Source organism: [Clostridium] saccharolyticum WM1 (assembly GCF_000144625.1).
Classification (GTDB): domain Bacteria; phylum Bacillota; class Clostridia; order Lachnospirales; family Lachnospiraceae; genus Lacrimispora; species Lacrimispora saccharolytica.
In genome coordinates this window covers 1-57,671 of sequence record NC_014376.1, presented here as the reverse complement: position 1 = coordinate 57,671, position 57,671 = coordinate 1, and the positions used below count along the sequence as shown (strand labels likewise).

Annotated in this window: 47 protein-coding genes, 8 tRNA genes, 3 rRNA genes and 1 pseudogene (1 of these 59 running past the window's edge); 9 read left to right on the top strand and 50 right to left on the bottom strand. The window is 44.6% G+C overall.

Annotated elements, in window-relative coordinates:
• Positions 1-1,218, bottom strand: the 5' portion of a protein-coding gene (locus CLOSA_RS00290) for an ABC transporter substrate-binding protein (protein WP_013270791.1). Its footprint begins 141 nt before the window's first position; only the first 1,218 of its 1,359 coding nucleotides appear in the window; it begins with the start codon at positions 1,216-1,218; its stop codon lies off the left edge, out of view.
• A complete protein-coding gene (locus CLOSA_RS00285; protein ID WP_013270790.1) occupies positions 1,215-1,922 on the bottom strand; it encodes a FadR/GntR family transcriptional regulator in 708 nt (235 codons plus the stop codon). Before CLOSA_RS00285 ends, CLOSA_RS00290 begins: the two co-directional genes overlap by 4 nt.
• Positions 1,923-2,324: 402 nt before the next feature.
• On the opposite strand from CLOSA_RS00285, the gene CLOSA_RS00280 reads away from it, so the two are divergent.
• The gene (locus CLOSA_RS00280; protein ID WP_013270789.1) at positions 2,325-3,119 is read left to right on the top strand and encodes a GntR family transcriptional regulator; all 795 of its coding nucleotides are present in this window, start codon (positions 2,325-2,327) and stop codon (positions 3,117-3,119) included.
• Between the two features lie 158 nt (positions 3,120-3,277).
• Here the strand turns inward: CLOSA_RS00280 and CLOSA_RS22800 are convergent, their stop codons facing one another.
• From CLOSA_RS22800 to holB, 20 genes are all read right to left on the bottom strand, one after another.
• Positions 3,278-3,442, bottom strand: coding sequence for a hypothetical protein (locus CLOSA_RS22800; RefSeq protein WP_013270788.1), 165 nt, complete (start codon positions 3,440-3,442; stop codon positions 3,278-3,280).
• 14 nt (positions 3,443-3,456) lie between these two features.
• Complete coding sequence (locus tag CLOSA_RS00275) at positions 3,457-4,749, bottom strand: cytosine permease (RefSeq protein ID WP_013270787.1); 1,293 nt, start codon at positions 4,747-4,749, stop codon at positions 3,457-3,459.
• 32 nt (positions 4,750-4,781) lie between these two features.
• Positions 4,782-5,267 (bottom strand): nucleoside deaminase, encoded by a 486-nt coding sequence (locus CLOSA_RS00270; protein WP_013270786.1) that lies wholly within the window; start codon positions 5,265-5,267, stop codon positions 4,782-4,784.
• A gap of 220 nt (positions 5,268-5,487) precedes the next feature.
• Positions 5,488-6,105, bottom strand: a complete 618-nt coding sequence (locus CLOSA_RS00265) for a nucleoside recognition domain-containing protein (protein WP_013270785.1) — start codon at positions 6,103-6,105, stop codon at positions 5,488-5,490.
• 170 nt (positions 6,106-6,275) lie between these two features.
• Entirely contained in the window at positions 6,276-7,538 is a 1,263-nt protein-coding gene (uraA, locus tag CLOSA_RS00260; RefSeq protein ID WP_013270784.1) for a uracil permease, read from the bottom strand.
• 192 nt (positions 7,539-7,730) lie between these two features.
• On the bottom strand, positions 7,731-8,852 hold the full coding sequence (locus tag CLOSA_RS00255; protein ID WP_013270783.1) for an NAD(P)H-dependent flavin oxidoreductase: 1,122 nt from the start codon (positions 8,850-8,852) through the stop codon (positions 7,731-7,733).
• A complete protein-coding gene (locus CLOSA_RS00250) occupies positions 8,852-10,576 on the bottom strand; it encodes an acetyl-CoA carboxylase carboxyl transferase subunit (protein ID WP_013270782.1) in 1,725 nt (574 codons plus the stop codon). The genes CLOSA_RS00255 and CLOSA_RS00250 overlap by 1 nt, the downstream gene beginning before the upstream one ends.
• 20 nt (positions 10,577-10,596) lie before the next feature.
• On the bottom strand, positions 10,597-11,949 hold the full coding sequence (locus CLOSA_RS00245; protein ID WP_013270781.1) for an acetyl-CoA carboxylase biotin carboxylase subunit: 1,353 nt from the start codon (positions 11,947-11,949) through the stop codon (positions 10,597-10,599).
• A gap of 9 nt (positions 11,950-11,958) precedes the next feature.
• Positions 11,959-12,381: a 3-hydroxyacyl-ACP dehydratase FabZ gene (fabZ, locus tag CLOSA_RS00240; protein ID WP_013270780.1), complete on the bottom strand. Its 423-nt coding sequence runs from the start codon at positions 12,379-12,381 to the stop codon at positions 11,959-11,961.
• A gap of 65 nt (positions 12,382-12,446) precedes the next feature.
• A complete protein-coding gene (accB, locus tag CLOSA_RS00235) occupies positions 12,447-12,926 on the bottom strand; it encodes an acetyl-CoA carboxylase biotin carboxyl carrier protein (protein ID WP_013270779.1) in 480 nt (159 codons plus the stop codon).
• A 10-nt stretch (positions 12,927-12,936) separates the two neighbouring features.
• Entirely contained in the window at positions 12,937-14,175 is a 1,239-nt protein-coding gene (gene fabF, locus CLOSA_RS00230; RefSeq protein WP_013270778.1) for a beta-ketoacyl-ACP synthase II, read from the bottom strand.
• Positions 14,176-14,306: 131 nt separating this feature from the next.
• A complete protein-coding gene (gene fabG / locus CLOSA_RS00225; protein WP_013270777.1) occupies positions 14,307-15,047 on the bottom strand; it encodes a 3-oxoacyl-[acyl-carrier-protein] reductase in 741 nt (246 codons plus the stop codon).
• 98 nt (positions 15,048-15,145) lie between these two features.
• Positions 15,146-16,060 carry an ACP S-malonyltransferase gene (gene fabD, locus CLOSA_RS00220; RefSeq protein ID WP_013270776.1) on the bottom strand — a complete coding sequence of 305 codons (915 nt, stop codon included), beginning with the start codon at positions 16,058-16,060 and terminating at the stop codon, positions 15,146-15,148.
• A gap of 16 nt (positions 16,061-16,076) precedes the next feature.
• Positions 16,077-17,000 carry an enoyl-[acyl-carrier-protein] reductase FabK gene (gene fabK / locus CLOSA_RS00215; protein ID WP_013270775.1) on the bottom strand — a complete coding sequence of 308 codons (924 nt, stop codon included), beginning with the start codon at positions 16,998-17,000 and terminating at the stop codon, positions 16,077-16,079.
• Complete coding sequence (gene acpP, locus CLOSA_RS00210; RefSeq protein WP_041708361.1) at positions 17,000-17,233, bottom strand: acyl carrier protein; 234 nt, start codon at positions 17,231-17,233, stop codon at positions 17,000-17,002. The genes fabK and acpP overlap by 1 nt, the downstream gene beginning before the upstream one ends.
• Positions 17,234-17,312: 79 nt before the next feature.
• Complete coding sequence (locus CLOSA_RS00205; RefSeq protein WP_041708747.1) at positions 17,313-18,278, bottom strand: beta-ketoacyl-ACP synthase III; 966 nt, start codon at positions 18,276-18,278, stop codon at positions 17,313-17,315.
• A gap of 136 nt (positions 18,279-18,414) precedes the next feature.
• Positions 18,415-19,263 carry a 16S rRNA (cytidine(1402)-2'-O)-methyltransferase gene (gene rsmI, locus CLOSA_RS00200; protein ID WP_041708745.1) on the bottom strand — a complete coding sequence of 283 codons (849 nt, stop codon included), beginning with the start codon at positions 19,261-19,263 and terminating at the stop codon, positions 18,415-18,417.
• A gap of 96 nt (positions 19,264-19,359) precedes the next feature.
• Complete coding sequence (locus CLOSA_RS00195; RefSeq protein WP_013270771.1) at positions 19,360-20,097, bottom strand: tRNA1(Val) (adenine(37)-N6)-methyltransferase; 738 nt, start codon at positions 20,095-20,097, stop codon at positions 19,360-19,362.
• On the bottom strand, positions 20,087-20,995 hold the full coding sequence (locus CLOSA_RS00190; protein ID WP_013270770.1) for a PSP1 domain-containing protein: 909 nt from the start codon (positions 20,993-20,995) through the stop codon (positions 20,087-20,089). The genes CLOSA_RS00195 and CLOSA_RS00190 overlap by 11 nt, the downstream gene beginning before the upstream one ends.
• Before the next feature lie 3 nt (positions 20,996-20,998).
• Positions 20,999-21,988, bottom strand: coding sequence for a DNA polymerase III subunit delta' (holB, locus tag CLOSA_RS00185; protein ID WP_013270769.1), 990 nt, complete (start codon positions 21,986-21,988; stop codon positions 20,999-21,001).
• A 258-nt stretch (positions 21,989-22,246) separates the two neighbouring features.
• Between holB and CLOSA_RS00180 the strand changes: the two genes are divergently transcribed.
• The 6 genes from CLOSA_RS00180 to CLOSA_RS00155 all read left to right on the top strand — a co-directional run bounded on the left by CLOSA_RS00180 (position 22,247) and on the right by CLOSA_RS00155 (position 30,089).
• A complete protein-coding gene (locus tag CLOSA_RS00180) occupies positions 22,247-23,875 on the top strand; it encodes a response regulator transcription factor (protein WP_013270768.1) in 1,629 nt (542 codons plus the stop codon).
• A 17-nt stretch (positions 23,876-23,892) separates the two neighbouring features.
• Positions 23,893-24,930: a sensor histidine kinase gene (locus CLOSA_RS00175; RefSeq protein WP_013270767.1), complete on the top strand. Its 1,038-nt coding sequence runs from the start codon at positions 23,893-23,895 to the stop codon at positions 24,928-24,930.
• Positions 24,927-26,354, top strand: a complete 1,428-nt coding sequence (locus tag CLOSA_RS00170) for a sugar ABC transporter ATPase-like protein (protein ID WP_013270766.1) — start codon at positions 24,927-24,929, stop codon at positions 26,352-26,354. The genes CLOSA_RS00175 and CLOSA_RS00170 overlap by 4 nt, the downstream gene beginning before the upstream one ends.
• A gap of 220 nt (positions 26,355-26,574) precedes the next feature.
• Positions 26,575-27,549, top strand: coding sequence for a sugar ABC transporter substrate-binding protein (locus CLOSA_RS00165; RefSeq protein ID WP_013270765.1), 975 nt, complete (start codon positions 26,575-26,577; stop codon positions 27,547-27,549).
• 36 nt (positions 27,550-27,585) lie between these two features.
• Complete coding sequence (locus tag CLOSA_RS00160; protein WP_013270764.1) at positions 27,586-29,088, top strand: sugar ABC transporter ATP-binding protein; 1,503 nt, start codon at positions 27,586-27,588, stop codon at positions 29,086-29,088.
• On the top strand, positions 29,088-30,089 hold the full coding sequence (locus CLOSA_RS00155; protein ID WP_013270763.1) for an ABC transporter permease: 1,002 nt from the start codon (positions 29,088-29,090) through the stop codon (positions 30,087-30,089). Before CLOSA_RS00160 ends, CLOSA_RS00155 begins: the two co-directional genes overlap by 1 nt.
• A gap of 69 nt (positions 30,090-30,158) precedes the next feature.
• Here the strand turns inward: CLOSA_RS00155 and CLOSA_RS00150 are convergent, their stop codons facing one another.
• Together CLOSA_RS00150 and CLOSA_RS00145 are read right to left on the bottom strand one after the other, a co-directional pair.
• A complete protein-coding gene (locus tag CLOSA_RS00150) occupies positions 30,159-30,746 on the bottom strand; it encodes a guanylate kinase (RefSeq protein WP_013270762.1) in 588 nt (195 codons plus the stop codon).
• A 361-nt stretch (positions 30,747-31,107) separates the two neighbouring features.
• On the bottom strand, positions 31,108-32,583 hold the full coding sequence (locus tag CLOSA_RS00145) for an aminotransferase class I/II-fold pyridoxal phosphate-dependent enzyme (RefSeq protein WP_013270761.1): 1,476 nt from the start codon (positions 32,581-32,583) through the stop codon (positions 31,108-31,110).
• A gap of 164 nt (positions 32,584-32,747) precedes the next feature.
• Between CLOSA_RS00145 and CLOSA_RS00140 the strand changes: the two genes are divergently transcribed.
• Positions 32,748-32,978 carry a hypothetical protein gene (locus CLOSA_RS00140; RefSeq protein WP_013270760.1) on the top strand — a complete coding sequence of 77 codons (231 nt, stop codon included), beginning with the start codon at positions 32,748-32,750 and terminating at the stop codon, positions 32,976-32,978.
• Between the two features lie 101 nt (positions 32,979-33,079).
• Here CLOSA_RS00140 and CLOSA_RS00135 read toward each other — a convergent pair.
• The 20 genes from CLOSA_RS00135 to CLOSA_RS00040 form a co-directional block, all read right to left on the bottom strand.
• Positions 33,080-33,152, bottom strand: a tRNA-Lys gene (locus CLOSA_RS00135).
• Between the two features lie 3 nt (positions 33,153-33,155).
• Positions 33,156-33,228, bottom strand: a tRNA-Phe gene (locus CLOSA_RS00130).
• Positions 33,229-33,276: 48 nt separating this feature from the next.
• Positions 33,277-33,350, bottom strand: a tRNA-Met gene (locus CLOSA_RS00125).
• 46 nt (positions 33,351-33,396) lie between these two features.
• Positions 33,397-33,478, bottom strand: a tRNA-Tyr gene (locus tag CLOSA_RS00120).
• Between the two features lie 21 nt (positions 33,479-33,499).
• Positions 33,500-33,572, bottom strand: a tRNA-Thr gene (locus CLOSA_RS00115).
• 36 nt (positions 33,573-33,608) lie between these two features.
• Positions 33,609-33,681, bottom strand: a tRNA-Val gene (locus CLOSA_RS00110).
• 23 nt (positions 33,682-33,704) lie between these two features.
• Positions 33,705-33,778, bottom strand: a tRNA-Asp gene (locus CLOSA_RS00105).
• A gap of 88 nt (positions 33,779-33,866) precedes the next feature.
• Positions 33,867-36,757, bottom strand: a 23S ribosomal RNA gene (locus CLOSA_RS00100).
• A gap of 478 nt (positions 36,758-37,235) precedes the next feature.
• Positions 37,236-37,353: ribosomal RNA gene (gene rrf, locus CLOSA_RS00095) — 5S ribosomal RNA — on the bottom strand.
• 228 nt (positions 37,354-37,581) lie between these two features.
• A 16S ribosomal RNA gene (locus CLOSA_RS00090) occupies positions 37,582-39,112 on the bottom strand.
• The 16S, 23S and 5S rRNA genes sit together here with 7 tRNA genes alongside, the layout of an rRNA operon.
• A gap of 523 nt (positions 39,113-39,635) precedes the next feature.
• Positions 39,636-39,723 (bottom strand) — tRNA-Ser (locus CLOSA_RS00085).
• Between the two features lie 86 nt (positions 39,724-39,809).
• Positions 39,810-40,523 (bottom strand): lysophospholipid acyltransferase family protein, encoded by a 714-nt coding sequence (locus CLOSA_RS00080; RefSeq protein WP_013270759.1) that lies wholly within the window; start codon positions 40,521-40,523, stop codon positions 39,810-39,812.
• A gap of 8 nt (positions 40,524-40,531) precedes the next feature.
• Complete coding sequence (locus CLOSA_RS00075; protein ID WP_041708357.1) at positions 40,532-41,083, bottom strand: Fe-S-containing hydro-lyase; 552 nt, start codon at positions 41,081-41,083, stop codon at positions 40,532-40,534.
• Between the two features lie 26 nt (positions 41,084-41,109).
• A complete protein-coding gene (locus CLOSA_RS00070) occupies positions 41,110-41,952 on the bottom strand; it encodes a fumarate hydratase (protein WP_013270757.1) in 843 nt (280 codons plus the stop codon).
• Positions 41,953-42,155: 203 nt separating this feature from the next.
• Positions 42,156-42,587 carry an RrF2 family transcriptional regulator gene (locus CLOSA_RS00065; protein ID WP_013270756.1) on the bottom strand — a complete coding sequence of 144 codons (432 nt, stop codon included), beginning with the start codon at positions 42,585-42,587 and terminating at the stop codon, positions 42,156-42,158.
• Positions 42,588-42,779: 192 nt separating this feature from the next.
• The gene (locus tag CLOSA_RS00060) at positions 42,780-43,052 is read right to left on the bottom strand and encodes an HPr family phosphocarrier protein (RefSeq protein WP_013270755.1); all 273 of its coding nucleotides are present in this window, start codon (positions 43,050-43,052) and stop codon (positions 42,780-42,782) included.
• A 13-nt stretch (positions 43,053-43,065) separates the two neighbouring features.
• The gene (locus CLOSA_RS00055) at positions 43,066-44,502 is read right to left on the bottom strand and encodes a glycoside hydrolase family 1 protein (RefSeq protein ID WP_013270754.1); all 1,437 of its coding nucleotides are present in this window, start codon (positions 44,500-44,502) and stop codon (positions 43,066-43,068) included.
• Positions 44,499-44,876: a PTS lactose/cellobiose transporter subunit IIA gene (locus CLOSA_RS00050; RefSeq protein WP_013270753.1), complete on the bottom strand. Its 378-nt coding sequence runs from the start codon at positions 44,874-44,876 to the stop codon at positions 44,499-44,501. The genes CLOSA_RS00055 and CLOSA_RS00050 overlap by 4 nt, the downstream gene beginning before the upstream one ends.
• 23 nt (positions 44,877-44,899) lie before the next feature.
• Positions 44,900-46,159, bottom strand: a complete 1,260-nt coding sequence (locus CLOSA_RS00045; protein WP_013270752.1) for a PTS sugar transporter subunit IIC — start codon at positions 46,157-46,159, stop codon at positions 44,900-44,902.
• A gap of 22 nt (positions 46,160-46,181) precedes the next feature.
• Positions 46,182-46,487: a PTS sugar transporter subunit IIB gene (locus CLOSA_RS00040; RefSeq protein WP_013270751.1), complete on the bottom strand. Its 306-nt coding sequence runs from the start codon at positions 46,485-46,487 to the stop codon at positions 46,182-46,184.
• 228 nt (positions 46,488-46,715) lie between these two features.
• On the opposite strand from CLOSA_RS00040, the gene CLOSA_RS00035 reads away from it, so the two are divergent.
• Positions 46,716-48,635, top strand: a complete 1,920-nt coding sequence (locus CLOSA_RS00035; RefSeq protein WP_013270750.1) for a BglG family transcription antiterminator — start codon at positions 46,716-46,718, stop codon at positions 48,633-48,635.
• Positions 48,636-48,814: 179 nt separating this feature from the next.
• Here the strand turns inward: CLOSA_RS00035 and gyrA are convergent, their stop codons facing one another.
• From gyrA to dnaA, 6 genes and pseudogenes are all read right to left on the bottom strand, one after another.
• The gene (gene gyrA, locus CLOSA_RS00030; protein WP_013270749.1) at positions 48,815-51,376 is read right to left on the bottom strand and encodes a DNA gyrase subunit A; all 2,562 of its coding nucleotides are present in this window, start codon (positions 51,374-51,376) and stop codon (positions 48,815-48,817) included.
• A gap of 14 nt (positions 51,377-51,390) precedes the next feature.
• Positions 51,391-53,304 carry a DNA topoisomerase (ATP-hydrolyzing) subunit B gene (gyrB, locus tag CLOSA_RS00025; protein ID WP_013270748.1) on the bottom strand — a complete coding sequence of 638 codons (1,914 nt, stop codon included), beginning with the start codon at positions 53,302-53,304 and terminating at the stop codon, positions 51,391-51,393.
• 55 nt (positions 53,305-53,359) lie between these two features.
• Complete coding sequence (gene recF / locus CLOSA_RS00020) at positions 53,360-54,445, bottom strand: DNA replication/repair protein RecF (RefSeq protein WP_013270747.1); 1,086 nt, start codon at positions 54,443-54,445, stop codon at positions 53,360-53,362.
• Positions 54,446-54,536: 91 nt separating this feature from the next.
• A pseudogene (locus CLOSA_RS00015) lies at positions 54,537-54,740 on the bottom strand (RNA-binding S4 domain-containing protein); the annotation flags it as partial.
• A 93-nt stretch (positions 54,741-54,833) separates the two neighbouring features.
• Positions 54,834-55,955 (bottom strand): DNA polymerase III subunit beta, encoded by a 1,122-nt coding sequence (gene dnaN / locus CLOSA_RS00010; protein WP_013270745.1) that lies wholly within the window; start codon positions 55,953-55,955, stop codon positions 54,834-54,836.
• A gap of 258 nt (positions 55,956-56,213) precedes the next feature.
• On the bottom strand, positions 56,214-57,590 hold the full coding sequence (dnaA, locus tag CLOSA_RS00005; protein ID WP_013270744.1) for a chromosomal replication initiator protein DnaA: 1,377 nt from the start codon (positions 57,588-57,590) through the stop codon (positions 56,214-56,216).
• Positions 57,591-57,671: the final 81 nt, after the last annotated feature.

Here is a 57,671-nt window from a genome sequence, read left to right as displayed (position 1 = left end):
CTTCTGTCCGTCAATGGAGGCTTTCATAAAGCGGTTATTCTGGAAAAAATCAGTCTCCTGGACACTCTTACTTACCGGAACATTTCCAGTTCCCTCACACCACATTTTCTGTCCTTCTCCTGCTGCCAGATAGGATACCCACTCAAAGGCTGCTTCTTTGTTCTCACAGGACTCAAAAATAACTGTTTCCGTATCTCCCATGGATGTCCATTGATCCTTACCTGCCGGGAATGCAAAAGCAGATACATCATCACCAAGCAACTTTTCCATGTCCTTGCTGGAACCTGTATGGTGAATGGTCATAGCCGTCAGTCCCGACTGGAAATTGGCAATAATCTCACTGAATCCGTCACTGGTTGCTGTCGGAGGTACATAGCCTTTTTTATAAATATCGATAAAATCCTGCATGCCTTGTACCGCCTCAGGGGTTGTTAAGTCCTCAAGACTTCCGCCCCGTCCATAGATAAAACTGCCCCATGGCTCCTGACCGCCTTTTGCGCCTCTCATACCAAAGCCGTATACGTCAGTCTTTCCATCCCCATCCGTATCCATGGTGCACTTTTCTATGGCCTGTAAGAATTCTTCATAGGTCTTTGGTACCTCTATCCCTGCCTTCTTAAAGATGGAGGGCCTGTAATACACATACAGAACCTGGATATTCCATGGCATTACATAGATTCGCTCCATGTCTCCGGCCTTTTTCATAATTTCATAAATATTATCATCAATATCAGCTTTTTTATCCCATCCATCAATCATCGGTGTTAAGTCAGCCAACAGATCGTTGTTTACAAACAATGGCGTGGAGGTAAGCTTCCATGTGGCACAGTCAATATCTCCGCCTCCCATTTTGGCGTTAAACAGATTCTCTGAATATGCACCTCCATCCCACGGACTTTCTTCTCCCACAACGGTAATTCCTTTGCCGTTTTCCTCATTAAACTTCTTGATGATATCCTGCATGAGCTGGGAATAATCCGTATTATCGGCCCAGTAACGAAATTTTATGGTACATGGTTTTATATCTCCGGAAGGAGTCTGTCCTTCCTTTGCCGATGTGGTCTGTGTACCGGCTGTTGTTGCCTGAGCCTCTGTGGTCTCCGTACCTGCTGCCGTGGTTTCTTTGCTGCCTGAAGAACAGCCTGCCATCGCTCCCCCGGCCATAAGAGCTGCCAGGACCACTGCCATTGTTTTCTTACCAATTAATCTTTTTTTCATTTTTGCTCTTCCCTTTCCCTAACATCATTTAGTGTTTCCCATACATGCCGTTCAGCAAGAAATTTTGCTTCCATATAATTACCGTCGGCAATTGCTTTATAAATACCTTTATGGCTTCGTTTTGCCCGTTTGAAGCTTTCCAGGTCATCATGGGTTTCTACATGGCTCCGGCGGATGGATTCATTGATTATAGGTACCACCCGAATGAGCACTTCATTATGGGTGCATTCTGCTACAGCCGTATGGAACTGAACATCCATTTCTGCCGTAGCAGTGCTGTTGATCTGAATCTGGTCCATCTCCGCCACCAGTCTCTCAAGATTTTTAATATCCTGAGGTGTGGCCCTTTGTACCGCCAATCCCGCAATCTGAGGTTCAATTAACATCCGGGTTTCAAACAGATTCTGAATCAGATACTTCTGATCGGTAAAATGCAGTCCAAGAGGATCCTCCCCGATTCCTGTTCCTGCACTGACAAAGGTTCCGCTCCCCTGGCGGATTACAACTACATTTTCAGCCCTTAAATACTTCATGGCTTCTCTTAAGGTAGAACGGCTGACTCCAAAAACCTCCGTCAATTCCTTCTCCGTAGGCAGCCGGTCTCCCGGTTTCATCTCCCTTTGGATTATCATGGTCTTTACCTTTTGAGCCGTAGCCATGGGGAGAACATCCACATTCTGCATCTTATCCGTATTCCTTCTCATACCTCCTCCTATCCGCAAATCAACTTGTTTAAAATGTATACAAATAAATCAATTTCCTATTTTCATTTAGTTATTTTTATCTTTGGTCTGTCCTAATATTAGCATAACATATGACGTATGTAAATAGCATTTTTATGATTATTTGAATTATTATAATATAATCACAAATATTATTCGTATTTTTTATGCATATCTCACATATGTTAATGATAATTCATCATACCTTTCATGCATTCATCATACCAATTCGTATGTTGTTTTTACTTCTGTACTTTTACAACCCATAGAAAAGCTGCCCGAAACCTGAAATCTTATACGTCTGTTTACAATATAATCCTGTCATGCTAAAATGTAATCAACGATATACCTGCGCTTAACTCAAGATATGATGGGGGGGATTACATGGCCGAAGAAAGTAAGGAACCAAAACCACGGCGTATACAAAAAACAGATTTAAAAACACAGGTAGAAACAGAGCTGCTGCATTTTATTAAGCAGATGGATCTATCGGTAAATAACAAGCTGCCCCGGGAAGAAGAACTGTCCAAAATGCTGGGGGTCAGCCGCATCACACTGCGAAGCGTCCTGGACGACTTATCCGCAAAGGGAATGATTTTCCGCAGGCATGGTAAGGGAACCTTCATCAATAACAGCTTTTTTGAAATGAAAGCAAGCTTTAACCCTGTCATGCATTTTGTAGATATGATAACCAGCAGCGGCTATACGCCAAGAGTAGAAATGATCCACCACGATATCATCAAAGCGGACAGGGATGTTGCCGTCCATCTTGAGATGGCGGAAGGCGGCCTGGTTCTTATCTGCGATAAAATCTTCTACGCAGATCATCAAATATGCGCCGTCACAAGGGATTACATTCCCTTTTCCTATCTTAACGGAGTGGATATGGCGGAGCTGGACAACTTCGTTGAATCCGTGTTTTACTTCATGTACAAGGCCACCGGAAAAAAACTGGAGTGGGATAAGGTAGAGCTGAATGCCGTATACAGCAAGGATGTGGAACTGTTAAACGGATTGCTTGAGCGCTTTCACCTCCCGCCTAAGGCCTTTCTTCTTCTGAAGGCTATGAACTATGACGAGGATGGTACTGCTGCCGTATATACCTGGGAGTATGTGGATACCTCTATACTAAAATACAGCCAGATACGCAAAAGGCTTCTCCACTATGAAGATATATAACATTTACGGCGGACCAAAGAGTCTGCTTTGCTGGCACCCCCCGGAAGGGACATCAAAAGCGCCCCGGTATGAAGGCTCTGAAAGCTTTCATTCCGGGACGCTTTGTTTTTTCCTATGATAAGGAATTTCTTAATTCCAGATTCTTTTTTACCCCCTGATTATGGCTGCCACTTGGCATAGCCATAGATCATGATGAAAATACTCACCATAAGCAGCACATTTCCTGTGATAATATATGGCCCCTTTTCGGCCAGACAGGCCATGAATGATCCTATGCCCATTATGACGGTTCCCATGAGGGCACTTAATTTATATCTGTTCATATCATTCCCTCCTTTTAAGCTTCTTCGGCCAGCTTGCCTGCCGCCTGCCTGCCGGTCACAGCCATCAATGCCGTGTAAATGGCAGCTCCCAGTATTATACCGTTCAATGACGGAAGTCCGAAGGGAATTATGTATACTGCTGCAATACTGCCCCCCCAGGTGATCCATGGAACGGGATTCCATTTCCGGAAGGAAGCCTTGTCATATTCCTCATACCTTCCCTTGTGAACCAGGAAATAGTCGGAAAGTATGATGCCGGATAATGGGGGAACCACTGTTCCCAGTATATTCAGGAAGCGGAACAAAAAGCCGATCTCATATGGCTTTGTAAGTGTCGCAACAGCAGACAGAGCCAAAAGGATCCCCAGCATTTTCTTTCTTTCCATCTTAAATGCATTGGATAAGTTTAAGGAGGTGGAATAAAGATTTGCCGCGTTGGTTGTAAAAATGTTGGTAGTCATAAGAATCAGACTGGGAATGACCAGTCCAAAGCTTAAGAGGATAACCGTTAAATCGCTGTTGTGCATGGCAATGGCTGCTATGGCTCCGCAGACGATCATGAGGATATTGCCCCCAAGAAGGCCCGTAAGAGTGGCGGACACGGCTGTTTTCGTATCTTTTGCATAACGCATGATATCTGCAATGCAAGTAGCGGTGGAAAGCACCCATGTACCAATAACTGCCGTAATTCCGGAATACAGGGATATGTTATTGCTTGGAACATAGGAAAACAGAGCCTCAGCACCTCCAATGACTCCCAGAGAGCGAATGGCAGTGGCAATGGATAAGAATACAATCGCAGGAATCGCAATATATCCCAGGATAGCAATCGCCTGTATGCCGAACATGGCAAAAATCCCCATGATAATGGCGCTGACTGCCATACAAACTCCTTCTCCTACCCGGCCAAAATGGAATACCTGGGCCACAAAATGTCCGTAGGTGGCCGCCTGAATGGTATACCAGCCAAAGTTAACCACAGGTACGAAAATCGATGCTGCCTTGGAGCCGCCGGAACCAAAGCTGTATCGGGTGAGAAGGGCAAAGGTAAGCCCTGTCTTGCAGGCAATGATGCTGATCAGAACTGCAATAATGCTTAAGAAAATATTTCCTCCCAGGGTTGCAGCGATAATTCCTTTGAAATCCAGTCCGGCCGCCAGGCCTCCTCCTGCCATCATGCTGGTGATAACAAAGACAAACCCGGTCCATATAATCGTAAGACTGAAATAGCTTTTCCGCTGGTTTAGCGGCACGGCACTGCGGGAATACTCCGTATCCGTCTGTTGACTCTGATTTTTCTGTTCCATCTCGAAATCCTCCTGATGATTCATTCCATTTATTAATTGTTCCAATATCCCTTGTGGACCTCTGCGATCTCTTCTACCAGCTCCGGAAACGGTCCGACAACTTCGATTTTCTTCTGTCCCCTTGCAAACACCTCCCGGCAGGGAAGATCAAAGGTAGGATTCTGGGGATCCCCGCCTGTATGAGACAGCAGATCCTTTTCAGACATGCCGTATACCACCCGTCCGATGCCAGCCCAGTAAATCGCTCCCGCACACATGGCACATGGCTCTGCCGTGGTATAAAGGGTACAATCCGACAGAAAATCCTTGGAATACAGTTGGGAAGCTCTCTCAGCGACCTGTGTTTCCGCATGGCCCGTACATTTTCCTTCCGTAATTTCAATGTTGGGCTGTTCCAGAAGAATGCTTCCATCCTTTCCTGCAAGAAGCGCACCAAAGGGGGTGTTGCCCGCTTCCCTTGACTGGCGGGAAATTTCCGCACAACGCTTTAAGTTTTTCATATCAATGTTATAATCCATTTTAAACCTCCTATCGTATAAGGTATTACCTCTTATCTATCTTACGATAATAATTTAACATATCTTGGAACTGATGTAAATAACTAATATGCTTAATATCACCTAAGAATATTGTGCATATTATCCAATTTGCTTTAGCCCACCTGTTGTTTTGCCACATAAAAAAATCCCAAACTAAAAAAGTAAGGGATTTATCGTAATATGGCCTTATGAATAGAGCCTAACGGTCCATAAGCTTACAGGCCGCCACACCCACAATCGTTGACAGAAGGGTGGCAATCAGTGCCGGCCCCACCACAGCCATTGGATTGGGGCTTCCGTACTGGCTCCTGTAGGCAATCATGTTGACCGGAATTAGCTGCAGGGAAGATATATTAATGATGAGAAAGGTGCACATCTCATTATTAGCCGTCCCCTCAGGAACCGGCTTAAGGGAATATTTCCCGGAAACCTCTCCCTTTCTACGGCTCTCCTCCAGTTCCTTTAAGGACTCCATGGCCTTAAGACCTGCCGGGGTGGCCGCCCATCCAAGACCCAGGATATTGGCAATAATATTGGTTGAGATATATTCAAAGGCCCCATGGTCTTTGGGAATCCTTGGAAACAGGAACCGGAGGACAGGGCTCATTTTCTGTGACATCCGTTGGATCAGACCGGATCTGTTCCCGATTTCCATGATCCCGCTCCAAAAGGACATGATTCCCAGCATGGTGATGCACAGCATCACCGCTTCTTTTGCAGAGGTCAAAGCCCCATCCGTCACTCCGTTTAAATTTCCATGAAAAGCCCCCCAAAGGACTCCCACCAGCATCATAAAAGCCCATAAATAATTCAGCATGAACCGTTCCTCTTCTTAACTTCTTTCAGATCGTTCTTATTCCATCTTATTCCCCTAGAAATTCCGTTATGTGTTTTACCTGCTGCAAATTTAAAGTAAAATACCGCAAAACAACGGTACTTCCGTTGTTTTGCGGTATTTATTATTATAAAAAACATACCTAATCCCAGTTACCCATTCTCCCTGTCATTTGTCAGATTCAGCTTGTCCAGTCCATAGAACATGAGACCCATGAGCATGCCCACGACACATGCAAGGACCATGCCTGATAACTGGATGCTTCCAAACTGTACGGCAACGCCGGAAAGTCCGGTTACAAAGATAACAGATGTCATGGCCATATTTCTGGATTTTCCATAGTCTACCTGTGCATCAACCAGAATACGAATCCCGGAAGCTCCGATCATACCATACAATAAGAAGGAAATTCCGCCGATTACCGGCCCCGGAATGGTATTGATCAATGTAGTCATCTTACCGATGAAAGAGCAGGCTACAGAAAGGACAGCGGCCCCTCCGATAACATAGACGCTGTAAACCTTTGTCATTGCCATAACGCCGATATTCTCCCCATAAGTGGTGGTAGGCACCGATCCGACAAAACCGGAAAGTGTGGTAGATATATAATCTCCAAGCAAAGAACGGTGAAGTCCCGGATCCTTTATCAAATCCCGGTTTACAATCTTGCTGGTCACAATCTGATGGCCGATATGCTCCGACGTAACCACCAGAAGCACCGGTAGAATAATAAGAATTGCTTCCAACTTGAACTTAGGTGCTGTAAAATTAGGCAATGACAGCCATGCTGCGGTGCTGACTTCCGTAAAATCGACAATCCCGCATAAAAGGGCTGCTACATACCCTACAATAATTGCAATCAGGATCGGGATAACCGATAAGAATTTTTTAAATACCACAGAACCAATTACTGCTGTTAAAAGAGTTACCAGAAAAACAATGACATTTTTCATATCAATCATTTCATCCTTCAGGCCTGCATTGGATGCTGCCGTTCCTGCCAGCTCAAGGCCGATCAGCGCCACAACCGGTCCCATGGCCGCCGGAGGAAGAACGGTATCAATCCAGTCCGAACCAAACTTATAAATGATCAATGCCAGAATACATCCGCATATTCCCACGGCAACAAACCCGCCCAGGGCATAATGATAGCCCCATTTGCTGATAACAATTCCTGCCGGTGCCAGGAACGCAAAACTGGAGCCAAGGTATGCCGGTGCTTTTCCCTTTGTTATGAAAATAAAAAATAATGTTCCGAAACCGTTCATAAACAGTACAACTGCCGGGTTGATTCCAAATATAAAAGGAACCAGAACGGATGCCCCGAACATTGCGAACATGTGCTGGATACTTAGAGGCACCAGCATTTTAAATGGCACTTTTTCTTCCACCTGAATGATTTTCTTGCTTTCCATACAGCTCTCCATTTCTCTTATCGTCTACTTAACAATTTTTTATCTTTCCTATTATAGCATCACCTTTATTTTCATGCAACAACGGAAAAGAGAAGGATTTCATTTACTCATCCGTCTCATCTGATGCGCCTGGAAAAAGGGCCGCAGCTTAGGTTTCATCAAACCTGCAGCCTTGCAGCCCCTTCACTAGAATCAATTCTCACCAACCAAATCGTTCATAACCTCTTCCACCGTTTCCAGCCCAGTAGCCAGATAGGCCTTGCTTCCGCAAAATACAAGCCCTTCCCCGGTCCGTCCCTCTGCGGAGTTTACCAAAGCCTTTGTGATGCAATAAGGAATGGTCTCCCTGTCGCATCTTTCCAAACATTGATAGCAATGCTCCAGACGGAAAGGTACCTCTCCCACTCCTTTCAGAAAGGGATTTTTAATGGCTCTTCCAGGCATTCCCACCGGGCTTTTTGTAATTACAATATCCTCTTTTTCCGCCAGGATATATGCCTGCTTAAACTCTTCCGGCGCATCACACTCCACCGTAGTCACAAAACGGGTGGCTACCTGAACTCCGTCAACACCCAGAGAAAGCTGATGCAGCACATCCTCATGAGTATAGATGCCTCCTGCCGTTACAACCGGAATTTTCTTGTTATACTTATCCCCGTATTCTTTTACCAGCCGGATAATGCCTTTTACCTCTTCATCATAATCTGCCTGCTTATAGGTGAGATCCACCTCTGATGTGTCAACTCCAAGGTTTTTAAGCTCCTCTCTGGAAAATCCTAAGTGTCCTCCCGCCAAAGGTCCTTCCACTACTACCAGATCAGGTGCCCGATGGTACTTGCGGTCCCACAACTTACAGATGACCATGGCAGACTTAACCGTTGATACAATAGGAGCTATCTTGGTTTTCAGCACAATTCCGGCTTCTTCCGCAGCCTCCGCCACATATTCCGGCAGGCTTACGGGAAGCCCTGCCCCTGATATTATTAAGTCCGCTCCGGCCTTTACCGCTTTTTTTACATAACTGGCATAATTCTTTGTGGCAACCATAATATTAAAGCCTATGATTCCCTCCGGTGCGATTTCTCTCGCTTTTTTCATTTCCTGTCCAATGGCCCGCAAATTAGCTTCCAAAGGATTCTTTTTAAAATCAGGCTCCCGAAAACCGATCTGGGCCGTAGAAATAATTCCGATCCCTCCGGTCTTTGCCACTGCTCCGGCTAAGGAAGAAAGGCTGATGCCAACTCCCATACCGCCCTGGATCACCGGGTGTTTCGCCACCAGATCTCCTATTACCAAAGGTTTTAATGTTCCCATTACATTCTCCTAAATCTTTCATATCTTTGATCTGCAAGTTCTTCCTTTGTCATGGTAAGGTAACAAGCAAAAAACTCTTTCATTGCCTTATCCATATCTTCCGCAATCAGGTCAAGATTATCTGCACAGGCTGGTTCTTCCTCCGGAATCACCCGCTCGATAAGACCTAACTCCATTAAATCCCTGGCTGTGATCTTCATGACCCTGGCCGCATCATTGGCCTTCTTGCTGTCCTTATAAAGAATTGAAGCAAAGCCCTCCGGTGAGAGGATGGAGTAAATGGAATTTTCCATCATCCAGACCTCATTTCCCACTGCCATGGCAAGAGCACCGCCGCTGCCACCCTCTCCTATGACAATGGAAAGAACCGGAACCGTTAAATCCGCCATTTCAAATAAGTTTCTGGCTATGGCTTCCCCCTGGCCCCTTTCTTCCGCCTCCAGGCCGCAGAAGGCGCCAGGCGTATCCACAAAGCAGACAATCGGGCGTCCGAAGGCTTCCGCCTGTTTCATCAGCCGCAGTGCCTTCCGGTAACCTTCAGGGGATGGCATTCCAAAATTGCGTTTAATGTTATCTTTTGTATTCTTTCCTTTTTCCTGTCCGATGACCGTAACAGGCATTCCGTGAAAAGAGGCGATACCACCTACGATGGCACCGTCATCCTTATAATAACGGTCCCCGGCAAACTCCATAAAATCATCAAATACTGCATAAATATAATCCGTTGCCACCGGCCGGTCCGAGCTTCTGGATAATAATACCGTATCCCATGGGCTCCTTTTATTCTTTCTCAACCGGAAGGGCTTCTTTTTTCCACCAATAAATTCCGCTTTTGCCCGGTTATCCACAGAAAGTTCCTTTCTGTTTTGGGGATTGTGGAGGCTCAGGATGCTTGCCAGGGTTTCCTTCATTTCTTCCCTTGGCACGATCTTATCAATAAAACCATGTTCAAGCAAAAATTCCGACCTCTGGAACCCTTCCGGCAGCTTCTGCCCAATGGTCTGTTCGATTACCCGGGGTCCGGCAAATCCGATGAGAGCAAAAGGCTCCGCTAGAATGATGTCTCCAAGCATGGCAAAGCTGGCGGTCACTCCTCCTGTGGTCGGGTCTGTGAGCACGCTGATATAAAGCTGACCTGCCTTATGATGGCGCTTTAAGGCTGCCGAGGTCTTCGCCATCTGCATCAGTGATACGATCCCCTCCTGCATCCTGGCTCCGCCGGAGCAGGCGAAAAGGATCACAGGAAGCTTCTCTTTTGTAGCCCGTTCTACGGCTCTTGCGATCTTCTCTCCCATGACCTGGCCCATGCTGCTCATGATGAAACGGGCATCACAGACTCCGATCACTGCTTTCTGGCCGTCGATTTCACAAATTCCTGTGACAATGGCTTCGGAAAGCCCGGTTTTTTCCCTGGCTTGAGCCACCTTCTTATCATAGCCCGGAAAATCCAGGGGATTCTTAAACTCCATCTCCTGATCCCATTCTTCAAAGGTTCCCTTATCAGCGATCATCTCAATCCTCTGATGAGCATGAAGGCGGAAATATCCCTTGCATTTGGGGCAGATGAAATGATTGCGTCTCACATCCTCCGCATAAACAGGCTGGCTGCATTTATTACATTTCTTCCACAATCCGGCAGGAATGTTGGGTTCCTCCGTTTTATCAGGAGCCTTGTATTTGCTGTCTATTAATGTATAGGTTTTCTTAAACATGCTTTTTAACATAAGATTGCTCCTTTACCTGCCTATCGGACATAATCCGGGAAATATTTGGGGATAAAATCCGTATCCACGTCTCCATCCCGGTAAGCGTCATGACTCAGGATATCAAACTGAAAGTCCACATTTGTCTCGATTCCCTCAATGATCAGCTCCCCAAGAGCGCTTCTCATCTTTAAAATGGCCTCCTCCCGGTTCTTTCCATGTACGATCATTTTCATTAACATGGAATCGTAGTTGGCCGGAACCTTATAATCGCTGTAAATGTGGGTGTCAATGCGGACGCCGTTGCCTCCCGGCACATGAACATTTTTTATAAGACCAGGACAGGGCATGAAGTTCTTCGATGGATTCTCCGCATTGATCCTGCATTCAATGGCATGGCCTGTGATGACCACATCCTCCTGTCTGATGCTCAATGGCTCTCCTGCTGCGATCCGGATCTGCTCCTTGATTAAATCCAGGCCAGTCACCATCTCCGTCACCGGATGCTCTACCTGAATGCGGGTGTTCATTTCCATGAAATAAAAATTCTTTTGGTTATCCAGAAGAAATTCAATGGTTCCCGCATTTTCATATCCAACCGCCTTCGCCGCACGAACCGCGGTTTCTCCCATACGGATTCTTAAATCCTGAGAAATAGCGGCTGAGGGAGATTCCTCCAGGACCTTCTGGTGACGTCTCTGAATGGAACAGTCACGTTCCCCCAGATGTACCACGTTTCCAAACTTATCTGCCATGATCTGAAATTCAATATGCCTTGGCTTTTCAATATACTTTTCAATATACATGGTATCATCAGAAAATCCCTTTACCGACTCCATCTGGGCATTTTTAAAGTTAGCTTCAAAATCCTCTAAGCATCTGGATATTCTCATGCCTTTGCCGCCGCCGCCTGAGGAAGCCTTGATCATAACCGGAAAACCGATCCGTTCAGCCATGGATTTGGCCTCGTTCACCTGGCGGACGGCTTCCTTCCCCCCAGGAACTACAGGGACTCCTGCTTCGATCATCGTCTTCCTGGCCTCAGATTTATTTCCCATCTTACCGATGACGGCTGAGGAGGGACCGATAAAGGTAATGTTACACTTTTCACAAAGCTCTGCAAACCTTTCATTCTCCGAAAGGAAACCAAATCCCGGATGAACGGCATCTGCCTTCATGGCCACAGTGGCCGTAAGGATCCGTTCCATGTTCAGGTAGCTCTGAGTGGAGGGCGCGGGGCCAATGCAGACAGCCTCATCCGCCAATAAGGTATGAAGGCTGTCACGGTCCGCTTCTGAATAAACCGCTACGGTTTTAATCCCCATTTCCCTGCAGGCTCTTATGATCCGCACCGCAATTTCACCGCGGTTGGCAATTAAAATCTTATCAAACATAAGCCTCACCTATCCAATCATAAATGTCAGTTCTGCACTGGCGGCCAGCTTGCCGTCCACGGTTGCGATGGCTCTCCCCACACCCACAGGGCCTTTGCGCTTAATGATTTCACATTCCAGCTTAAGCATTTCTCCCGGTATGACCTTATGCTTGAATTTTGCTTTATCTATGCCGCCGAAATAACCGATTTTCCCTTTATTTTCCTCCAGGCTTAAAATTGCCACGGTACCCACCTGTGCCAGAGCCTCTATGATCAGGACTCCGGGCATCACCGGTTCTGCCGGAAAATGTCCCTGAAAAAAAGGTTCATTATAAGTCACACATTTATATCCAACTGCTCTCACTCCAGGTTCAAACTCTTCGATACAATCCACCAGTAAAAACGGGTGTCTGTGAGGAATGATCTCCTGAATTTCCTTAATACCTAACATGATGCGCCCTCCTATTTTTAAAAGAGAGGCCCAGCCTCTGGGCCTCTCTTAGCTATTACAACGGCTTACCGGATACGGAACAGAGGCTGACCGTATTCCACCACATCTTCATTACCTGCCAGAATGGCTTCCACTACGCCATCAAATTCACATTCAATCTCATTCATCAGCTTCATGGCTTCGATGATTCCCAGTACCTGCCCCTTATTTACCTGATCTCCTGCCTTTACAAAAGGTTCACTGTCAGGTGTGGGAGCATTGTAAAAGGTTCCAACCAGGGGTGAGGATACAATTCTTTCCGAACTGATATCATTTCCTGCCATTTCCTCCCCATTCCCGGAAGGAGCCGCCGCATCAGACACCTGCCGGGCATAAGCACCTGCTGGTGCTTCTGCCGGAACAACCGGATTTGCGGAAATGGTCACGATTTCCCTTTCTTTTTCCTTCTTAATGGAAAGCTTTAAATCTCCTTCTTCCATTTTAAAGCCGGTCAGGTCATTTTCTTTTACCGCCTGCATCAGCCTGATAATATCATTGATCTCCATAGACTGCCTCCTAATGTTCGAACTTCTTCACAAGAATGCTGGCATTGTGTCCGCCAAACCCCAGAGAATTGCTGATGGCATATGTCACATCAAAGGAAACGCCTTCCCCTTTGGTGTAATCCAAATCACAGCCTTCCCCTTCTTCTTCCAGACCGGCAGTGGCATGAACAAAGCCATCCTCAATGGATTTAATACAGGCAATGAACTCCACTCCTCCTGCTGCGCCTAATAGATGGCCCACCATGGACTTGGTGGAGCTGATCTTCACATCCTTTGCATGATCGCCCAAAGCAGTCTTTATGGCCAGGGTTTCAAACAGATCATTATGATGGGTACTGGTACCGTGGGCATTGACATAATCAATTACCTCAGGAGTAATTCCCCCATCCTTTATGGCATCAGTCATAGCTCTCGCCGCACCGCTTCCGTCCTCAGCCGGAGAAGTGATATGGTATGCATCACAGGTTGACCCGTAGCCAACTACCTCTCCGTAAATGACCGCATTTCTGGATAGAGCGTGCTCCAGCTCTTCTAAAATGACAACACCTGCCCCTTCTCCCATGACAAAGCCGCTTCTGTCCTTATCAAAGGGAATGGATGCACGAAGAGGGTCATCCGCAGTAGTAAGCGCCGTAAGTGCCGTAAAACCTGCTACTCCAATGGGAGTGATGCTGGCTTCCGCACCTCCTGCAACCATTACATCCGCCTCTCCGTACTGGATGGAACGGAAGGCCTCTCCAATGGAATGGGTCCCTGTCGCACAGGCCGTTACCACATTAATACATTTTCCTTTTAATCCGAACTGGATTCCTACATTTCCGGCCGCCATATTGGATATCATCAGGGGAACCAGAAGAGGATTCACCCTGCCCGGTCCTTTTTCCAGAAGCTTTTTATTCTCTCTTTCAAGAGCCTGTAAGCTTCCGATTCCGGAACCAACGCTCACTCCCACCCGGTAAGGATCTTCCTTTTCGATGTCAATACCGGACATCTCAAGTGCTTCTTTGGAAGCTGCCACAGCAAACTGGGCAAATCTCTCCATTCTTTTGGCTGCCTTCACATCCATGTATTCCTTGGGATCGAAATCCTTGACTTCCGCAGCCAGCTTTGCCTTATAATCCGTTGTATCAAACTGGGTGATCGGTCCGATCCCCACATTTTTCTCTTTTAAGCCATTCCAAAAGCTTTCCACATCTTTTCCAATGGGGGTAATGGCGCCCATACCGGTCACTACGACTCTTCTCTTCATACCGTCTCTCCTTTTCTCTTTCCTGCCCATGGTTTCCGGACAGAATCCACACTGTTTAACCGGGTGGACCGGTATGCCTGCACCCACTTCATGCTACCAGGCATTAAGGCATACCTGTCAGGGGTTCAGGCTTACATAGCCATGCCGCCATCCACACTGATCACCTGACCAGTGATGTATCCGGCTTCCTCTGATGCCAGAAATGCCACTGCACCGGCGATATCATCCGCAGCTCCAAAACGCTTCATAGGGATTTGCTCTAAAGTCGCTGCCTTTATGGACTCCGGCAGGACATCCGTCATTGCCGTTTGAATGAAACCCGGAGCTACCGCATTTACCGTAATGCCCCTGCTGGCAACTTCCCTGGCAAAGGACTTGGTAATACCTATTACACCTGCCTTGGCTGCACTGTAATTTGCCTGGCCTGCATTTCCTAACACGCCGGAAACAGATGAGATGTTAATGATCCTTCCGCTTTTCTGTTTGATCATCTGGCGGGCCACATGCTTCATACAGTTGAACACTCCCTTTAAATTGGTGTTGATCACTGCGTCAAAATCTTCCTCGGACATCTTCATCAGCAGATTATCCCTTGTGATCCCGGCGTTGTTCACAAGAATATCCAGGGTTCCGTATTTCTTTATGACACCCTCCAGCAAGACACCTACACGTTCATACTCTGCTACATTACATTGGATGGCCTCTGCCTTGCCGCCCTTATCTTCAATCTCCTTTACCACTTCCATCGCTAAGGAATCAGATCCATTATAATTAATAATCACCGTTGCGCCCTGTTCTGCCAGCTTTACAGCAATCGCCCTGCCGATTCCCCTGGCCGCTCCGGTCACTACTGCTATCTTGCCATTTAACATCTTCCTTACCTCCTGCATTCATCATGAAGTCCGATTCACCTGACGGTTCACCGAACCGCTATTTTTCTAAATTCAAGCTGCGCTTACGCTTTCTTTCATTAAGAAAAATATGCCTCCATGTCTTCCAGTTTCTCTATATTAAAGACTCTTGCGTCCTTCGTTATCTTCTTAATAAATCCGGCCAGGGTCTTGCCCGGTCCGATTTCCACAAAGGTATCCACCCCGTCTGCCACCATGGTTTCCACGCTTTGCTGCCAGCGCACGGAAGAATACACCTGCTCTTTCAGTAAAGGCTTTACCATTTCCCTGTCCCTTACATACCGGGCAGTCACATTGGCTACGTAGGGGATCTGAGGGGTTTGTATTTCCACTCCCTTAAGCACCTCTCCCAGTCTTTCCCCTGCTCCGGTGAGCATGGAGGAATGGAAAGGTCCGCTTACATTTAACATCAGCACCCGTTTTGCGCCTGCTGCCAAAAGCTTTTCATTTGCCGCTTCCACAGCCTCTTTTTTCCCAGATATGACAATCTGCCCAGGGCAGTTGTAATTGGCGATCTGAACTCCCTCCATACTGCTTAGGACTTCTTCGATCTTACAGGCATCCAGCGCCAGAACAGCTGCCATGGCTCCGATTCCTGCAGGTACCGCTTCCTGCATGAGGATCCCCCTCTGTCTTACGGTACGAATGGCATCCCTGTCACTCATAACTCCTGAAGCCGCAAGCGCACAGTATTCTCCCAGGCTTAAGCCGGCAGACACCTGGGGCCGGATGCCTTTTTCAGCCTCCAGTACCCGCATCATGGCAATGCTGGTGGTCACCATGGCTGCCTGGGTATATTCCGTAATATCCAGCCGGTCATTCTTTTCAAAGCAAAGTTCCGGTAGGGAAAAACCAAGTAAGTCCGAAGCCATATCATACGTTTCTTTTCCAATCCTTGTCTGCTCATAAAAATCCTGGCCCATACCGCAGTACTGCGCACCCTGGCCTGGGAAAATAAATGCAATCTTGCTCATAATCATAAACTCCTCTTTACCGGCAAAGCAATCTCTCTGCCTGCTCCATCATTTCATCAATCATTTCCCTGCAGGTCTGTTCCCTGCTGATCATACCTGCAATCTGTCCGGCCATTACGGTACCGTTTGTAATATCCCCCTCCTGGACAGCCTTTCTCAAGGTTCCAAGGGTCATATACTCCAGCTCCTCAAAGGACTTGCCTTCCTGTTCCAGTCTGGCATACTCTCTGGTCATCTGGTTTCTTAAAGACCTGACCGGATGGCCGTGGCTGCGTCCGGTTACTGCAGAATCAATATCCTTTGCCTTAATGATCCGCTGCTTGTAATTGTCGTGGACAATGGACTCCTTGGCAACCACAAACCTGGTTCCGATCTGAACCGCCTCAGCCCCCAGCATGAATGCCGCAGCCATTCCCCTTCCGTCACCAATGCCGCCGGCGGCGATCACAGGTATGGAAACCGCATCCACGATCTGAGGTACTAATGTCATGGTCGTCTGCTCGCCGATATGTCCGCCTGATTCACAGCCTTCCGCCACCACTGCGTCTGCGCCGTACTTTTCCATCCTCTTTGCCAGAGCTACGGAAGCCACCACGGGAATCACCTTGATGCCTGCTGCTTTCCACATATCCATAAACCTTTCCGGGTTTCCGGCTCCGGTAGTCACTACCTTAATGCCTTCTTCCACGACCACCTTTGCCACATCCTCTGCATGAGGGCTTAACAGCATGACATTGACGCCTATGGGTTTTCCCGTCAGTTCCTTTGCCTTACGGATTTCCGCCCGTACCACCTCGCCTGGAGCATTTGCCCCGCCGATCAGCCCTAAGCCACCGGCTTCCGATACAGCCGCCGCCAGGTGATGCTCAGCCACCCAGGCCATGCCTCCCTGGATAATCGGATGTTCCACTCCCAATAGTTCGGTAATTCTGGTTTTCATTACGCTTCCACGCCCTTTGCTTTTAAATAGTCCATAACCTGCTGTACGGTAGTCAGTTTCTCCAAATCCTCAGAAGGAATCTCCACGGAGTACTCATCCTCAAGAGCCATAACCAGCTCAAATAAATCCAAAGAATCTGCTCCTAAGTCCTCTTTGAAGGACGATTGAGCAGTGATTGTACCTGCCTCCACGTTTAACTGTTCCGCTATAATTTCCTGCATTTTCTCTAACATCATTCAATCTCCTCTTTCATTATCTTTTCTATTCATTTTTATGCTATTACTTTGAAATTCAAAGTATTAGTCAAAATCATTACCACTCCAAAAGAGTGGCTCCCCAGGTCAATCCTGCTCCAAAGCCAGCAAGTACGATCTTATCTCCCCGCTGAAATTTTCCTTCCCGGTTCATCTCATCCAATAGTATGGGTATGGTTGCTCCCGATGTATTCCCATACCGGTCCAAATTGGTGGGAAACTTCTCCATAGGGATCTTCAACCGCTTTGCGATGGATTCAAAAATCCGGTAATTTGCCTGATGCAAGATAAAATATTTAATTTCTTCCATGGCGGTCCCGCTCTCTTCCACGACCCGTTTGATGGATTCCGGAACCGTCTTTGCTGCAAATTTAAACACTTCCTGACCGTCCATAGTCATATATCCAAGCTCCGGCTTCTTTCCCGTGAGAAAATTGCCCGTAGTCCGCCCTCCGCATTCCAGGACCTTTCCCCTGGTACCGTCCGCTCCCATGACGGTGTGAAGGATTCCCTTTTCTTCCGCCCGTACCACAGCCGCTCCGGCCCCGTCACCAAACAGGACACAGGTGCTTCTGTCATTCCAGTCAATGAGCTTACTTAAGGTATCCGCTCCGATCACCAGCCCGGTCTGATAGATTCCTGCCTTAAAAAATCCATGGACCGTATTTAAAGCATAAACAAATCCGGAGCAAGCCGCACTTATATCAAAGGCTGCTGCATGAAGGGCACCGATCGCTGCCTGCACCTCACAGGCACCGCTGGGGAAGCAGCAATCCGCAGAAGATGTGGCTAAAATGATAATATCCAGTTCTTCTGCCGACACACCGGCATGATTCAGGGCCTCTTTCGCTGCCTGGATGGCCAGATCAGAGGTTCCTGATTCCGCCGATGCGATCCGTCTCTCCTTTATTCCGGTCCTGGTCCTTATCCACTCATCGCTGGTATCCACAAGCCTTGCCAGATCCTCATTGGTTACCACTTGCTCAGGGACAGCAGAGCCTGTTCCTATTATTCTTGTTGTCATAAATTCCCCCATTCATGCCCCCGCATTTCTTTTTTACGTCCTGCAGGATCCATGCCGCGTTGGATTGTTTTATTTTTCAATATTTTGAATATCAAAGTAATTCTATAAAAAGATGCGCTGATTGTCAAGAAAAATTTTATGATTCATTTTTTATCAAGTACTGGTAAACCTCTCTTTTACTGATTCCCCTGTCCTTTGCCACCATGCGCATGGCTTCCTTCCGGTCCAGGCCTTGATTTACATAAAGTTCCATATGTTCCTCCAGGGACATCTCCCGGGAAGCCATAACCTTTTCCTCAATCCTGTCCCTGATGCTTTTACCTTCTATAACGATGACACATTCTCCTTTCGGATCTTCCTCCTCATAGGCCTTTAATGCATTAGAAAAGGTTGTCCGAAATGCCGTTTCAAACCGTTTCGTAAGCTCCCTGCAAATGGTGATCCTCCGGTCCCCCAAGACTTCATAAAGTTCTTTTAAGGTCTTGACAAGCCGGTGGGGTGCTTCATAAATGATCATGGTCTTTGTCTCTTCCTTAAGCTCCTCCAGGATCCACTGCTTTTCCTTCTTATCCGTAGGCAAAAAAGCTTCAAAGCAAAAACGCCTGGTACCCAGGCCAGAGAGGGTCAGAGCTGTGATACAGGCCGCCGGACCGGGAAGAGAAGTCAGCTCAATCCCTGCCTCATAACACTGCCTTACCAGCTCCTCTCCAGGGTCCGAGATGCCCGGCGTTCCTGCATCTGTGATCAGAGCGATCCGGACTCCCTGCTTCATCTGCTCCACCAGATATCTGGCTTTTTCCACCTTATTATGCTCATGATAGCTGGTCATGGGCGTTTTAATCTCAAAATGGTTTAAAAGCTTAATGCTGTGACGGGTATCCTCCGCCGCGATTAAATCCACTTCCTTTAACGTATTTAATACCCTTAAGGTAATATCATCAAGATTTCCTATGGGTGTAGCGCACAAAAATAATTTTCCCTTGATCTCTTCCAATTTTCCTGCTCCCAGTCGTTTTCCTCCAGAATGCCCTAATCCTTAGGGCATAAAGGGATTCCTTCGGCTCACTGCTCACGAAAAAAATCAATACCCATAAATGGTATAAATTTCATCCGTATACACACCTGGTTCTTTATATACAATCACTGGGGCCTCCACCTTGATCATGGATCTTCCTCCCCGAACCGCTTCTATTAAAACCATGTTCGCCTCCTTGTCCGCAAAGGGATGAACCATCTTCATCCGCTTTGGCTCCAGCCGGCAGTCTTTTAAAGCCGTTATGATCTCAACCAGACGGTGAGGCCGGTGCACCATGTAAAACCGCCCTCCCGGGCGCAGAAGCCTCGCTGCCTCTCTTGTCACATCAGAAAGAGAACATAACACCTCATGCCTTGCAATCGCTTTTGGCAGATCCGGATTTTTAAGGCCATGGGAATCATTCATATAAGGAGGATTTGAAGTTACCACGTCAAAGGAAGCCGCGCCAAATAAACGGCTGGCTTCCTTTATGTCTCCTGTCACAATGGTGATTTTCTCTTCCAGATGGTTTAAGGCAACACTCCTTCTGGCCATTTCCGCCATTGCCTCCTGAATCTCCAGTCCGGTATAATGAATCCCCTGATTTTTGGCCTCCAAAAGAAGGGGAATGATTCCAGTGCCTGTCCCTAAATCCACTGCTTTTTCCCCAGGTTTTACCAGGGCAAATCCGGAAAGCAGGACCGCATCCATGCCAAAGCAGAACCCATCCCGGTTCTGGATGATCTTATAACCATTTCTCTGCAGATCATCAATTCGTTCATTTTCTTTTAAATCAATTGTCATCTAACTTGGACTTTCCTTCTCTTTTTTCAAGGGCCTCCAATGCCTTTAACTCGGCATCAGTCACCTGGGTCTTTTCCCGGCGGCGCCTTGGTTTGAATTTCAGCTGTTCCACCTTGTATTCCCGGATTTCCTTTTCATCCTTAATGGTGACGACCACCTTCACCAGCTGCCTTAATACGCTTACGGAATGAACCTCTCCTTTCAGTCCGTCATCTGTTGTTACAAAATCGCCTACATTGGGAAGCTTGCTGTTAAGCTCCTCATAAGTTTCCTCTTCATTCTTCAAGCAGCACATCAGCCTTCCGCAAACCCCGGATATTTTCGTGGGATTTAAAGAAAGGTTCTGCTCCTTTGCCATCTTAATGGACACAGGTATAAATTCAGAAAGGTAAGAATGGCAGCATAAGGTTCTGCCGCAGATGCCGATTCCCCCAACGATCTTGGTCTCATCCCGGACTCCCACCTGGCGAAGCTCGATCCTGGTTTTAAAAACAGAGGCCAGGTCCTTTACAAGCTCCCTGAAATCAATTCTTCCATCCGCAGTAAAATAAAACAATACCTTATTATTATCAAAGGTATATTCCGCATCAATCAGCTTCATCTGGAGACCGTGCTTTCTGATCTTCTCCTTGCAGATCTTAAATGCTTCCTTTTCCTTTTCGTGGTTCTTCTTTTCTACCTCATCATCGCCCTTGGTAGCCATACGGATTACCGGCTTTAAAGGCTGAATCACCTTATCGTCTTCCACTTCCCGGCATCCCAGGACAACGTAACCATATTCAATTCCCCGTGCAGTCTCCACAATTACATGATCCCCGGTCCGTACCTCCAGATTCATGGGGTCAAAGTAATATATTTTTCCTGCATTGCGGAAACGAACGCCTATTACTTTTATCATCAATTAATTCTCCTTCATAACAAGCAGCATGAGCTCCATTGCCAACTCCATATTCACATTGGCATCCAGACGGATCCTGGCCTTGTCAATGGCCTTTAATATCATCTCAATGCCGTCATAAGCGCTGGCAGCGCTCAACTCTTTCATTGTATTATATTCTTCCCTGAAAATCAGAAGATTGATATCCTGAGTCACTTTAAACATTAAAACATCCCGGTACCACAGCTGCATAAAATCAAGACAGTCGTAAATATCAAAATTCTCGTCCTTCATCTTTTTAATGTAATAAAGCAGCTCAATAATATCCATATCCTTTATGTGCTTCAGCATATGAATCAATTCTGTATACATCAACTGAAATTCCTCAGAGGAAGCCAAATGAATCGCCCTTCCCAGATTCCCTCTGGCAAACGCCGCATAAACCTCTGCCTTGCTTTCTCCTATTCCCAAAGATCCAGATAAATAGGTTTTCACCACGGAATCCTGCAAAGGCTTCAGCGTCAACTGCACACATCGGGAAAGAATGGTAGGCAGAAATGCTTCCTGATTGGTGGTAAGCAGCATGATGACCGCATAGGACGGCGGTTCCTCTATGGTCTTTAACAGAGCATTCTGTGCCTGGACCGTCATCTTCTCCGCTTCATCCACAATATAGATCTTATAGTAACTGCTGTAAGGGCGTATCATGATGGTGTCATGGATCTGCTCTCTGACATCGTCGACACCGATGCTGCCCGGTTTCTCATGGGTCAGAAAAACCAGATCCGGATGGTTTCCGCTCATAACCTGCTTACAGGCATGGCACTGCATACACGGCTCACTTTTACCCTTTTCACAGAGCAGGGTCATTGCAAATGCATTGGCAAGGGACTTACGCCCCATCCCTGCTTCACCCGAAAGAATGTAAGCATGGGAAACATGGTTTGATTCAATGGCCTTTTGCAAATGTTCCTTGATTCTCTCATGACCGATGATATCTTTAAAGCCTGGCATAGAGACACCCCCTGTCGCTGTTGTCTGATCCGTTTCCCCTGTCTGTAAAGACAGAAAAACGAATTTAACTAATTATAGCATAGAACGTTTATCACCACAAGAAAGAAGTATTGGCAAACCTTTATCATTTCTCTTTATTCTGCACATTTTCTGTCAATAATTTGCAATACATGAAACTTTTTGAGTTGAGATTATGGACCCGGTGAAGTATACTGAATTGAGAAGGTATATTTTGTATCGGAATTAAAACAATAGGGGATGATTTTAATTTTAGGAATAATAATTGCAGACGACGAAAAAAAAATATGCAGGCTTTTGGAATATTTGATCGACTGGGATGAAATAGGGGCTAAGCTTCTGGGTGTTGCTTACGACGGCATATCTGCCTTTCAGCTGATTCAGGAAAAGAAACCTGACGTTTTGCTTACGGATATCCGAATGCCGGGCATGGATGGTCTTCAGCTGATCGAAGAGGCCAAAAAACAGAATGCCTCCCTTAAGTGCATTATCATAAGCGGCTATAAGGATTTTCAATACGCACAGCAGGGGATCCGGTACGGAGTACGGGATTATCTGTTAAAGCCCATTAATCAGGATGATTTAACCCGCACGCTAAAGAAGCTTGTTAATGAAACCATGGAACAGAAAAGCAGCCAGGAAGCCCGGAGGCACTTAGAGAAAACCGTAAGAGACTATTCCGGCGAGTTTAAACGGGTATTTTTAAAAATAGTGCTGGAGCAAAAACCGGAAGAAAGGCCTGAGACCGTATTAAAAGAAGTCCGAAAAATCAATACCTCCCAGGTAATTGACCAGGGCGGCCGGTGTCTGGTAGTGAAACCGGATATTGAATATAAGGATTTTACGAAAGATGCCTATCAGCTGTTAATTGATAAAACCATTGAGATCCTGCAGGTGGAATTTGCTTCTGAAGAAGGAGAATTGACCATTGAGTCCTCATATGAAGGTATCTTTTTACTGCTGTGCCATGAATCTCCTGACAAGGAAGAGCTAATAAAAGCCTTAAACCATGTGAGGGACCGAGTCATGGGACTTCAGGACTTATTTCCAAAGATATATTTTACAGCAATCATCACAGAGCCGGTGGATTCGGACGAGGAACTGATCCGGCAGATACAGTACAGCCGGATCGCCATGTACAACCGGCTTCTTACGGACACCAATATGGTTTCAGAATTAAATGCACCTGCTGCAAAATCAGAAAAAAATCACATCTTATCTTCAAAGATTTCAAATCTGTTAGAAAACAGGCCGGAATCCTTTGAACCGGAAGAAATTAAAAAAAGTTTAAAAGAAGCCAAACGGATCATGCATGAAACAAAAAATATCTCCGGCCTTGATGTTAAGACGGAGCTGCTTCACATGGCCCGTAATTATATGGATTGGTTCGAACTGCTTGATACCACACTGGACAAAAGCGGAAAAGCGGTTTATTTTTCCGAAATGTATGAACACTGCATCAGCCTTGACCAGGCGTTTGAACTCCTGGAGGAAACGCTTATCAAAACCTTATTTGAAGTTCTGAACCATTTAAAAAGCAGAGAAATAAAACCGGTAGCCTATGCCAAGCATTATATAGAAAAAAACAAGGGCATTGATATAAAGCTGGAAGAACTGGCTAAAAATGCAGGATTCAGCTATTCCTATTTTTCCTATCTATTTAAAAAAGAGACAGGAAAAACACTCACGGAATATATCCAAATGGTAAGAATTGAGACTGCCAAAAAACTTCTGGTAGAAAAGGAACGGAATGTGAGTGAAATAGCGGAGATGGTTGGTTACAGCGATATCAAATTCTTTACCAAGCAGTTTAAAAAAACGCTGGGCGTCTCTCCGAATGAATACCGCAAGATGTTTCTGGAACGCTGAAACAGGGAGGATAGCCTTTGAAAAAGCAATGGTTGAAAAAACGAATACTGATCTGGATCAGGGCCATGGTCTCATGGAGCTGTCTGGCCCTGATTCTGTTTATTCTGATTCTTCTGAAGCCGGAACTGACGGAATCCATTCTTTATGGAATCATGGTTTGGATTATGCTCCTATCCTTTCTCCTGCTGCTGGTGATTGGAAGATTCAGGATTTTAGAACCCCTGGGGACCATGAGAAAAAAAATAGAGCTTTTTAACGATGGGATCATTTTCACAGAAATATTCAAAAGCCTGGAGGGAATCTCCCCGGATACAGATGCCCTGCTTTTAAAAATGGATACCATCCTGGACAAGGATAAGATGATGGAAAATGCCAAGCAGCAAGCCAGATATCTGGCTCTTCAAAATCAAATCAATCCTCATTTTCTCTATAATGTACTGGAATCCATACGTTCCGATGCACTTATGGCTGGAGTCCCGGAAATCGGGAAGATCACAGAAGCCCTTGCCGTGTTCTTCCGCTATACAACGTCTAAAATGGAGAGGCTGAGCACCCTTCAGGAAGAATTGGCCAATGTAGAAAATTATTTTCTAATTCAGAAATACCGCTTTGATGACAAGCTGGAATTAAAGATTCAGCTTCCCCGGGATGATGATGAAATATTAAAAACCAGAATCCCAAAGCTCACCCTTCAGCCAATCGTGGAAAATGCCATTAAACATGGATTAGAACCCAAGGTTTCAGGGGGAACGGTTATCATCGACATTGAACACAGCGATACCATCCTTTACCTTTCCGTGATTGATAACGGGATCGGCATTGAAGAAGCAAGGCTTGAAAGCCTTAATGAAAAGCTTTCCCGGATCGATGCCGGGGATGGTTCTGCCAATGAAGGAGGAAAGGGAGGAATCGCCCTAATAAATGTGAATTCAAGAATCCGCCTTCTCATGGGAGACGAATATGGCCTCCATATTCTCAGTACTCCCAGAATCGGAACCGAAGTACGTCTCATACTTCCTTATATGTTTGAGCCGGAAGAAGGGAGAAAATCATGAAAACAGAATTGATCCGCTATGAAAATATCCATTGTACCATGGATGGCCAGACCTGTTTTAATGGACTCCATTTTCGGGCATTTGAGGGAGAAATCAGCTGTGTCATCGTAAACAACTCCATTGAAAAAGAATATTTTCTGGAGCTTTTGCGGGGAAATTTAAAACCAGGCTACGGCTGGACTTATTATAAAGGTAAGAAAATAATAACTCCCAAAATGCAGGAGCTAATGCTGAGACAGACTGCATTTATAGGCCGCAACAAAGGAATTTTTTCCGCCCTAAGCGTAGCTGAAAACATTTTCGTGGCCAGCGGCAGGGTCCCCTTCTGGAAGCTGGTTAATCCTCTCTGCAGGCAAGCTCCCGGTCTTCTTGATGATTTGGATAGTCCCATACCCCTCCTTGATAAAGCACACCTGCTGGATCCCGGCATGCAGAAACAGGCAGAATTAATACGAGCTTATGTTTCCGGATGCCATCTGGCCGTCATAACGGATATGGAGATGATCATGACGGAAGAGCAGCTCAAAAATTTCTTTATCCTGGTAAAAAAATTAAAAGCCAGGGGTATGACTTTTCTCTACGTTGTAAACAGCTCCACTAAATTATACGAATATGCAGATGAAATCACGATCATCAAAAACGGCAGGACTGTTGGTCATATGAATCAGGAGGATTTTTCCAAATTTCAGACTTATATGGAGCTGTTTGAAAAAACCAAAAAAAATACCCTAAAAAAAAATAACCTGGCACTAAAACAGATTGATAAAAAAACAGTTTTAGAGTTCCGGGATGTAAAGCTGCCTGACCTTCCCCTATTAAATTTATCCTTAAATGCAGGAGACGTTTTAAACATTTTGGACTTAGATTCTACAAAATGCAGAAATATCCTTCCGATCCTGCAGGGAGAATGCGGATTTGAAGCTGGAAGAATTTTATTAAACGGAAGGGAATATTCCTTCCAATCCGTACACCAATCCATAGGGGATGGCATCGCCTTCGTGGAAGCAAGGCCTATGGAAGAAATGCTCTTTGCTGATATGACCGTTCTGGATTACATGACTTTTATGATCCAGCGTAACAAGAAAAAATACTTTTTGAGAAAAAAATACCGAAAGATGACCTGGCATCTGATGGAGGGGATATTCACAGAAGAGGAATTGATGAAAAAAACATATACGGTCAGTGATGAATGCAAGTTAAAACTATTATATTACCGCTGGATCTTTGTCCGTCCAAAGGTCCTGGTATGCATAAAACCTTTTTCATCCGTAGATTTTCAAATGCGCCAGATTACCATCAACCTGCTGAAAGAAGTTTTAAAGTCAGGAATCGCTGTGATTATCATAACGAACCAGATAGCGGAAGCTTACACCATGGAAGGAAAGAATGTTACCTTTCACAATGGAACCATAACTATGGATTAACCCATATTTCGGCATTTCTTGTATATTTTAACCATAAAAAAGTCTTATTGCCCTGATTAATAAGGCTTTTTTCTAATTCTTACCCCATTTTCCAAAAATCTACCCCCATATTGCACAAAATATACCATTGTTTCATCCCCCTTTCACTGTTAAAATAACAAACACATAGCATTCATTGAAACTATCAAAATGATAGAACGTTAGAAGGGAGATTAAAAAAATGAAAAGAAAAATTGTATCCATGCTGTTAGCATCCGCCATGCTGGCTTCCATGACTGGCTGCGGGGGCCAAAAGACCGTTACAGAGTCCGTTGCTACAGAAAAAGCTTCTTCTGAAGATATTACCGTAGGTGTTATTTTAAAAACGCTGTCCAGTGAGTACTGGGGTTATGTTGCGGCAGGTGTACAGGCAGCATCAAAGGATCTGGGGGTTAAGGTTGATCTTCAGGGTCCGGCTTCTGAAACAGCCTATGATGAACAGAACAATATGATCGAAACCATGCTTTCCGGCGGAGTCGATGCATTTGTCATCTCTCCCCTGCAGTCTGATTCCGTGGCAAGCGTAATCGGAGATGTGAATATTCCCATTATAACCGTAGACACGGATGCGGAGATAGCAGGAAAAGTCTCTTTTGTAGGAACCGGTAACGACAATGCAGCTTACCAAGGCGGGTTATTTGCCGCTAAAAAAGCAGGAAAAGGTGCAAAAGCCGTTATTATCGGAGGTGTTGAAGGCAACGCCACCAGTGATGCCCGGCAGGCAGGATATACCAAGGCTCTGGAAGAAAACGGAGTGGAAATTGTTTCCGTACAGTATGCCCAGTCCAATCCGGATACGGCAGCAAATGTAATGGAAAATATCATAACCGCACAGAACGGGGACATTCAGATCGTATGCTGCCACAATGATGACACGGCTGCAGGCGCGTCCAATGCCGTGAAACAGCTTGGTTTAAAGGATGTTGTCATCGTTGGTTTCGACGGCAATCAAAGCGGTGTTCAGAATATCATTGACGGCAACATAACCGCTACCTGCGCACAGGCGGCTTATACCATGGGCTATAAGGCCGTTGAAACAGCCCTTCAGGCTATAAAAGGAGAAACCGTTGAAACCTTTGTAGATACGGGATGTGAAGTCATTACAGCAGATAATGCAGAGACATATTTAGAAAAACTGAAAGGCTACTTAAAATAATCCACTTGAGCACATAAGGAAAGGTTTGGCGGCATTATGAGTAATTATTTGATTGAGCTGAAAGGTGTGACAAAACGCTTCCCTGGCGTAGTAGCAATGCGGAACATGTCCTTGCAGATCAGGCCTGGCGAGATCCACGGACTGATTGGTGAAAATGGTGCAGGAAAATCAACCCTGATCAAGGTACTGACCGGTGTACATATTCCGGAGGAAGGCACCATTAACATCGAGGGTAACAAAGTTTCATTTAAGAATCCTAATGATGCTGCCGCTGCCGGAATCGCCTGTGTATATCAGGAATTAAACATTGTAAAGCTTCTATCTGTCACAGACAATATTTTTATTAACAAAGCCTTAAAAAAGAAAGGCAGTCCATTTTTAGAATACGCTAAGATGCATGAGATCGCCCATGAAGTTATGCTTTCTCTGGGTCAGGACATTGATGTAAAAAAGGAATGCGGTTCCTATGGCATGGGTATCCAGCAGATGGTGGAAATTGCAAAAGCAGTCCTGATCGATGCAAAACTCATCATCATGGATGAACCTACCTCCAGCCTTGGGGAAAAGGAAGTGGAACAGTTAATGAAAACAGTCCGCTCCTTAAAGGAAAAAGGCATTGCAATTTTGTTTGTATCCCATAAGCTGGAGGAGCTATTCGAGTTATGCGACCGTGTAACAGTCATGAGAGACGGTGAGCACATCTTAACAAAAAATACGGTTGAATTGGATAATGATTCCCTGATCGCAGCCATGGTAGGCAGAACGTTGGATAATCAATACCCAAAAGTTGAATCCAAGACCGGTACGGAGGCACTCCGGGTGGAGCATTTAAACTCTGCAGGTGTTTTAAGGGATGTGAGCTTTCATGCAAACCATGGGGAAATTCTTGGTTTCGCAGGCTTAGTAGGCGCCGGCAGAACCGAAACATTCCGGGCTGTGTTCGGCGCTGACCCCTTTGACAGTGGGGATATTTACGTAAATGGGAAAAAAGCAGCCATAAAATCACCAAAAGACGGCATACAGTGCGGGATGGCATTTTTAACAGAAGACCGCAAAGGTCAGGGACTGGTTCTTTCTCAATCCGTCCGCACGAACCTGATCTTAAGCAATATGAGAAGCTGTGTAAAAGGCCTGTTCTTTGATGAGAAACAGATTGATCAACTGGCGGAAGAAGCCATCAGCGACTTAAAAATAAAAACTCCTACTGCTGATGAGGTAGTGGGACAGTTATCAGGCGGCAACCAGCAAAAAGTGGTCATCGGAAAATGGATCAATACCGACGCTGATATCTATATATTTGACGAACCTACCAGAGGAATTGACGTAGGCGCTAAAGTCGAAGTATACAATATTATGAACCGTCTGGTCCTTGCCGGAAAATGTGTTATCATGATTTCTTCCGAATTACCGGAGATCATAGGTATGAGTGACCGGGTGATCATCATGAGGGAAGGAAGAGTCATGGGAGAACTTTCGAAAAAAACAGATGTACTGAATCAGGAAATAATCATGAAAGCTGCTTGGGGAGGTAAAATTTGATGAAAAAGAAGAAGATGAAAGATATTTTAGGAAAGGTGGCTCCTTTGCTGGCCTTGGTTCTTTTATTCATTGTTTTATCTTTGGCAACAGATAAATTTTTTACGCTTAATAATATGATGAATATCCTAAGGCAAACCGCTGTTAACGGGCTGATTTCCGCAGCCATGCTGGTTGTGCTGATAACAGCAGGCATCGATTTATCCGTGGGCGCCAATGCAATTCTGTGTGCATGTATGATGGGTATGCTGAAAACTTCATTCGGCATTACTAACTCATTGGTATTGATCCTGGTCTGTATCATAACCGGTGTTTTCGTGGGCTTTTTAAATGGCATATTGCTCACCAAAATGCACCTTCCCCATCCATTCGTTTCGACCCTGGGTATGAAAAATGTACTTTGCGGCCTGGCACTGCTGGTGGTTTCAACAAAAACAATCTCTGACTTTCCGGCTGCGGTAACATTTTTAGGCTCCAGCAACTTATTTAAAGTATCCGGCGGATTTTCCGGGATCCCGTTATGCTTTCTTATTTTGATACTGATCTATGTGGTCTATCATTTCTTCTTAAATAAAACCGCTCTTGGAAGAATGATTTACTGCGTAGGCGGCAACCCGGAAGCTGCCCGTCTTTCCGGCATCAATTCCGATAATATACTGATATTTGTTTACAGTTTATCTGGATTTATGTGCGCCATTGCAGGTCTGGTGATTGTAGGACGCTCCGCAGTCGCCAATCCTTCCGCCGCAATTTCACCATATGATACGGATGCCATTGCAGCATGCATTATTGGAGGAGCCTCCTTTATGGGAGGAAAAGGAACCATCTGGGGAACTCTGATCGGTGCCCTGATGATTTCTACCATACGAAATGGTTTAACGCTCTTAAATACTTCAAGTTCCGTACAGTACGTAGTTATCGGTCTTGTAATAATTGCTGCCGTATTTATCGATGTAACAAGAACTCGAATGGAAGCAAAAGCCAAACGCCTTGCAGCAAAATAGAAGTCAACGTTAAAATAAGCATGAAAGAGACTTGGAATCCCAATTCTCCTTCATGCTTATTTTAACCATTTAGATCTCCTCTGTCACAGCATGAACGATCTCATCCAGGCAGGCTTCCAGCTCCTGATTGCAGAAGCGCCTATGGATTCCGCATCGTAGGAGATTCTCATCTCTAAAATCTTCTTCATCCGCCAGAAACCTTCTGCAAAGCTCCTTATATTTTGGTACCTTCTGTCCCCGTTCCCGTTTGATGGCTCTTAATAGCCGGTCTCCATCATCAACTTCTACATAAAGAGGAAACAGCCTGTCCTTTCCAAAATAAGACCTTGTCTTTTCAAAAGATTCCAGGGTTCCGATCATTAAATATCCATTTTCCCCTTCCAAGTCAATCTGACCGTCATCAACAGTAAAGTAACTCCACGGTCCATAAATTGTTTCATACGTCCTCTCCTCTATAAGCCTGTTTTCTTTTCTGAATTCCTCCAGTTTCTCTGTGGTGGTGAAATAATATTCCTCCCCATCCCTCTCCCCATCCCGGATGGGTCTGGTGGTATATAAAACCACCTTTTTTAATTGAGGAAGCCTCTTTAATAATCTTTTATAAATCGTATCCTTTCCGGAAGCACTCTTTCCCATTACATAGAATATTTTGCCCATATTTTCTGCTCCATCTATTATTCTATCTTTTTTATCTTATGTTTCACTATTCTAATCTTATATTTTGTCTATTATCTTATTGTGATTTTTATCCTCTATGTTGCCTTTCATTATTTTTTAATTCCGTCTTTTATCTTACCTTTTATCTCATCTTTTATCTTCCTTTTATCTCGTTTTTTATCTTCCTTTTATCTCATCTTTTATCCTTCCTTTATCTCGTCTTTTATCATACTTTTTATCTCATCTTTTATCTTACTTTTTATTTCCGCTTATATCTTACTTTCTATCTCATTTTTTATCTTACTTTTATATCATTTTCTACATCATTTTATATCTCACATCTTATATCTTGTCATTCATTTTACTCCCCAGTCTGCCCCGCTTCATTAACTACATAAAGCTCTCTGGATTCCTCATCCTCCATCCCCTGTACCGCAAGACCCAATTCCTTATATTTCATGACCAGATCAATGGATTCCTTATTTAAAACTTCCCCCGGTACAACAATTGGAATTCCAGGCGGGTACACGTAAACAAATTCCGCCGATACCATTCCCTCTCCGTTGGAAATTGCAATCCTGTGCCTGGGTTCATCCATCGCCTGGGCAATGGTCATCCGGCATGCCGGCGATATCTCAAGCTCCTGGCTAAAACCGGTTTCAGCTTTACCGCTTTCCTCTATGGAAAGCCCGGAATCAATATGAAGAAGGGCATTGCACAACCGCTCAAGGCCTTCCTGAGTATCGGCCAGAGTCGTTATGGCAGTCACATAGTCAGGACCGCACATTTCCATTTCCAGATGATATTCTGTTCTCAGCCTGTCATCCAGCCAGGTTCCCGATTTTCCCGTGCCCCTTGTAGAAATAATGATTTTAGAGTGGTCTATGTCATAAACGCCATACAGCCCCTTCTCCCGATCCGTAAGAAGCTTAAGATGCTTCAAACCAGACAAAACCTTTCGGACCTTTTCTATTTTACTGGAAAAGAGTTTCATCTGTTCCAGCCCTTCCCCAATCATATAGCGTATACAGCCCTCAATGCCCGCCATTAACACGTAGGAAGGGCTGCTGGTCTGATACATATGCACATAGCGGTCCAATCTTCCCATATCCACATATCCTTCCCTGACATGCATAACAGCTGTCTGAGTAAAGGATGGAAGGGTCTTATGAAGACTTTGAATCACTACATCTGCTCCAAGCTCTAAGGCAGAAACCGGAAACTCTCCTTCTCTTCCAAAGGGAAAGTGTGCTCCGTGAGCTTCATCCACAATAAGAGGCAGGTGAAACCTATGAACGATCTCTGCAATAGTTTTTATATCAGACACAATTCCATCATAGGTTGGTGATACCACAAAAACCGCTTCAATCTCACCATGGTTCATCAACATCTCTTCAATTTTTTTCGGATTTAATCCACCTTGGATTCCGAATTGTGGTATGATTTGTGGATAAATGTATTCTGTTTTTAATTGATTGAGGAAAACTCCATGAAACGCAGACTTATGGCAGTTCCTGCTCATAAGAATGGTTCCGCCTCTTGATACGGTCCCGCTTATTGCACTTAGTATCCCGCTGCTGCTGCCATTGATAAGATAATAGGTCCTGCTGCTCCCATAAATCCCAGAAGCCCATTCCATAGACTCCTTTAAAATCCCTTCCGGATGGTGTAAATTATCAAAACCGTCTATCTCCGTAATATCTATGGAAAAAGGATTTGGAAAATCAACTGCAAAAAATCCTTCACTCTGCCTTTTATGTCCAGGCATATGAAATGGATAAAAATCTGATTTCCCATATTCCTTTAATTTCTTTAACAAATTAGGTGCATCATTCATAGTATGAACCGCCTTTCCTTTTTATAAACTGCAGGCCCATCTCCTAGTATTTTTGCATTCTTTTTTTTAGATTGACACATTTAGTATAGCATCTTTATCCACTCTTTACAATTTTTTCTCATAGCGCTATAATATAATTTCGGAAAGAATAAGGAGATGGTATCATGAGATTAATCGAATTTAAAATGGAACGTCCTGGTCTGGTTAAAGCCGGGGACCAGGTTCAGATCATAGAACGGGAAGGAACCAGCAGCTACAGTTACATTATTGATCCTGCGGTCGCCATGTCCGGCTGCTATATGGGGAGAGATCGTATTAAATCCGATCATGGAGTTGTTAAAGAGATAAAGCACAATGACCGTGGGTATTATGTAATTGTGGAATTTGATGAATGACCCGATTTACCATGAGTAACTCTGTATTCCATAAATCTTTGCATCATAAAAATTTCCATAAAGCAAAAAGCCCTGAAACATCTCTGTTTCAAGGCTTGTCCTGAGACACCGGGGACTCGAACCCCGGACAACTTGATTAAAAGTCAAGTGCTCTACCACCTGAGCTAGTATCCCATATGCCCAAAGCCGGAATCGAACCAGCGACACGAGGATTTTCAGTCCTCTGCTCTACCAACTGAGCTATCTGGGCTTATGCACTTTCATTCGTACACGTTTTCCTAAAATTACTCAAAAAAAATTGCGGGGGCAGGATTTGAACCTGCGACCTTCGGGTTATGAGCCCGACGAGCTTCCAGACTGCTCCACCCCGCGTTATTTAATTATATTATATGCAGTGATTAAGATTTTAATCACTAAATGGATGGAGATGGATTCGAACCATCGAAGCGTGTCGCAACAGATTTACAGTCTGCCCCCTTTGGCCACTCGGGAACCCATCCATATTTTATTAAAGTGATGCAAGCCGATGATCGGACTCGAACCGATAACCTGCTGATTACAAATCAGCTGCTCTGCCAATTGAGCCACATCGGCACGATTCTTCTCATGCGTGTTGCTTTGCATACTGAATGGGACCTATAGGGCTCGAACCTATGACCCTCTGCTTGTAAGGCAGATGCTCTCCCAGCTGAGCTAAGATCCCATATACAAAATTCAGTTGTAAAACGACCCGGATGGGATTCGAACCCACGACCTCCGCCGTGACAGGGCGGCGCTCTAACCAGCTGAGCCACCGGGCCAAACCTTATGAAGGTTTACATATACCCTCAAAACCACACATTGCTACATATCTGTTTTCATCCGTTCTTTCCTCTTACCTAAACCAACCTGGTTAAGCCCTCGACCTATTAGTGACAGTCAGCTCCACATGTTGCCATGCTTCCACCTCTGCCCTATCTACCTCGTCGTCTTCAAGGGGTCTTACTCTTGCGATGGGATATCTCATCTTGAGGGGGGCTTCACGCTTAGATGCCTTCAGCGTTTATCCCTTCCCGACTTGGCTACTCTGCCATGGTGTTGATCACCAACAGATACACCAGAGGTCAGTCCATCCCGGTCCTCTCGTACTAAGGACAGCTCCTCTCAAATATCCTACGCCCACGCCGGATAGGGACCGAACTGTCTCACGACGTTCTGAACCCAGCTCGCGTACCGCTTTAATGGGCGAACAGCCCAACCCTTGGGACCTACTACAGCCCCAGGATGCGATGAGCCGACATCGAGGTGCCAAACCACTCCGTCGATGTGAACTCTTGGGAGTGATAAGCCTGTTATCCCCAGGGTAGCTTTTATCCGTTGAGCGATGGCAATCCCACTTTATACCACCGGATCACTAAGTCCTAGTTTCCTACCTGCTCCACCCGTCGGTGTCGCAGTCAAGCTCCCTTATGCCTTTGCACTCTTCGAATGGTTTCCGTCCATTCTGAGGGAACCTTTGAGCGCCTCCGATACCCTTTCGGAGGCGACCGCCCCAGTCAAACTCCCCGCCTGACATTGTCCCCCAGCCAGGTCATGGCTGCAGGTTAGAAACCCAATACCGCAAGGGTGGTATCCCAACATCGGCTCCACAAAGACTGGCGTCCTTGCTTCTATGCCTCCCACCTATCCTGTACATGCAGTACCGAATCCCAGTATCAAGCTGGAGTAAAGCTCCATGGGGTCTTTCCGTCCTGGCGCAGGTAACCAGCATCTTCACTGGTACTTCAATTTCACCGGGTGCATTGTCGAGACAGCGCTCAAATCATTACGCCTTTCGTGCGGGTCGGAACTTACCCGACAAGGAATTTCGCTACCTTAGGACCGTTATAGTTACGGCCGCCGTTTACTGGGGCTTAAATTCAGAGCTTCGCGTTTCCGCTAACCCCTCCTCGTAACCTTCCAGCACCGGGCAGGCGTCAGCCCATATACCTCACCTTTCGGTTTTGCATAGACCTGTGTTTTTGCTAAACAGTTGCTTGAGCCTATTCTCTGCGGCCTGATTTCTCAGGCACCCCTTATCCCGAAGTTACGGGGTCATTTTGCCGAGTTCCTTAACAATGCTTCTCCCGCCGGCCTTAGGATTCTCTCCTCATCCACCTGTGTCGGTTTACGGTACGGGCACATATCACACAATAGCGGCTTTTCTTGACAGCCCCTACGAAGACTTCCCTACTTGTGTTCGGTACGCGTCACACCTTCCTGTTGCCAGATGGATTTTCCATTCTGGCCAGTAAAATGCTTGCCCCGGTCTTTTCATTCCCGGGTTCTTCCTCGGTTCTGTGTCCCCACAGTTCTGATGATATGCGGTACAGGAATTTCAACCTGTTGTCCATCGACTACGTCTTTCGACCTCGCCTTAGGCCCCGACTTACCCAGAGCAGATCAGCTTTACTCTGGAAACCTTAGATATTCGGCCTGGAGGATTCTCACCTCCATCTCGCTACTCATTCCGGCATTCTCTCTTCTTAACACTCCACATCTCCTTACGGTAATGCTTCTGTGCGTTAAGAATGCTCCTCTACCAATGTATTTACATACATTCCACAGCTTCGGTGTCGTGTTTTAGCCCCGGACATTTTCGGCGCAGGACCTCTCGACTAGTGAGCTATTACGCACTCTTTGAATGTGTGGCTGCTTCTAAGCCAACATCCTAGTTGTCTCTGAAATCCCACATCCTTTTCCACTTAACACGCACTTTGGGACCTTAGCTGGTGGTCTGGGCTCTTTCCCTTTTGACTGCCCAACTTATCTCGTGCAGTCTGACTCCCGTACATCATCTGACCGGCATTCGGAGTTTGATATTCTTTGGTAAGCTTTGACGCCCCCTAGGAAATTCAGTGCTCTACCTCCGGCAGACTAATACGAGGCTAGCCCTAAAGCTATTTCGAGGAGAACCAGCTATCTCCGGGTTCGATTGGAATTTCTCCCCTACCCACACCTCATCGCCACCCTTTTCAACGGATGTGCGTTCGGTCCTCCATTTCCTTTTACGGAAACTTCAACCTGGACATGGGTAGATCACCCGGTTTCGGGTCTACCTTTACTGACTCATTCGCCCTATTAAGACTTGGTTTCCCTTCGGCTCCGCACCTTCAGTGCTTAACCTTGCCAGTAACGGTAACTCGCCGGACCGTTCTACAAAAAGTACGCGGTTCCACTTAAAATGTGGTTCCACAGCTTGTAAACACAGGGTTTCAGGTTCTCTTTCACTCCCCTCCCGGGGTCCTTTTCACCTTTCCTTCACAGTACTATGCGCTATCGGTCACTAAGTAGTATTTAGCCTTGGGGGGTGGTCCCCCCGAATTCCCACAAGGTTTCTCGTGTCTCGTGGTACTTTGGATCCTGCTCGCTGACTATTGCTTTCCCATACAAGGCTTTCACTTTCTATGGCCGGTCTTTCCAGGACCGTTCTGGTAACAAATCGTCTCACTTCTTGCAGTCCATAACCCCAGTATGCACGCATACTGGTTTAGGCTCCTTCCATTTCGCTCGCCGCTACTTTGGAAATCGAGTTTTCTTTCTTTTCCTCCGGGTACTTAGATGTTTCAGTTCCCCGGGTTCCCGACGTATGGCTATGGATTCACCATACGACAGCTGAGGTTTGCTCAGCTGGGTTTCCCCATTCAGACATCTCCGGATCAAAGGATATTTGCTCCTCCCCGAAGCTTTTCGCAGCTTATCACGTCTTTCATCGGCTCTTAGTGCCAAGGCATCCACCCTGCGCTCTTATTAGCTTAACCAATTCGATGTTCACCTGCGGGTGCGGGTTACTAATCTAAGATACATAGCGTTGTATCTCTGGTCTTAGGTTTGTTATTTCACCGTACGTTACGGTTACTTTAACGAGTTTTGTTTGGTTACATCGTTAGATGTAACACCTCGGATGTCTTGATTTTGTTTTTATACTTTAACATATAAAAACTAATCTAGATATATTTCAATATGTGGTTTTCAAGGTACATGCGCGATGCAATCAGAAGTCTTCGCTTTTCGAAGTGCTCCTTCGTAACCGTACCGCTATGACTGAAGTTTATCAGTCATTCGAAAGCTCGATCAACTCAAACTCACGAATCACTGGTAAAAACCAGCTATATAAAACAGCACTGCCCTGCTGAATCAGGTTAACACATTCTTTAACACAGGCTTCGCTTTTCCCTCCGCCCATTGGAACGTGTCCGTTCTATATAAAACACTCCTTCGAGTGATTTTTTTTATGTAATCTGGCACCCACCTGCTCTCCCATGCCGTCTCCAGCATAGTACCATCGGCCGCTTAAGTCTTAACCATCGTGTTCGGGATGGGAACGGGTGTCTCCCCTAAGCGCATCGGCACCAGAAATTTCGTGTCTCACTAGTAATGCGTGCACAATTAAGCGGAAAACTGTGTTGAAAGCTTGCTTTCATAAGCAGTTTTTTGATTCATTGTATAAGCGGCGCAGCCGCGACCGAGCGAATTATTCGCGAGGTTCCACATTACGGTTCTCTTGGTGTTTCTTTATTCTTTTTACTTCCTTTGAAAACCAAAGACTCAACAGTATCTAAAACCCTTACTTCTTCTTCCTTAGAAAGGAGGTGATCCAGCCGCACCTTCCGATACGGCTACCTTGTTACGACTTCACCCCAGTTATCAGTCCCGCCTTCGGCAGCTCCCTCCTTACGGTTGGGTCACTGACTTCGGGCGTTACCAACTCCCATGGTGTGACGGGCGGTGTGTACAAGACCCGGGAACGTATTCACCGCGGCATTCTGATCCGCGATTACTAGCGATTCCAGCTTCATGTAGTCGAGTTGCAGACTACAATCCGAACTGAGACGTTATTTTTGGGGTTTGCTCCAGATCGCTCCTTTGCTTCCCTTTGTTTACGCCATTGTAGCACGTGTGTAGCCCAAATCATAAGGGGCATGATGATTTGACGTCATCCCCACCTTCCTCCAGGTTATCCCTGGCAGTCTCCCCAGAGTGCCCAGCCGAACTGCTGGCTACTAAGGATAAGGGTTGCGCTCGTTGCGGGACTTAACCCAACATCTCACGACACGAGCTGACGACAACCATGCACCACCTGTCTGGAATGCCCCGAAGGGAAGGCCCCGTTACGGACCGGTCATTCCGATGTCAAGACTTGGTAAGGTTCTTCGCGTTGCTTCGAATTAAACCACATGCTCCACCGCTTGTGCGGGTCCCCGTCAATTCCTTTGAGTTTCATTCTTGCGAACGTACTCCCCAGGTGGAATACTTATTGCGTTAGCGGCGGCACCGAAGAGCTTTGCTCCCCAACACCTAGTATTCATCGTTTACGGCGTGGACTACCAGGGTATCTAATCCTGTTTGCTCCCCACGCTTTCGAGCCTCAACGTCAGTTACAGTCCAGTAAGCCGCCTTCGCCACTGGTGTTCCTCCTAATATCTACGCATTTCACCGCTACACTAGGAATTCCACTTACCTCTCCTGCACTCCAGCACCACAGTTTCCAAAGCAGTCCCGGGGTTGAGCCCCGGGCTTTCACTCCAGACTTGCAGTGCCGTCTACGCTCCCTTTACACCCAGTAAATCCGGATAACGCTTGCCCCCTACGTATTACCGCGGCTGCTGGCACGTAGTTAGCCGGGGCTTCTTAGTCAGGTACCGTCATTTTCTTCCCTGCTGATAGAGCTTTACATACCGAAATACTTCTTCACTCACGCGGCGTCGCTGGATCAGGGTTTCCCCCATTGTCCAATATTCCCCACTGCTGCCTCCCGTAGGAGTTTGGGCCGTGTCTCAGTCCCAATGTGGCCGGTCACCCTCTCAGGTCGGCTACTGATCGTCGGCTTGGTGGGCCGTTACCTCACCAACTACCTAATCAGACGCGGGTCCATCTCATACCACCGGAGTTTTTCACACTGTGCCATGCAGCACTGTGCGCTTATGCGGTATTAGCAGCCGTTTCCAACTGTTATCCCCCTGTATGAGGCAGGTTACCCACGCGTTACTCACCCGTCCGCCGCTCAGTCACTTTTAATTCCATCCGAAAACTTCCTTAAAAGTGCTTCGCTCGACTTGCATGTGTTAAGCACGCCGCCAGCGTTCATCCTGAGCCAGGATCGAACTCTCAAATTTAAGCAGATAGTCTTTAAAAGCGGTCAGAGATTGGTAGAAAAGTCTGTTGAAAGCTTGCTTTCATAAGGACTTTTTTGCAAATCTATGAACATTTGCGAAGCAAATGGTAGCGAATGAAGCAAAGCTTCATGAGCCTACCGCCCGGACTAGCCATCCAGTTCAATCCACGGTCAAAATCAACTAACTAGCTAATTTATTTCCCGTTTTACTTGTTGTTTGGTTCGTATACAATTACTTGTATTCGTTCTGAAATTTTCTCATTCAAAGCCATCAAACATGGCTTGTTTTATTAGAATTTTCAGGGTTTTACATACTGTTCAATCTTCTGTTTTCAAGGTGCTTTGTGTTGTTCTTTCTTAACAGCAACTCGTTTATTCTATCACAGCGTTTCTGTTCTGTCAACACTTTTTTTATTTTATTTTTTACTGTTTTTCGACAGCTGGTATATAGTAGCACATCTTTATTTCCTTGTCAACTACTTTTTTCACTGCCCAGAAGTAAAAAATAATCATTTGGAAATGAGCGGAGAAAGAGGGATTTGAACCCTCGCGCCGGTTGCCCGACCTACACCCTTAGCAGGGGCGCCTCTTCGGCCTCTTGAGTATTTCTCCGTAGTTCATAATTTCCATATGATTGGTCTTTCAAGAAAAATCTTTTCCAGACGCATTGACAATTATACAAGATATATTTCGACTTGTCAACCTATTATTTGATTTATTTTTTCCTGTATATTGTCATGTACCAGCTCGGCAATCTGGAGAGTTTTCATGTTCTTATATTCCTCTGCATAAATCGGTTTTAAGAAGCAGACCTGGACGGTTTGTTTTTTAGAAGAGTTCTCATCAAATGGCTTAAAACAGTCAATCAAAGCCACCGGCACAATAGGACATTTGGCATTTACTGCGCTTTTAAAGGTTCCTCCCTTAAAAGCCAACAGTTTATTTCCTTCACGGCTGCGGGTCCCCTCTGGGAAGATTACATAATTCTTACCCAGTTTTACATTTTCTGCCATTCTGACTATAATTTCCATGGAGGCCTTAATGTCCTGGCGATCAATGGAGAAGCCATTCAAAGCTTTGATTACCTGTTTCACTAAAATGAGTTTTGCAGCTTCTTTTTTTACTACCACCCCAAAAGGATTGGGACAGGCATCCATAAGAGCCAGTACATCAAACAATCCCTGATGATTGGGGAACAGGATAAATCCATTTTCAGAAGGCAGATTATCAACTCCCTGGACTTCTACCTTAATGCGTCCTGTTCTGTTTACTGTTTTCACAACGTTACGGAGATAATCATAACGCTGGCCATCGGTGTGGGTATCATTTGGAAGTCCCATTCGCCATATTCGGTAAAACCATATAGGGACTCGAAAAAAGTTTCTGATTACCATATAAAAGATACGATTCATATTTGCTTTTAATCCTCCCTGTATCTTTCTATGGCTGTTTCATATAAATTGTTTCCTTTGCTGTCTATGACAACTACCGCCGGAAAATCTTTTATTTCCAGACGTCTTATGGCCTCTGTTCCCAAATCTTCATAAGCGATTATTTCAGAGGCAAGGATGCATTTGGAAAGAAGGGCTCCGGCTCCCCCCACCGCTGCAAAGTAAACAGACTGGTTTTTTATGATGGATTCAATGACCTCTTTGCTCCTTTTTCCTTTTCCGATCATTCCCCTCATTCCCATATCAAGAAGAAGTGGTGTGTACTGATCCATACGGCTGGCCGTAGTTGGCCCTGCCGAACCGATGGGACGTCCTTCCCTGGCTGGGGATGGCCCCATATAATAGATCATATTTCCTTCTATATCAAAGGGGAGAGCTTCCTTTTGGTCCAAAGTTTCCTTCATTCTTTTATGAGCGGCATCCCGGGCAGTATAAATAGTTCCTGTCAGGTAAACATAGTCTCCTGCCTTCAGATTTTTGGCATCTTCCCTGCTGATGGGTACTTTTATGTGATGATCCATGATTCCTCCATTCTTAGCTTCAATCATTATATGACCCTGTGTGCATGTCTGTTTACATGACAGCAGATATTCACTGCCACAGGCAGTCCGGCTATGTGGGTGGGATAAGTTTCAATGTTCACAGCCAGGGCAGTAATCCTTCCGCCAAGACCTCCCGGTCCGATTCCAAGCTGATTGATCTTATCAAGCATCTCTGATTCCAGTTCCTTTACATATGGTATCAGGGACCGTTTTTCAATGTCCCTGGTCAACGCCTGTTTTGCCAGCTGGGCACATTTTTCAAAGGTACCGCCAATCCCTACTCCAACCACCATTGGAGGACATGCATTTGGACCGGCTTCCTTCACGGCAGATAATATGGAATCCTTAATCCCTTCCAATCCATCCGCTGGCTTTAGCATAAAAATACGGCTCATGTTTTCACTCCCAAATCCCTTGGGAGCTACTGTAATATCAATCTTATCTCCGCTAACTACTTCATAATGAATGACTGCAGGGGTATTATCCTTTGTATTCACCCGTTCCACAGGCTCCACTACAGATTTTCTTAAATATCCTTCCACATATCCTTCTCTTACTCCCTGATTGATTGCATCCGTAAGATTTCCGCCTTCTATATGTACATCCTGTCCAATTTTTATAAAAATCACTGCCATTCCAGTATCCTGGCAGATAGGGATCATATCCTCAGCCGCAATTTTTAAGTTATCCTTCAGTTGGCAAAGCACCTGTCTGCCAAGAGGAGAGGTTTCTGCATCCACCGCATGAAAGAATACTCTTTCCATATCACCTGACAGCTTATGATTGGCTTCTATGCACATTTCTTTTACGTTCTTCGTTATTTCTTCAATTCTAACCATTCTGATCATATATTCCTCCACATAAGCAGACCTCTTTGTTTTATTTCATCATAAATGATTCTTATTGCGAAATCAAGTTCAAACATAAAATAAGGCAGGGATGATTTATTTCTCATACCCTGCCTTATTAAAAGGAAGATGGAATCCCCTGTTGGTTTAACCAACGGAGGTACTATTTATTTCAAGCAGCATTGCACATGATTTCAAAAAAATTATTCCATAGAACCGGGACGATTTTTGATTAATTTATCCTGAATATCTTTTATGGTGATTTCTTCCATTCTTCTTCTGCACAACTCATTCAGATCCCCGTATATTTCATCCATAACCCCTGACATTCCTGAAGCAATCATACAGGGGGTATCTACATTTCCGGATTTCCAGGAAGAAGATACAAAGGTAACATCCAAAGCATCACATATGCTTTTTAAATTAACTTCAGAGGAATCTTTTGCAAAATGATAGCCGCCCTCCAGCCCTTCCTTTGTTGTGATAATTCCGGCTTTTTTTAATTTTGCCATGACCTTTCTCACACGGGCAGGATTGGTGCATACATTGGAAGCCAGTTCTTCGCTGGAAATGGTGACCTTCCTTTGATTTAAATAAACTATTCCATGAACCGCTACTGCAAACTCACTTGTCATATGAATCCCCTATTTCATGGGCTAATTTCCTTAGCTGAGTCAGGCATAGCGCCGGCGGAACTTTGAAAATCAGCCGTTCGATGAGCCTTTTGGCAAATCGAACTCTCTTGATCTGTAATTGATATAGTTTCAGTTTATATTTTATCAATTTGCCTGATCCTTGTCAAGGGGACTTCTATTACTTCATGGAATTCAGCGGCTTGGAGATAATCCGATTCTTTCTGCCAGCTCTATCAACTGCTCAATGGCCTGGTATTCATCTTCCCCTGCGGCAGTTATTATTACCCGTTCTTCCTGTCTGGCTGCTAACCTCATAATTGCAAGAGGATTTTTTAAATCAGCTTCTATATCTTCTTTCTTTATTGTAATAAGAGAGGTAAACTTTTTGGCTGCTGCTGCCATATCTCCCGCTGACCTGGCATGAATCCCCAATGCATCCTGAATCACAAATTCAAACTGCCTCACAAAGCACCTCCTGTTAAACCAGATCCTCACCGCCCGATGCAATTACTTTTTTCATCCATGCATAACTGTCCTTTTTCATTCTTTTCCCTGTACCATTGCCATAATCATCATAATCTACATAAATAAAACCGTAACGCTTGCTCATTTCACAGGATGAGCAGGAAACTATATCAATGGGCCCCCATGCATAATAACCTCTTAAATCTACCCCGTCCTTAATGGCTTCCTTCATCTGCTCAATATGGGCACGAAGATAATCTATCCTGTAGGAATCGTGGATTTCTCCATTTTCGACTTCATCATAGTATCCTACTCCGTTTTCCGTAATATAAATAGGCTTTTGATATCTGTCATAGAATTCATTTAATAAGATCCTTAAACCAATGGGATCAATGCTCCACCCCCATGGATTTGCAGGAAGCTGCTTATTTCTGTATGCCTTATTCCCCATTTCATAGCTTTCCTTTGAACAAATCTGAGTATAATAATATGAAAATGAGAAAAAGTCTGCCGTATGTTTCAAATCCTCTTCATCACCAGCTTCAAAAGTAAGCTTAATATTCCAGTCCTGGAAAAAGCGGAATGCATATCCGGGGTAATATCCTCTAAGTAATACATCTGCATAAAAATACTCCATCTGATTGTGTTTTAATGCCGCCAAAACATCTTCCGGCTTACAAGTGGCCGCATATTCCGGTCCGCCGCACAGCATCATGCCGATCTGCATATCAGGATATTTTTCATGTGCATATTTTGTGGCTCTGGCACATGCTACCATCTCATGATGGACAGCCTGATATTTTGCAGAATAAAGATCTTCAACCGTATCCTCTGCAACTCCAAGGTGATTAAACGACTCATGGCCGATTAAATTTATCTGATTAACAATGATCCAGTACTTTATTTTCCCCGCATACCGGTCAAATACTGTTTTGCAGTACTTTACAAAATAATCAATGACTTCCCTGGAATACCAGCCTTTGTATGCAGTGGTCAGATGAAGAGGCATTTCATAATGTGAAATGGTGATCATTGGCTCCATGCCGTTTTTTATGATCTCATCAAATAGTTTATCATAAAATTCCAGCCCCTTCTCATTTGGCTGTTTATCATCTCCGTTCGGAAAAATTCTTGCCCAGTTAATGGATGTTCTGAATGTTTTAAGTCCCAGATCAGCCAGCAGCTTTAAATCCTCAGGATAGGTATGATAAAAATCAATGCCTCTCCTTTTGGGGAAATTCTTATCATTGCCTTTTAATGCCTCTTCGATATATGCTCTGGTTATTTCACCATTGGAACGCTTTTCAATGGGCAGATCCTTTTGGAACTCATTAATATCTGCCAGGCAGAGGCCTTTCCCATCCAGATCAAAAGCCCCCTCCAGCTGATTTGCCGCTACGGCACCTCCCCACATGAAATCTGACGGAAATCCCTTTGGTACTTTTTTCATAACGTTCTCCTTCCCTTCCTGATGTCATGATTCTCTATCTGATCTTCCAGGCGCTTCATACGGTTTTCCCAGTTTTCAAAAATTTTAATCATTTGCTTAGCAATGTTGATTTCACTGTATATGGTCATCAGCGTATCCTGGGCATGAGCAAAAATCAGGGAATACTCTGTTTTTTCACCTCTGGTTTCTCCCTGGATGGCATCTGTCTGGATCCGGTGAGCTTCTGTAATCTTTTTCTGCGCTTCCTTCATTTTTTCATTTGCTAAAGTAAAATCCTGATCCGCAATGGCTGTCAAGGCTTCTTTGCACAGCAAACGTGCATCACCTGCATTCATAATAATACTCATTGCAGACTCTAGTGTTTTTTCATCCATTTTTTATCACCCTTCTTATTACTCTATTTCTTTTCTTCTGCCTCTTTCTCTGACTTTGCTTCCTGATTGTCATAGATACGGAAAAATGGATACCAAATTACGGTGGAAAGCAAAGCACAGACAGCCATTAAAATAATCCCCCGGATACTTCCCGTTGTCAGCCAGGTAGAAATAGGAAACGGACAATACCACATATCAAATACTCTGGTAGGAATGGGGGCAAACGGTATCACCTTAGTAAAAATCCAGACCACTGAAGGAAGAATGATTCCCATCAGCCACATGGGGATCATCATAATCGGATTCCAGGCAATACAGCCGAATACAACCGGTTCATTAATATTAAAAATAGCAGGTACTAAGCTTGCACGTCCTAATGCTCTTAATTTATTGCTTTTTGCAAACACAAGCATAATAACCAGCGGCAACGTACATCCGATTCCTCCGATCCAGACATAAGCAGAATATACCGTAGGATCAGTTACCAGGTTCAGGGTCTCATACGTTGCCGTACCGGCTGCTGCCATAGATACATTAGCAGTAATGGCCATGAGCATTGCAGGCTTGTAAACCGGTGTAAGGACCCAGCTTGAGATACCAAGAGAATATAAAAAACAAACAAGTAAAAGGGAAAGAACAAATCCCCAGGGAGTCTGCATAACATTGGAAATTGGCATAAATAACGATAGCAGGATATTATAAATATCAATTCCAAGTAAATCTACCAAAACCCAGAGAGTGCAGACCACAATACCCGTAGGCAGCATGGAATCAAACCAGGCTCTTACAAAGTCAGGTATTACGGATGATTCTTTAAAAAATGAAAACTTTCCGAAAATTCCCATGATAAAACCGGAGAAAACACCTGCGGTAATGGCTACAAACATTCCACCGGCTCCTAAAGACGCATGCTGAAATCCTGCCTGACCATCTTTTATCACCTGGGGAGAAATAATAATCAAAAATGCAACCACACCGGAAAGAGCGGCGATGATCCTTTGTTTGCGCATACGTTTCTTTTCCATTAAGTTAAAAGGAATTAAAAATGCTACAAACAAGGACAAAAGACCCATTGTCCAGCCAAAGGGGGTCCAGAAATTCGGCCACCAGTTCCAGCCGAACACATCTCCCGGAACGGTTAAAAAGCAAAAAATAGATCCCAATAAAATAAATGGAAGCACCTGCATAATGGAATCTTTTAAGGTAGTAACCCATACATTATTATTTATTTTGTTCATCTTAGGTGCAAAACTGTGCTCTAACCAATAAATTAACTGCTTCATCCTTCTCCTCCTCCTGATACCCTTAACCAAGTTCCTTTAATAAATGATCCAATGCCTGATCTCCATTTAACGTTGAATAATATTCCGGCTTCATTAAAATGACCTTCACATCCTTTCCACCGGTATACTCCTCAATCTCGTCCATAATATAGGCCAGGTGGGGTCCTACCATAAGGGCATCAATCTCATCAATATAGTTTTCAATTTCACTTTCTCCCCTGGCCTTTATATTAACCTCCATTTTTCTTGCAGCCGCTGCTTTTCTTATATTAGCTGCCATAAATCCAGAGCTTGCACCGGATCCGCAAACCAATAAAACATTTAACATAAATAAAATCCTCCTTTATCTGTATAATATGAATTATGAAAATGCTGTCCTTTTAACTTCTCATAAAAGGAGTTGAAATCAAGGGATTATTTTCACAATGTGTTTCATGCATTCATTATGACTTTTTTCCGTTTAAAATTCCACCAGAGTTTTGCACGCTGCATGTGCAAAACTCTGGTGGAAAAATCCTTTCCATACTTTTATAATGGACAGAAGGAGGGTTTTACCATGGGGCCAAAATTAATAAAATTGATACGAATCCTGATGATGCATACAAAAGAGATGACAGCTTCTGCATTAGCTGCTGAAATGGGGGTATCGGAACGCAGTATTAAAAATTATATTTCAGAAATCAATGACAACCATCCTCAGACGATTTCTTCTTCCAGAAAAGGGTATACCATTCATGCAGAGGCCGGAAGAAAAATATTAAATAACTCCGGCACTCACATTCCTCAGTCCTCCAAGGAAAGACTGGTTTATATTATCAATCTTTTGATCAAGCAGGAAGCCGGCATTGATGCATACGATTTATGCGATACTATATTCATCAGCTACTCTACATTAAAAAATGAACTGGGTGCCGTAAAAAAGAAGCTGGGCCAATTTGATTTAAAGCTTTTTAATCAAAAGGATAACTTATTCATTGAAGGACTGGAAAAAAATAAACGCCGTCTGTTAAGCTCTATTTTATACGATGAATCCAACATTAACTTTGTAAGCCTGAAAACCATACAGCATGTTTTTCCTGATATTGAAATTGAATATATTAAAAATACACTGCTGAATATCTTTGATCAATACCAGTATTTTGTCAATGACTATTCTTTGATCAATATTGTTCTTCATATCACCATTGCCATTGACAGAATTAAAAATCACAACATCAATACCCAGGATGTAAATGAACTGGCGAAAATCCGTTATCATGAATATGAACTGGCGAATCAAGTCACAAAAGACCTGGAAAATCATTTTCATATCACATATAGTGAAGCTGAAATCTATGAGCTTGCCCTGCTTCTGATTTCCAGAGCCACTACCATTGATTATAAAACCATAACCACTGCCAACCTGGAGAATTTTATCGGCAAGGAATGCTTTGATCTTGTGGAAGAAATGATCCAGTCAGTCAATGCGTATTATTACATTGATTTATCAGAGCCTGAATTTTTAATCCGGTTTGCCATTCACATAAGAAACTTGCTTCAAAGGTCAAAAAACCAGCAGTTTTCAAAGAATCCATTAACGGAAGAAATTAAAACTTCCTGTCCGCTAATTTATGATGTATCCGTATATTTATCCGGAATCATCAAAGACCGGACAGGGATTATGATAAATGACGACGAAATTGCTTATATCACCTTTCACCTGGGAAGTACTCTGGAAGCACAAAAAAGCCTTAATAAAAAAGTAACGGCTGTTTTATACTGTCCCAATTATTATGATCTAAATGTACGTCTGACAGATACCATCAATCAGCATTTTTCCTGTGAAATGCTCATAACGAACATCTTGACGGAGGAATCTGTTCTGGAACAGGTCCCTAAATGTGATTTTATGATATCTACGGTCCCCCATCATGGATATTTGGGCATGGATATCGTCCATATCGGAATGTTTCTTACGGATAAGGATATTTCCGTGATCAGAAATAAAATCACATCCGTTCGTGTCAGTAAAAAGAAAGCCACCTTTAAAAGTTATTTGGAAATGCTTATCATTCCGGAATTTTTTGAAAGAAGAAATGATTTAAAGACAGAAAGGGATTCCATCGAATATATGGCCGGTAAAATGCACCGGCTGGGTTACGTAGACGAAACATTCCAGGAAGATATCTATATGCGGGAAAAGCTGTCTTCCACTGCTTTTCATGATTTTGCCATTCCCCATGCAATGAAAATGCATGCTGAAAAAACAGGACTGAATATATTAATCTCTAATTCTCCTGTTTCATGGAACGAAAAGCCTGTTTCCCTGATCATTATGATGTGCTTTAACAAAAATGACCGTTACATTTTTAACGAAATCTTTGAACCTCTTACCATGATGCTGACGGACAGGGAATTTATGAAAAAGCTGATTCAGGTCAAAGACCATAAAGCCTTCATTCAGATGCTGACTGATAATCTGGAAGTTACTTTCTAGTACAAAATTTTATCGCTGCCCATAAAAAAAGTTGTCCTGGCATTGAAGCCGGACAACTTTTTATAGAAGTATTGATTTATGCATCCTTAATACGGACAATCACACTCTTTATCATTTTATAACCTTTTCTGAAATGGAATCAAAACTAAGATATAATCATATCCTTTGTGTTAAGATTTTCATTCCTCTTCCGGAGCATCTTCCATCTCTTTGATTTCCTCCGGCAGCTCTTCATCTATGATGTCCAGTTCTTCCAAACCTTCTCCATCAGACTTGCTTCCATCATCCCGCACCTTGGCAATGCTGGCAACGGTAATATCAGAATCCTGGTCAATGTTCATCAGTTTCACTCCCGAGGTATTTCTTCCGATGACGGAAATGTCATTGACGGAAATACGGATGACAATTCCTTCAGTAGTGATCAGAAGGAGGTCATGGTCATCTTCGACCAGCTTGGCTCCTACGATATCTCCGGTTTTTTCCGTAATCTTATAGCAGAGAACGCCTTTTCCGCCTCTTCTTTGGGGAGTAAATTCCTCAATCGGAGTACGCTTGCCCATGCCGTTGGCGGATACGATTAAAAGTTTTGGTCCCTGGGATTCCTTCTGCATGCCTACTACCTGGTCATCCTCATTAAGCTTCATGCCGATAACACCCATGGATACACGGCCGGTAATACGGACATCCTTTTCATGGAACCGGATACACTGTCCCTTTTTCGTTACCAGGAAAATATCCTTTGTATCATCGGTGGCCTTTACCTCAATCAGCTCATCATTTTCCCGAAGTACAATGGCCTGAAGACCGTTCTTACGGACATTGGCATATTCCATCATAGGTGTTTTCTTTACCATTCCGTTTCTGGTAGCCATGAATAAGAACTTGTCATCATCATATTCCTTCATAGGGATGATGGCCGTAATACTCTCACCCGGAAGCATCTGAAGAAGGTTTACAATGGCGGTTCCTCTGGAGGTTCTGCTTCCTTCCGGGATCATATAGGTCTTTAACCGGTAAACCCGGCCTGTATTGGTAAAGAACATCAGGTAATGATGGGTAGTTGTCATCATCAGGTCTTCAATGTAATCCTGGTCAATGGTCTGCATTCCTTTGATTCCTCTGCCGCCCCGGTTCTGGTTTTTGAAGTTGTCAACAGACATCCTCTTAATATATCCCAGTTTTGTCATGGCAACAATGGTACTTTCATCGGGAATTAAATCTTCCATGGACATATCGAATTCATCAAAGCCAATGGAGGTCCTTCTGTCATCTCCGTATTTTGCGGAAATGATGGAGATTTCTTCCTTAATCACTCCCAAAAGCTTTTTCTCATCAGCAAGGATGGATTTTAATTCCGCAATTCTGGCTTCCAGCTCCCTGTATTCGTTTTCAAGCTTCTCCCTCTCCAAACCGGTAAGAGCTCTCAAACGCATATCCACGATGGCCTGAGACTGAACATCGCTTAAGCCGAAACGGCTCATAAGTTCTGCCTTGGCTGCCTGGACATTTTCAGAACCCCTGATGATTCTGATGACTTCATCGATATTATCTAAGGCAATCAGCAGACCCTGTAAAATATGGGCTCTTTCTTCCGCCTTATTCAAATCGTAACGGGTCCTTCTGGTCACCACTTCTTTCTGGTGATCCAGATAATAATTCAGCATCTGCAGTATATTTAAGACCTTAGGCTCCAGAACGCCGGCACTGTTTTTAACAAGGGCAAGCATGATTACCCCAAAGGTATCCTGAAGCTGGGTGTGCTTGATCAGCTGGTTAAGTACAACGTTGGCATTGGCATCCCGTCGAAGCTCAATACAGATCCTCATTCCGGAACGGTCGGACTCATCTCTTAAGTCGGTAATGCCGTCTACCTTTTTGTCCTTCACAAGCTCCGCGATCTTTTCAATGAGGCGGGCCTTATTGACCATGTAAGGAAGCTCGGTCACAATGATCCGGTTTTTTCCGTTTGCCATGGCTTCAATATCGCTGACAGCCCTGACACGGATTTTTCCTCTTCCTGTGCGGTATGCTTCTTCAATTCCCCTTTTTCCCAGGATGGTTGCTCCTGTGGGGAAATCCGGACCTTTGATGATTTCCAGGATTTCCTCCATGGTGGTTTCCCTGTTTTCCTCCACCTGGTTGTCAATAATATGAACCACCGCGCTGATGACCTCCCTTAAATTGTGGGGAGGGATATTGGTGGCCATACCAACGGCTATGCCTGAGGTTCCGTTGACCAGAAGATTGGGATAGCGGGACGGAAGAACATCCGGTTCCCGTTCCGTCTCATCAAAGTTAGGACTGAAATCAACGGTATCTTTGTTGATGTCCGCAAGCATTTCCATGGAAATCTTACTTAAGCGTGCTTCCGTATATCGCATGGCTGCTGCGCCGTCTCCATCCACGGAACCGAAGTTTCCATGTCCATCCACCAACGGATATCTGGTTGACCATTCCTGTGCTAAATTCACCAGGGCTCCGTAAATAGAGCTGTCGCCATGAGGATGGTACTTACCCATGGTATCACCGACGATACGGGCACATTTACGGTGTGGCTTATCCGGACCGTTGTTGAGCTCTATCATGGAATACAGGACTCTACGCTGAACGGGCTTCAAACCGTCTCTTACATCAGGCAGGGCTCTGGAAACAATGACGCTCATGGCATAATCGATATACGATTTTTCCATGGTCTTTTTTAGGTCCACATCATGAACTTTATCAAAGATATTTGGTTCCATTTTATTTCCTCCAATTAAATATCAAGATTCTGTACGTATTTCGCGTTGGCTTCGATAAATTCACGTCTTGGCTCTACCTGGTCACCCATTAAGGTGGTAAAAGTTAAATCCATCTCAGAAGTGGTATCTTCATTCATGATGACCCTTAGAAGGACTCTTCTTTCCGGATCCATGGTGGTTTCCCAAAGCTGTTCTGCGTCCATCTCTCCCAGACCTTTATATCGCTGGATCTTATTGTTATTGTCACGTCCGATTTCCTTCAGGATGGCATTTAGTTCCTCATCGCTGTAGGCATACCATACCTTTTTATTTTTCTCCACCTTGTATAAGGGAGGCTGTGCCAGGTATACATAGCCCTCCTTGATCAGATCCGGCATGAAGCGGTATAAAAAGGTGAGAAGCAACGTGCTGATATGGGCGCCGTCCACGTCGGCATCAGTCATAATGATGATTTTATGATATCTTAATTTGCTTAAGTCAAAGTCTTCATGGATCCCTGTACCAAATGCAGTGATCATGGCCTTGATCTCCGCATTGGCATAGATCTTGTCTAGCCTAGCCTTTTCCACGTTCAGGATCTTTCCTCTTAAAGGAAGGATGGCCTGGGTATTCCTGGAACGGGCGGTCTTTGCAGAGCCGCCGGCACTGTCCCCCTCTACGATGTAGATCTCACAGTTTTCCGGGTTTTTGTCGGAGCAGTCCGCAAGCTTTCCAGGAAGGGCCATCCCTTCAAGAGCAGTCTTTCTCCTGGTTAAATCCCTGGCCTTTCTGGCTGCAGCTCTTGCCCGCTGAGCAAGAATGGATTTGTCACATATCGTTTTTGAAAGGCTTGGATTCTGCTCCAAATAATAGGTGAACTGTTCCCTTAACAGGTTGTCCACCGCTCCTCTTGCTTCGCTGTTTCCTAATTTCTGCTTGGTCTGGCCTTCAAACTGAGGCTCCTCGATCTTGACACTGATGATGGCCGTCAGACCTTCCCTGATGTCTTCACCGGATAAGTTGGTTTCGTTTTCCTTTAACAGCCTGTTCTTTCTGGCATAATCATTTAAAGTGGTTGTCAGAGCATTCTTAAAACCTGCCAGATGGGTTCCTCCTTCCGGAGTGTTAATATTATTGACAAAGCTGTATATATTTTCCGTATAGGAATCATTATGCTGCATGGCAACCTCAACATAAACGCCATCCTTTGTTCCTTCGCAGTAAAACACCTGATCATAAAGAGGGGTTTTCCCTTTGTTTAAATAGGTGATAAACTCTTTGATGCCGCCTTCATAATGGAATACGTGCTCATGCTTATCTTCTCTCTCATCCCGAAGGATAATCTTTAAGTTTTTCGTTAAAAATGCAGTTTCACGAAGACGGATCTTTAAGGTATCGTAATCATAGACCGTTTCTTCAAAAATTTCCCCGTCAGGAAGAAAGGTTACCTTTGTTCCATGCTCATCCGGGCCGCATTCTCCTATAACCTTTAAGGGATACATGGTCTTTCCCTTTTCATAACGCTGTTTATAGATCTTTCCGTCCTGGCGGATTTCTACCTCAAGCCACTGGGAAAGGGCATTGACTACAGAAGCACCCACCCCGTGTAGTCCGCCGGAGACCTTATATCCCCCGCCGCCGAATTTGCCGCCCGCATGGAGGATGGTAAAAGCCACCTCAACCGCCGGAATCCCGGCTTTCTTCTGGATTCCCACAGGGATCCCCCGCCCGTCATCCACGACTGTCACGGAATTGTCAGGATGGATAATCACCTCTATGCTGTCGCAATATCCTGCAAGAGCCTCATCCACCGCATTGTCCACGATCTCGTAAACCAGATGATGAAGTCCTCTTGTGGAAGTACTGCCGATATACATACCAGGTCTTTTTCTTACTGCTTCAAGACCCTCTAATATCTGGATTTGATCTGCACCATATTCTTGACTCATATTTGCACGCTTCCTCCTGCATCGTTATTTGCGTTATAGTTTTGCCAAACTGTAACTAATTTTCACTGCCTACGGTACCGCTTACCACCCGGAATATCTTATCTACAGGAAACCGGTTTCTTACGAACTCTTCCAGCCCCGTACAGGTGATCACGGTCTGTATATGATTGATTCCTGCAAGCAATTGATTCTGCCTGCTGTTATCCAGTTCTGATAATACATCATCAAGTAAAAGGATGGGATAATCAAATACTGTTTTTTCTACCAGCTCTATTTCTGCAAGCTTTAAGGACAAAGCTGCTGTCCTCTGCTGCCCCTGGGAACCGTACCGGCGAATGTCGATTCCGTTGATGACAAAGCTTAAATCATCCCGGTGTGGACCGGTGAGGGTTGTTTTCTGCTTCATATCCTGCTGCCTGCTTCGCCTTATGGCCTCCTCAAACTCTTCGGCCCCCACATTAGGCTCATAAAGGATTCGTAGGTGTTCCTTTTCCCCGGAAAGCTGACCATGGATGGATCCAATGATTCCATCCAGTTGCTCTATAAATTCTTTCCGGTAACCGATCATTTCCTTTCCGTATTGGACCAGCTGCATATCCCACACATCCAGTGTTTCCTCATAATCCGGCCGGAAAGCCATATCTTTCAACAGTTTGTTGCGCTGCGTCACGATCCGGTTATACTGCACAAGGGAGTGGACATAATATCTATTTAGTTGACATAATTCCAAATCAACGAACCGGCGCCTTTCGGCCGGTCCGTTTTTTATGAGATTTAAGTCTTCCGGAGAAAAAAATACAACGTTGACAATTCCAAACAATTCACTGGCCTTCTTTATGGGAACACCGTTTACTGCCACGCCTTTGGCTTTATTCTTCTTCAAATGCATGTCGATCCTGTATGGAATATTGTTTTTTCTGATGTTTAGCTTGATATGCGACTCATCCCTGTCAAACTGTATAATTTCCTTATCCTTGCTCCCTCTGTGGGATTTTGTCGTAGCACAGACATAGATTGCTTCTAAGACATTTGTTTTTCCCTGGGCATTGTCCCCATAGAGTATATTGGTTCCCTGACTGAAATCCATATGTAATTCATCATAGTTGCGGTAATTCTTAAGCTCTATCGACTCAATTATCATGGATGGTGTTATTTCCTCTTTCCTGCCCATGTTTTTTGGGCACAGCGCGCCCCGCTTTATCGGGTGTCAAGGTTTGTCCGTCAGGGCGTTCCTCGATTTTAATGGCATTTCCTTCAAATGTTACTACGTCTCCGGCTCTTAATTTCTTTCCTCTCTGGTATTCCACCTGGCCATTGACCTGTACAAGGCCATCCTCTATGACAAATTTGGCGTCAACTCCAGAGCCCACCAAACCGGCTGCTTTTAAGGCCTGTCCCAGTTTGATATATTCATCCCTTAACTTGATCGTTTCCATAATTCCCTCTCTATTGCCCATGATTTTTGGGCATACCGGTATGCCCCAAGGGCAATCCTCTCTCCCCCTGTCTCTCCCTATGGAAGAGGCAGTTTAAACTGCTGCCGCATTAAAGTTTACAGGAAGAATCAAATAAATATATTTTCCTTCTTCGTCCCGGATAAAGCAGGGAGATTTAGGGTTCAGCATGTAAAGAGTCACTTCTTCATCATCAATAATCCTTAAGGCATCAATTAAAAACTTTGGATTAAAGCCGATCATGATGTCGCTTCCTGTTTTATGAATGGGAACCTGAGCATTCATGGAACCAAAGCTGGAATTCATCTTCAGCTCCATCTCCTGATCTTCAATATTCATGATCAGCGGCTTCTTATCATTTTCCCTTACCAGGATGGTTGCCCGGTCAAGACAGTCTAATAGCTGCCTTTTGTTAACTGATGTTTTTGTCTCGTAATCGCTGGACAGCATCTGGTCAATACGGAAATATTCTCCTTCGATCAAACGGGAAACAACAATAGTATCGTCAAATTCGAACAAAATGTGGTTGGTACTGAAGAAAATAAGCACTTCCTTTTCACTGTCCCCACCCAGGATCTTGCTGACTTCATTTAAAGTCTTGCCAGGAACAATGACTTTTATATCATGATACGTATCTTTTAATTCAATATTCCGGATGGAAATCCTGTGACCATCCAGAGAAACCACCTTTAACTGGTTGCCTGTCACCTGGAAAAGCTCTCCGGTCATCATTTTATTGCTGTCATTTGGAGCAATGGAAAAGATGGTCTGCCGGATCACTTCTTTTAACGAGAACTGGGATAAGCAAATATAATGGTCCCGTTCAATATACGGAAGATAGGCAAATTCCTCTCCATCCCTTCCCTGAATATGGAATACAGAGTTTTCACAGGAAATTGTAGTGGTAAACTTTTCATCACTTTCTATGGTAACCAGGGAATCTCCTGCTGAAGAGAGCTTTCTTACGATCTCAGAAAGCAGCTTTGCTTCCAGGGCGATCTTTCCCCTTTCCAGAATGGTTCCTTCTACCTTGGTCTCAATTCCAAGTTCCATGTCATTGGCGGTCAGTTTAATCTCTGATCCGCTGGCATCAATAAAGATGCACTCCAGGATGGACATGGTGGTTTTACTGGGAACTGCTTTCAGTACAATATTAATGCCGTTTAGGATCTCATCCTGTTTAAATGTCAGCTTCATAATTGTTGATAACTCCTTTGCTCTAGAAATTGCAATTAATAGATGGATAATATAGTTAAATTCCGTCGTATTAGTAGTAGGGGCTGTGGGTTTGTGTAAAAGCCCTGATAACCTTTATAAAGGCTGATGTTTCTATGTTCATAAGGTTGTGAATAACGTCCACAAAAACAAAGGAAAACCTTTCGGTTATCCACAGAAACTTAAGAAACGATTTAAGGGGTTTCATTATCCACAGAATATGAACAGCTAATACACACCTTATTGTGGATTAATCTTCTTTTTCAGAATTTCAATGGTATTATTTAAAGATTCGTTTTTATCTGCGTTGGCAGTTATTTTTTCTATTCCATGGATGATGGTGGTATGGTCCCTTCCTCCTAGGAATTTTCCTATCATCTGTAAGGGGGTACCGACCATTTCGCGGCAGAGATACATGACTATCTGACGTGGATAAACGATTTCCTTGTTCCTCTTTTGGGAACAGATATCAAGAGGAGTAAGGCCGTAGTGATCTGCAACCACCTGTATGACAAGTTCCGGCGTGACTTCCCGCTTGTCATTGGGAGAAATGATGTCCTTTAAGGCTTCTTCCGCCAGTTCTACGGTAATCTCCTTATTGTCAAGGCGGGACAGGGCCACGATCTTTGTCAGGGCTCCTTCCAGTTCCCGGATGTTGGATTTGATGTTGGTTGCTATGTATTTGATGACCTCATTGTCAATGTTATAGCCTTCCATTTCCTCCTTTTTCCTGAGGATGGCCATCCTTGTCTCATAATCAGGGGACTGGATGTCCACGGTTAAGCCCCATTCAAACCGGGACCGGAGACGTTCTTCCAGTGTTTCGATTTCTTTAGGCGGTTTATCTGAGGAAATAATGATTTGTTTTTTCGCTTCGTATAAGGCGTTGAAGGTGTGGAAGAATTCTTCCTGGGTACTTTCCTTACCGATGATGAACTGGATATCGTCAATCAGAAGAACGTCATTGTTGCGGTACTTCTCACGAAATTCCGTAGGAGAGAAGTTGTTTTTATTACGGATAGCGTCAATCAGTTCATTGGTGAACTTTTCACTGGTCACATATAAGACCTTTGCAGCCGGATTATTTTTTAATATGAAATGGCCGATGGAATGCATCAAGTGGGTCTTTCCAAGACCCACGCCTCCGTAGATAAACAGAGGGTTATAAATTTCACCGGGAGATTCCGCAACAGCCAGGGATGCGGCATGGGCCAGATTGTTATTGGCACCAACCACAAAAGTATCAAACGTATATTTTGGATTTAAGTTTGCGGTTATGATGGCCGACTGGCTGACCTGGTTCATGGTATTGGTAATGAGAGTGTTGCCTGCAGGTGCGGTTGCAGCTTCTTTTTGAATTTGGTTTTCAACAACGAAATCCACGGTGCACTCAAAACCAGTCACTTCTTCTATGGTAATTTTCAGAAGAAATCCGTATTTTTTGCGGATGTATCCTAAGAATTCCACATCCGGTACCGTAACGATGACCTTTTCACCGTTAACGGAATGAACTTTCAGCGGAAGAAGCCATGTTTTAAAAGACACGTCTGTAATTTCGTGTTCTTCTTTTAAATTCAATAAGATTTCATCCCATTTTTCCTTTAACTTTTCTAACATCGTAAGTCTCCTACATTTATAAAAATGCAAATATGCGCATTTACCCAATCTACAGTTCATTCTATACTATTTTGAATTAAT

Coding starts and splice junctions, on each gene's coding strand:
- CLOSA_RS00285 (WP_013270790.1), bottom strand. CDS start 1,922: ATGAGAAGGAATACGGATAAGATGCAGAATGTGGATGTTCTCCCCATG.
- CLOSA_RS00280 (WP_013270789.1), top strand. CDS start 2,325: ATGGCCGAAGAAAGTAAGGAACCAAAACCACGGCGTATACAAAAAACA.
- CLOSA_RS22800 (WP_013270788.1), bottom strand. CDS start 3,442: ATGAACAGATATAAATTAAGTGCCCTCATGGGAACCGTCATAATGGGC.
- CLOSA_RS00275 (WP_013270787.1), bottom strand. CDS start 4,749: ATGGAACAGAAAAATCAGAGTCAACAGACGGATACGGAGTATTCCCGC.
- CLOSA_RS00270 (WP_013270786.1), bottom strand. CDS start 5,267: ATGGATTATAACATTGATATGAAAAACTTAAAGCGTTGTGCGGAAATT.
- CLOSA_RS00265 (WP_013270785.1), bottom strand. CDS start 6,105: ATGCTGAATTATTTATGGGCTTTTATGATGCTGGTGGGAGTCCTTTGG.
- uraA (WP_013270784.1), bottom strand. CDS start 7,538: ATGGAAAGCAAGAAAATCATTCAGGTGGAAGAAAAAGTGCCATTTAAA.
- CLOSA_RS00255 (WP_013270783.1), bottom strand. CDS start 8,852: ATGGGAACATTAAAACCTTTGGTAATAGGAGATCTGGTGGCGAAACAC.
- CLOSA_RS00250 (WP_013270782.1), bottom strand. CDS start 10,576: ATGTTAAAAAGCATGTTTAAGAAAACCTATACATTAATAGACAGCAAA.
- CLOSA_RS00245 (WP_013270781.1), bottom strand. CDS start 11,949: ATGTTTGATAAGATTTTAATTGCCAACCGCGGTGAAATTGCGGTGCGG.
- fabZ (WP_013270780.1), bottom strand. CDS start 12,381: ATGTTAGGTATTAAGGAAATTCAGGAGATCATTCCTCACAGACACCCG.
- accB (WP_013270779.1), bottom strand. CDS start 12,926: ATGGAGATCAATGATATTATCAGGCTGATGCAGGCGGTAAAAGAAAAT.
- fabF (WP_013270778.1), bottom strand. CDS start 14,175: ATGAAGAGAAGAGTCGTAGTGACCGGTATGGGCGCCATTACCCCCATT.
- fabG (WP_013270777.1), bottom strand. CDS start 15,047: ATGTTAAATGGCAAGATAGCAGTAGTGACCGGAGCGGCCAGGGGAATC.
- fabD (WP_013270776.1), bottom strand. CDS start 16,060: ATGAGCAAGATTGCATTTATTTTCCCAGGCCAGGGTGCGCAGTACTGC.
- fabK (WP_013270775.1), bottom strand. CDS start 17,000: ATGAAAACCAGAATTACCGAACTATTGGGAGTGGAACATCCGATTATC.
- acpP (WP_041708361.1), bottom strand. CDS start 17,233: ATGTTAGAGAAAATGCAGGAAATTATAGCGGAACAGTTAAACGTGGAG.
- CLOSA_RS00205 (WP_041708747.1), bottom strand. CDS start 18,278: ATGACAACAAGAATAATAGGAACAGGCTCTGCTGTCCCTGAGCAAGTG.
- CLOSA_RS00195 (WP_013270771.1), bottom strand. CDS start 20,097: ATGACAATTGATTTAAAAGAAAATGAACGAATTGATGATCTGCAGAGA.
- CLOSA_RS00190 (WP_013270770.1), bottom strand. CDS start 20,995: ATGATAAAAGTAATAGGCGTTCGTTTCCGCAATGCAGGAAAAATATAT.
- holB (WP_013270769.1), bottom strand. CDS start 21,988: ATGCCAGGCTTTAAAGATATCATCGGTCATGAGAGAATCAAGGAACAT.
- CLOSA_RS00180 (WP_013270768.1), top strand. CDS start 22,247: ATGATTTTAATTTTAGGAATAATAATTGCAGACGACGAAAAAAAAATA.
- CLOSA_RS00170 (WP_013270766.1), top strand. CDS start 24,927: ATGAAAACAGAATTGATCCGCTATGAAAATATCCATTGTACCATGGAT.
- CLOSA_RS00165 (WP_013270765.1), top strand. CDS start 26,575: ATGAAAAGAAAAATTGTATCCATGCTGTTAGCATCCGCCATGCTGGCT.
- CLOSA_RS00160 (WP_013270764.1), top strand. CDS start 27,586: ATGAGTAATTATTTGATTGAGCTGAAAGGTGTGACAAAACGCTTCCCT.
- CLOSA_RS00155 (WP_013270763.1), top strand. CDS start 29,088: ATGAAAAAGAAGAAGATGAAAGATATTTTAGGAAAGGTGGCTCCTTTG.
- CLOSA_RS00150 (WP_013270762.1), bottom strand. CDS start 30,746: ATGGGCAAAATATTCTATGTAATGGGAAAGAGTGCTTCCGGAAAGGAT.
- CLOSA_RS00145 (WP_013270761.1), bottom strand. CDS start 32,583: ATGAATGATGCACCTAATTTGTTAAAGAAATTAAAGGAATATGGGAAA.
- CLOSA_RS00140 (WP_013270760.1), top strand. CDS start 32,748: ATGAGATTAATCGAATTTAAAATGGAACGTCCTGGTCTGGTTAAAGCC.
- CLOSA_RS00080 (WP_013270759.1), bottom strand. CDS start 40,523: ATGAATCGTATCTTTTATATGGTAATCAGAAACTTTTTTCGAGTCCCT.
- CLOSA_RS00075 (WP_041708357.1), bottom strand. CDS start 41,083: ATGGATCATCACATAAAAGTACCCATCAGCAGGGAAGATGCCAAAAAT.
- CLOSA_RS00070 (WP_013270757.1), bottom strand. CDS start 41,952: ATGATCAGAATGGTTAGAATTGAAGAAATAACGAAGAACGTAAAAGAA.
- CLOSA_RS00065 (WP_013270756.1), bottom strand. CDS start 42,587: ATGACAAGTGAGTTTGCAGTAGCGGTTCATGGAATAGTTTATTTAAAT.
- CLOSA_RS00055 (WP_013270754.1), bottom strand. CDS start 44,502: ATGAAAAAAGTACCAAAGGGATTTCCGTCAGATTTCATGTGGGGAGGT.
- CLOSA_RS00050 (WP_013270753.1), bottom strand. CDS start 44,876: ATGGATGAAAAAACACTAGAGTCTGCAATGAGTATTATTATGAATGCA.
- CLOSA_RS00045 (WP_013270752.1), bottom strand. CDS start 46,159: ATGAAGCAGTTAATTTATTGGTTAGAGCACAGTTTTGCACCTAAGATG.
- CLOSA_RS00040 (WP_013270751.1), bottom strand. CDS start 46,487: ATGTTAAATGTTTTATTGGTTTGCGGATCCGGTGCAAGCTCTGGATTT.
- CLOSA_RS00035 (WP_013270750.1), top strand. CDS start 46,716: ATGGGGCCAAAATTAATAAAATTGATACGAATCCTGATGATGCATACA.
- gyrA (WP_013270749.1), bottom strand. CDS start 51,376: ATGGAACCAAATATCTTTGATAAAGTTCATGATGTGGACCTAAAAAAG.
- gyrB (WP_013270748.1), bottom strand. CDS start 53,304: ATGAGTCAAGAATATGGTGCAGATCAAATCCAGATATTAGAGGGTCTT.
- recF (WP_013270747.1), bottom strand. CDS start 54,445: ATGATAATTGAGTCGATAGAGCTTAAGAATTACCGCAACTATGATGAA.
- dnaN (WP_013270745.1), bottom strand. CDS start 55,955: ATGAAGCTGACATTTAAACAGGATGAGATCCTAAACGGCATTAATATT.
- dnaA (WP_013270744.1), bottom strand. CDS start 57,590: ATGTTAGAAAAGTTAAAGGAAAAATGGGATGAAATCTTATTGAATTTA.